This window comes from Paenibacillus sp. FSL W8-0439, from assembly GCF_038008995.1.
GTDB lineage: Bacteria > Bacillota > Bacilli > Paenibacillales > Paenibacillaceae > Paenibacillus > Paenibacillus polymyxa.
The window spans coordinates 3,141,541-3,199,211 of sequence record NZ_JBBPAK010000001.1; the positions used below are offsets into that span (position 1 = coordinate 3,141,541).

The 57,671-nt window shown below is 44.3% G+C and carries 51 protein-coding genes and 1 riboswitch (2 of these 52 only partly in view); of the genes, 7 read left to right on the top strand and 44 right to left on the bottom strand.

Annotated elements, in window-relative coordinates:
• Window positions 1–1,221: the 5' portion of a glycogen synthase GlgA gene (gene glgA, locus MKX36_RS13345; protein WP_340864861.1), read on the bottom strand. 231 nt of this gene lie to the left of the window's left edge; only the first 1,221 of its 1,452 coding nucleotides appear in the window; its start codon is at window positions 1,219–1,221; the stop codon falls past the left edge of the window.
• A 21-nt stretch (window positions 1,222–1,242) separates the two neighbouring features.
• On the bottom strand, window positions 1,243–3,168 hold the full coding sequence (glgB, locus tag MKX36_RS13350; protein WP_330720980.1) for a 1,4-alpha-glucan branching protein GlgB: 1,926 nt from the start codon (window positions 3,166–3,168) through the stop codon (window positions 1,243–1,245).
• A gap of 237 nt (window positions 3,169–3,405) precedes the next feature.
• Here glgB and MKX36_RS13355 point away from each other — a divergent pair, with 237 nt between their 5' ends.
• Complete coding sequence (locus tag MKX36_RS13355; protein WP_017427730.1) at window positions 3,406–4,632, top strand: glucose-1-phosphate adenylyltransferase; 1,227 nt, start codon at window positions 3,406–3,408, stop codon at window positions 4,630–4,632.
• Window positions 4,633–4,710: 78 nt separating this feature from the next.
• Here MKX36_RS13355 and MKX36_RS13360 read toward each other — a convergent pair whose 3' ends face one another.
• The 5 genes from MKX36_RS13360 to MKX36_RS13380 form a co-directional block, all read right to left on the bottom strand.
• Window positions 4,711–6,141: a sensor histidine kinase gene (locus MKX36_RS13360; protein ID WP_016820716.1), complete on the bottom strand. Its 1,431-nt coding sequence runs from the start codon at window positions 6,139–6,141 to the stop codon at window positions 4,711–4,713.
• Complete coding sequence (locus tag MKX36_RS13365) at window positions 6,138–6,836, bottom strand: response regulator transcription factor (RefSeq protein WP_016820715.1); 699 nt, start codon at window positions 6,834–6,836, stop codon at window positions 6,138–6,140. The genes MKX36_RS13360 and MKX36_RS13365 overlap by 4 nt, the downstream gene beginning before the upstream one ends.
• Before the next feature lies 1 nt (window position 6,837).
• Window positions 6,838–8,172 (bottom strand): hypothetical protein, encoded by a 1,335-nt coding sequence (locus MKX36_RS13370; RefSeq protein ID WP_019687406.1) that lies wholly within the window; start codon window positions 8,170–8,172, stop codon window positions 6,838–6,840.
• Complete coding sequence (locus tag MKX36_RS13375) at window positions 8,169–8,894, bottom strand: phosphonate ABC transporter ATP-binding protein (RefSeq protein ID WP_340864862.1); 726 nt, start codon at window positions 8,892–8,894, stop codon at window positions 8,169–8,171. Before MKX36_RS13375 ends, MKX36_RS13370 begins: the two co-directional genes overlap by 4 nt.
• An 81-nt stretch (window positions 8,895–8,975) precedes the next feature.
• Window positions 8,976–10,133: an MFS transporter gene (locus MKX36_RS13380; protein ID WP_031461574.1), complete on the bottom strand. Its 1,158-nt coding sequence runs from the start codon at window positions 10,131–10,133 to the stop codon at window positions 8,976–8,978.
• A gap of 453 nt (window positions 10,134–10,586) precedes the next feature.
• Here MKX36_RS13380 and MKX36_RS13385 point away from each other — a divergent pair, with 453 nt between their 5' ends.
• Both MKX36_RS13385 and MKX36_RS13390 read left to right on the top strand, forming a co-directional pair.
• Window positions 10,587–11,504, top strand: coding sequence for a hypothetical protein (locus tag MKX36_RS13385; RefSeq protein ID WP_045244504.1), 918 nt, complete (start codon window positions 10,587–10,589; stop codon window positions 11,502–11,504).
• Window positions 11,505–11,570: 66 nt separating this feature from the next.
• Window positions 11,571–12,335 carry an HAD family hydrolase gene (locus tag MKX36_RS13390; RefSeq protein WP_016820710.1) on the top strand — a complete coding sequence of 255 codons (765 nt, stop codon included), beginning with the start codon at window positions 11,571–11,573 and terminating at the stop codon, window positions 12,333–12,335.
• A gap of 69 nt (window positions 12,336–12,404) precedes the next feature.
• Here the strand turns inward: MKX36_RS13390 and MKX36_RS13395 are convergent, their stop codons facing one another.
• The 8 genes from MKX36_RS13395 to pdhA all read right to left on the bottom strand — a co-directional run bounded on the left by MKX36_RS13395 (window position 12,405) and on the right by pdhA (window position 23,863).
• On the bottom strand, window positions 12,405–14,759 hold the full coding sequence (locus MKX36_RS13395) for a type IA DNA topoisomerase (RefSeq protein WP_340864863.1): 2,355 nt from the start codon (window positions 14,757–14,759) through the stop codon (window positions 12,405–12,407).
• A 608-nt stretch (window positions 14,760–15,367) separates the two neighbouring features.
• Window positions 15,368–16,855, bottom strand: coding sequence for a glutamate synthase subunit beta (locus MKX36_RS13400; RefSeq protein WP_340864864.1), 1,488 nt, complete (start codon window positions 16,853–16,855; stop codon window positions 15,368–15,370).
• A gap of 237 nt (window positions 16,856–17,092) precedes the next feature.
• Window positions 17,093–17,581: a dihydrofolate reductase gene (locus MKX36_RS13405; protein WP_340864865.1), complete on the bottom strand. Its 489-nt coding sequence runs from the start codon at window positions 17,579–17,581 to the stop codon at window positions 17,093–17,095.
• 17 nt (window positions 17,582–17,598) lie between these two features.
• Complete coding sequence (gene thyA / locus MKX36_RS13410; protein ID WP_340864866.1) at window positions 17,599–18,393, bottom strand: thymidylate synthase; 795 nt, start codon at window positions 18,391–18,393, stop codon at window positions 17,599–17,601.
• 248 nt (window positions 18,394–18,641) lie between these two features.
• Window positions 18,642–20,063 (bottom strand): dihydrolipoyl dehydrogenase, encoded by a 1,422-nt coding sequence (lpdA, locus tag MKX36_RS13415; protein WP_340864867.1) that lies wholly within the window; start codon window positions 20,061–20,063, stop codon window positions 18,642–18,644.
• A gap of 3 nt (window positions 20,064–20,066) precedes the next feature.
• Window positions 20,067–21,680 carry a 2-oxo acid dehydrogenase subunit E2 gene (locus tag MKX36_RS13420; RefSeq protein WP_340864868.1) on the bottom strand — a complete coding sequence of 538 codons (1,614 nt, stop codon included), beginning with the start codon at window positions 21,678–21,680 and terminating at the stop codon, window positions 20,067–20,069.
• Between the two features lie 34 nt (window positions 21,681–21,714).
• The gene (locus MKX36_RS13425; RefSeq protein ID WP_013371456.1) at window positions 21,715–22,695 is read right to left on the bottom strand and encodes an alpha-ketoacid dehydrogenase subunit beta; all 981 of its coding nucleotides are present in this window, start codon (window positions 22,693–22,695) and stop codon (window positions 21,715–21,717) included.
• 100 nt (window positions 22,696–22,795) lie between these two features.
• Complete coding sequence (gene pdhA / locus MKX36_RS13430; protein WP_013371457.1) at window positions 22,796–23,863, bottom strand: pyruvate dehydrogenase (acetyl-transferring) E1 component subunit alpha; 1,068 nt, start codon at window positions 23,861–23,863, stop codon at window positions 22,796–22,798.
• Window positions 23,864–24,118: 255 nt separating this feature from the next.
• On the opposite strand from pdhA, the gene MKX36_RS13435 reads away from it, so the two are divergent.
• Entirely contained in the window at window positions 24,119–24,853 is a 735-nt protein-coding gene (locus MKX36_RS13435) for an alpha/beta hydrolase (RefSeq protein ID WP_016821912.1), read from the top strand.
• A gap of 141 nt (window positions 24,854–24,994) precedes the next feature.
• Here MKX36_RS13435 and MKX36_RS13440 read toward each other — a convergent pair whose 3' ends face one another.
• Complete coding sequence (locus tag MKX36_RS13440; RefSeq protein ID WP_340864869.1) at window positions 24,995–25,459, bottom strand: low molecular weight protein-tyrosine-phosphatase; 465 nt, start codon at window positions 25,457–25,459, stop codon at window positions 24,995–24,997.
• A gap of 146 nt (window positions 25,460–25,605) precedes the next feature.
• Between MKX36_RS13440 and MKX36_RS13445 the strand changes: the two genes are divergently transcribed.
• Together MKX36_RS13445 and MKX36_RS13450 are read left to right on the top strand one after the other, a co-directional pair.
• Window positions 25,606–26,247, top strand: coding sequence for a thiamine diphosphokinase (locus MKX36_RS13445; protein ID WP_340864870.1), 642 nt, complete (start codon window positions 25,606–25,608; stop codon window positions 26,245–26,247).
• Between the two features lie 280 nt (window positions 26,248–26,527).
• A complete protein-coding gene (locus tag MKX36_RS13450; RefSeq protein WP_340864871.1) occupies window positions 26,528–27,025 on the top strand; it encodes a C40 family peptidase in 498 nt (165 codons plus the stop codon).
• 65 nt (window positions 27,026–27,090) lie between these two features.
• Here the strand turns inward: MKX36_RS13450 and MKX36_RS13455 are convergent, their stop codons facing one another.
• From MKX36_RS13455 to metH, 27 genes are all read right to left on the bottom strand, one after another.
• Window positions 27,091–27,783, bottom strand: coding sequence for a response regulator transcription factor (locus MKX36_RS13455; protein ID WP_107733519.1), 693 nt, complete (start codon window positions 27,781–27,783; stop codon window positions 27,091–27,093).
• Between the two features lie 148 nt (window positions 27,784–27,931).
• Complete coding sequence (locus MKX36_RS13460; protein WP_016821916.1) at window positions 27,932–28,990, bottom strand: ThiF family adenylyltransferase; 1,059 nt, start codon at window positions 28,988–28,990, stop codon at window positions 27,932–27,934.
• A complete protein-coding gene (locus MKX36_RS13465) occupies window positions 28,987–29,754 on the bottom strand; it encodes a thiazole synthase (RefSeq protein ID WP_340864872.1) in 768 nt (255 codons plus the stop codon). The genes MKX36_RS13460 and MKX36_RS13465 overlap by 4 nt, the downstream gene beginning before the upstream one ends.
• A gap of 2 nt (window positions 29,755–29,756) precedes the next feature.
• Complete coding sequence (gene thiS, locus MKX36_RS13470; protein ID WP_340864873.1) at window positions 29,757–29,960, bottom strand: sulfur carrier protein ThiS; 204 nt, start codon at window positions 29,958–29,960, stop codon at window positions 29,757–29,759.
• Entirely contained in the window at window positions 29,957–31,105 is a 1,149-nt protein-coding gene (gene thiO, locus MKX36_RS13475; RefSeq protein ID WP_340864874.1) for a glycine oxidase ThiO, read from the bottom strand. The genes thiS and thiO overlap by 4 nt, the downstream gene beginning before the upstream one ends.
• Before the next feature lie 57 nt (window positions 31,106–31,162).
• The gene (locus tag MKX36_RS13480; protein WP_340864875.1) at window positions 31,163–31,756 is read right to left on the bottom strand and encodes a thiamine phosphate synthase; all 594 of its coding nucleotides are present in this window, start codon (window positions 31,754–31,756) and stop codon (window positions 31,163–31,165) included.
• 315 nt (window positions 31,757–32,071) lie between these two features.
• Window positions 32,072–32,180: riboswitch (TPP riboswitch) on the bottom strand.
• A gap of 85 nt (window positions 32,181–32,265) precedes the next feature.
• A complete protein-coding gene (locus MKX36_RS13485) occupies window positions 32,266–33,819 on the bottom strand; it encodes an ABC-F family ATP-binding cassette domain-containing protein (RefSeq protein ID WP_045244496.1) in 1,554 nt (517 codons plus the stop codon).
• A gap of 687 nt (window positions 33,820–34,506) precedes the next feature.
• Window positions 34,507–35,046, bottom strand: coding sequence for a cupin domain-containing protein (locus tag MKX36_RS13490; RefSeq protein ID WP_340864876.1), 540 nt, complete (start codon window positions 35,044–35,046; stop codon window positions 34,507–34,509).
• A gap of 454 nt (window positions 35,047–35,500) precedes the next feature.
• Window positions 35,501–36,490, bottom strand: coding sequence for a hypothetical protein (locus tag MKX36_RS13495; protein WP_340864877.1), 990 nt, complete (start codon window positions 36,488–36,490; stop codon window positions 35,501–35,503).
• Window positions 36,477–37,031 (bottom strand): hypothetical protein, encoded by a 555-nt coding sequence (locus tag MKX36_RS13500; RefSeq protein ID WP_045244605.1) that lies wholly within the window; start codon window positions 37,029–37,031, stop codon window positions 36,477–36,479. Before MKX36_RS13500 ends, MKX36_RS13495 begins: the two co-directional genes overlap by 14 nt.
• 1 nt (window position 37,032) lies before the next feature.
• On the bottom strand, window positions 37,033–37,428 hold the full coding sequence (locus MKX36_RS13505) for a hypothetical protein (RefSeq protein ID WP_340864878.1): 396 nt from the start codon (window positions 37,426–37,428) through the stop codon (window positions 37,033–37,035).
• Window positions 37,429–37,468: 40 nt separating this feature from the next.
• A complete protein-coding gene (locus MKX36_RS13510) occupies window positions 37,469–37,948 on the bottom strand; it encodes an ABC transporter permease (RefSeq protein ID WP_340864879.1) in 480 nt (159 codons plus the stop codon).
• Between the two features lie 49 nt (window positions 37,949–37,997).
• Window positions 37,998–40,082, bottom strand: coding sequence for a hypothetical protein (locus MKX36_RS13515; RefSeq protein ID WP_340864880.1), 2,085 nt, complete (start codon window positions 40,080–40,082; stop codon window positions 37,998–38,000).
• On the bottom strand, window positions 40,072–41,907 hold the full coding sequence (locus MKX36_RS13520; RefSeq protein ID WP_025365031.1) for an ATPase, T2SS/T4P/T4SS family: 1,836 nt from the start codon (window positions 41,905–41,907) through the stop codon (window positions 40,072–40,074). The genes MKX36_RS13515 and MKX36_RS13520 overlap by 11 nt, the downstream gene beginning before the upstream one ends.
• Window positions 41,907–42,764 carry a hypothetical protein gene (locus tag MKX36_RS13525; RefSeq protein WP_340864881.1) on the bottom strand — a complete coding sequence of 286 codons (858 nt, stop codon included), beginning with the start codon at window positions 42,762–42,764 and terminating at the stop codon, window positions 41,907–41,909. Before MKX36_RS13525 ends, MKX36_RS13520 begins: the two co-directional genes overlap by 1 nt.
• Window positions 42,761–43,474: a hypothetical protein gene (locus MKX36_RS13530; RefSeq protein WP_290403094.1), complete on the bottom strand. Its 714-nt coding sequence runs from the start codon at window positions 43,472–43,474 to the stop codon at window positions 42,761–42,763. Before MKX36_RS13530 ends, MKX36_RS13525 begins: the two co-directional genes overlap by 4 nt.
• 22 nt (window positions 43,475–43,496) lie before the next feature.
• On the bottom strand, window positions 43,497–44,474 hold the full coding sequence (locus MKX36_RS13535) for an SAF domain-containing protein (protein WP_340864882.1): 978 nt from the start codon (window positions 44,472–44,474) through the stop codon (window positions 43,497–43,499).
• Window positions 44,475–44,514: 40 nt separating this feature from the next.
• Window positions 44,515–46,008, bottom strand: a complete 1,494-nt coding sequence (locus MKX36_RS13540; protein ID WP_113050715.1) for a serine/threonine protein kinase — start codon at window positions 46,006–46,008, stop codon at window positions 44,515–44,517.
• A gap of 178 nt (window positions 46,009–46,186) precedes the next feature.
• A complete protein-coding gene (locus tag MKX36_RS13545; RefSeq protein ID WP_290410006.1) occupies window positions 46,187–47,245 on the bottom strand; it encodes an SAM-dependent methyltransferase in 1,059 nt (352 codons plus the stop codon).
• A 22-nt stretch (window positions 47,246–47,267) separates the two neighbouring features.
• Window positions 47,268–48,041 carry an ABC transporter ATP-binding protein gene (locus MKX36_RS13550; RefSeq protein WP_017427705.1) on the bottom strand — a complete coding sequence of 258 codons (774 nt, stop codon included), beginning with the start codon at window positions 48,039–48,041 and terminating at the stop codon, window positions 47,268–47,270.
• Entirely contained in the window at window positions 48,038–48,352 is a 315-nt protein-coding gene (locus tag MKX36_RS13555; RefSeq protein WP_107733508.1) for a thioredoxin family protein, read from the bottom strand. The genes MKX36_RS13550 and MKX36_RS13555 overlap by 4 nt, the downstream gene beginning before the upstream one ends.
• Window positions 48,349–48,687: a cyclic-phosphate processing receiver domain-containing protein gene (locus MKX36_RS13560; protein WP_016821941.1), complete on the bottom strand. Its 339-nt coding sequence runs from the start codon at window positions 48,685–48,687 to the stop codon at window positions 48,349–48,351. The genes MKX36_RS13555 and MKX36_RS13560 overlap by 4 nt, the downstream gene beginning before the upstream one ends.
• 75 nt (window positions 48,688–48,762) lie before the next feature.
• Window positions 48,763–49,611 (bottom strand): deoxyribonuclease IV, encoded by an 849-nt coding sequence (locus tag MKX36_RS13565; protein WP_029515048.1) that lies wholly within the window; start codon window positions 49,609–49,611, stop codon window positions 48,763–48,765.
• Window positions 49,601–50,419: an Fpg/Nei family DNA glycosylase gene (locus tag MKX36_RS13570; RefSeq protein ID WP_026065468.1), complete on the bottom strand. Its 819-nt coding sequence runs from the start codon at window positions 50,417–50,419 to the stop codon at window positions 49,601–49,603. The genes MKX36_RS13565 and MKX36_RS13570 overlap by 11 nt, the downstream gene beginning before the upstream one ends.
• A gap of 64 nt (window positions 50,420–50,483) precedes the next feature.
• Window positions 50,484–51,224, bottom strand: coding sequence for an HAD-IIA family hydrolase (locus MKX36_RS13575; RefSeq protein ID WP_045244487.1), 741 nt, complete (start codon window positions 51,222–51,224; stop codon window positions 50,484–50,486).
• A gap of 571 nt (window positions 51,225–51,795) precedes the next feature.
• On the bottom strand, window positions 51,796–52,728 hold the full coding sequence (rnz, locus tag MKX36_RS13580) for a ribonuclease Z (RefSeq protein WP_016821944.1): 933 nt from the start codon (window positions 52,726–52,728) through the stop codon (window positions 51,796–51,798).
• A 79-nt stretch (window positions 52,729–52,807) separates the two neighbouring features.
• Window positions 52,808–56,248: a methionine synthase gene (gene metH, locus MKX36_RS13585; protein WP_340864883.1), complete on the bottom strand. Its 3,441-nt coding sequence runs from the start codon at window positions 56,246–56,248 to the stop codon at window positions 52,808–52,810.
• Between the two features lie 281 nt (window positions 56,249–56,529).
• On the opposite strand from metH, the gene MKX36_RS13590 reads away from it, so the two are divergent.
• On the top strand, window positions 56,530–57,072 hold the full coding sequence (locus tag MKX36_RS13590) for a 1,2-dihydroxy-3-keto-5-methylthiopentene dioxygenase (protein ID WP_019687427.1): 543 nt from the start codon (window positions 56,530–56,532) through the stop codon (window positions 57,070–57,072).
• Between the two features lie 97 nt (window positions 57,073–57,169).
• On the opposite strand, the gene MKX36_RS13595 is transcribed toward MKX36_RS13590, so the two are convergent.
• Window positions 57,170–57,671, bottom strand: partial view of an HAD family hydrolase gene (locus MKX36_RS13595; protein WP_180986866.1) — the 3' portion only. The gene runs 293 nt beyond the window's last position; the window shows 502 of its 795 coding nt (coding positions 294–795); the start codon falls outside the window, past its right edge; its stop codon occupies window positions 57,170–57,172.

A 57,671-nucleotide genomic window follows, 5' to 3' on the forward strand; every position in this document is an offset into this window, starting at 1 on the left:
AGTATCGTTCAGCCCTCCAGTTTCTCGCACTATAGGGACACTTCCATAACGAAGCGCCAGCAGTTGACTAATCCCACAAGGCTCAAACCTCGATGGCATAAGATACATGTCACTTGCCGCATATATTTTTCGTGACAGTGGCTCGCTAAAAGTAAGCTGCGCCGACATTTTCAGAGGATACCGTCCCGCTGCTTCCCGGAACCAGTGCTCAAAAGCCGGGTCCCCTGTTCCCAGCACGACAAACTGAATATCGTCATAATACAAGATTTCGTCAAGCACTCTCGTAACCAGATCTAGCCCCTTCATATCCACAAGTCTAGTTACCATTGCTATCATAGGTACGTCCGGACGCACCGGCAGACCTAGCTCCTTTTGCAAGGCAATTTTATTTTCCTTTTTCTTTGCCAGACTTGTGCGGTACTTTGTATAAATACGGTTGTCTGTGGCAGGATTGTAGCTTTGGGTATCAATTCCATTCACAATCCCCGTTAAGCGTCCCTGCTCTCCTAATTTACGAAGTAAACCCTCCAGTCCGTATCCGTAAAATTCAGTTTGAATCTCCTCTGCATAGGTTGGACTCACGGTCGTGACATGATCGGAGTAAGTAAGCCCACCTTTCATAAAATTCAGTCTGCCATAATATTCCACACCTTCGGAAGTAAAATAGCTTCCATCCAAGTTAAGCAGCTCCGTTAAGACCTCATATGGAAAATCACCCTGATACAACAGATTATGTATCGTAAACACCGTGCGAATATCGTTGTAAAAGGGCAAATGTCGATAATCGGCATTCAGAAGCAGCGGAACCATTGCCGTATGCCAGTCATGACAATGCACAATATCCGGCCGAAAATTCAGTTCAGGCAGCACTTCCAAAATCGCCCGGTTAAAGAAGGAGAAGCGTTCGCCATCATCCATGTAACCGTAAATACCGTCACGACCGAAGTAATATTCATTATCTATAAAATAAACCCTGATCCCGTCCAACGTCAGCTCCTCTACTCCACAATACTGATCACGCCAGCCTACAGCTACATGCTTGACCGTTACCGGACGCAGAGACTTCTTATAGGTATCGGGAATGCCCGCATATTTAGGTAAGATGATTCGGACGTCACATCCTGCCTGATGAAGTGCCTTTGGCAGTGCGCCAATAACATCAGCCAACCCGCCTGTTTTAATAAATGGATGTGCTTCTGCTGCCGCAAACAAAATGTTCATATGTGCTTCCTCCTTATGTGGTTAATCTACTTTTTTAGACCTACGTGGTGGTGTTTTCTTGAGTATAACGATGCCTAGGGGTGGAATCGTCACCTCCAAGCTGTGAAGCTGGCCGTGGTAAGGGATTTTGGAAGTACGTATCACCCCAGAGTTAAGCTGACCACTCCCCCCAAAGTCCTTATGATCGCTGTTCAGTAATTCCATATAGCTTCCTGCCTTTTGCAACCCAATTCGATAATTTTCTCTTGGCACAGGTTGGAAATTAATGAGGACAACCAGCGTGTCTCCTGCTTTTTTGCCTTTACGTAAATACGTAATCACACTCTGTCCGCGGTCTTCAGCTTCAATCCATTGATAGCCGTCCCACGAATGGTCCAATTCCCATAGTGCCTTCTCCTGAAGATATAAATGATTCAGTGCTTTCGAATATGCGTGCAGAGACCGATGACTGTCATAGTCCAGCAAAAACCAGTCAAGCTGATCCTCATCCTTCCACTCAATAAATTGACCAAATTCCCCTCCCATGAATAAAAGCTTTTTACCTGGTGAGGTCATTTGGTAGCCAAGAAGTGCCCGTAGTCCGGCAAATTTTTGTTCATAGGTGCCCGGCATTTTATCAAGCAGCGACTTTTTACCATGCACAACCTCATCATGTGACAATGGCAGTGTAAAATTTTCGCTGTACGCATAGGCTATGGGGAATGTCAGCAAATTATGGCGATCGGGTCGTTGATCAAACTCTGATGCCATATAATCAAGTGTATCGTTCATCCAACCCATATTCCATTTGTAATTAAAACCGAGTCCTCCATCGCTTACTGGGGAGGTCACCATCGGCCAAGCGCTGGACTCCTCTGCCATCATGAGTGCGTATGGATAATAGCGGAATACCGTCTCATTCAGCTGTTGAAGGAAGGCGATAGCCTCCTCATTTTCAATCCCTCCCTTGGAATTGAGACAATATTGTCCATCCTGCTTTTCAAAATCAAGCCGTAACATGCTCGTCACTGCATCTACACGCAGACCATCAATATGGTACACATCCATCCAGAACAATGCATTGGAGATCAGAAAAGAACGTACTTCTGGCTTGCTATAATCAAATGTCAGGGTTCCCCAGCCGGGCTTTTCCGCAATTAGCGGGTCTGCGTATTCGAACAGCGGCGATCCGTCAAACCGTCTCAATCCATGAGCATCCTTGGCAAAATGAGCTGGAACCCAATCCATAATCACTCCAATTCCCGCCTGATGGCAACGATCCACCAAATACATAAAATCATGTGGTTCACCATAACGGCTTGTGAGTGCAAAATACCCGGTGAGTTGGTAGCCCCAGGAAAGGTCATACGGATGCTCACTCAGCGGCATCAGCTCAATATGTGTATACCCCATATCTGTTACATAAGGCACAAGAAGCTCAGCCATCTCCCTGTATGTATAAAACGTACCATCTGCTTTTTGCTTCCAAGTGCCTAGATGAAGCTCATATATATGTAGAGGTTTACCATATGGTGCTCTACGTTTACGGCGCCAAGCTGCATCATTCCAAACATAACCATCCAATGAAGCTACCACTGACGCCGTAGCCGGTCTTACTTCAGCACGTACGGCGTAAGGATCTGCTTTCAGAAATCGTTCACCATTTGGACCTGTAATGTCGTATTTGTAAAATGTTCCTTGGGATATCCCCGGAAAAAAACGACTCCAAAAACCGGATTTGGGAACCCTATATAAGGAATCCTGTTCCCCATTCCAGTTGTTGCGATCTGTAGCAAGCCCGACATGGAGAGCATGAGGAGCCCAGACTGTAAAACGAACGCCCTGTTCTCCGTTCTCCACAGTAAGGTGGGAACCCAAAGATCGGTAGCTGTGATAAAGCGTTCCTTCATGAAACAAATAAATATCTTCCGATGATATCGTCTGTTGCGGAAGAGTTTGGTCTGTCATCACGTCACCACCCTTTTATGTTTTGTGAGTAAAAATGTATGAGTCGGTAATGCATTCGCTTTTGGGTCAAAGCTGACCTGAGTTATTACCCCATTCTAGCCACAATGAACAGAAAAATGACTAGGAAAAAAATAAACCTTAGTTTTTGGGGAATCTTATATACCTGATGGTTTCAAGAGTACCCCATACCGTTTATGTATGTACTACAACAGACAACTAAACCGGGAGGGAAACGAAATGTTTAATAAAGAATGCATTGCCATGCTGCTGGCAGGCGGAGAGGGACGCCGTCTTGCTCCCCTTACTTCAACGATTGCAAAACCCGCCGTACCTTTTGGCGGTCATTACCGGATCATCGATTTTCCTCTCAGTAATTGCGTAAATTCAAACATTGATACTGTAGGTGTACTGACGCAATATGAGGCGGAATCCTTGCACGAACATATTGGGGATGGGACTCCATGGGGCCTTACAAAAACGGATGACAAAGGAATTACCCTGCTTCCATCTTATAATACAGGTAACGCTGAATACTTAGGAACGGCAGATGCTATTCATAAGAATATCGAATATATTGACAGCCAAAATCCAGAGCATGTGCTTATTTTATCCGGTGATCATATTTACTATATGAATTATCGCGAGATGCTGAACTACCATAAGGAAAAAGGAGCTGCGGCAACCATTTCTGTCATGGAGGTTCCTTGGGATGAAGCACACCGTTTTGGTGTTATGAGCGCCGATGAAGATCTGCGTGTCACTGAATTTGCAGAGAAGCCGGAGAAACCCGAAAGTAATTTGGCCTCTATGGGGATTTATCTTTTCAAATGGGATTACTTAAGAAATTACCTGTTGGAAGACGCACAGGATCCTCAATCCAGTCATGATTTTGGCAAAGATATCATACCTAAAATGCTGGCGGACCAAGAATCTCTATACGTTTATGAATTCCAGGGCTACTGGAAAGACGTAGGTACAGTTAAAAGCCTATGGGACTCCCACATGGACCTGCTCCATGAAAATTGCGCAATTGACCTTCAGCGTCAAGACTGGCCGATGTACACACGTGAACGCCGCACAAGGCTGAGCGCGCAAAAGGTGCCTGGTCGTAAAATGCAGTCATTGGACAGCCTCCTGCATGATTCCTGCCAAGTAGAAGGCCAAATTGAGCGCTCTGTAGTGTTTAGTGGCGTCGAGGTGGGAAAAGGCTCATCCATCAAGGAAAGTATCGTTATGCCCGACACACGTATTGGGCGCAACGTGCATATTGAGCATGCCATTATCGGTGAAGGTGCTGTGATTCGTGATGGTGCTGTGATTAAAGGTAATCCGAGCGAAATTATGGTTATCGGACCCAATGAAACAGTATTTGGTAAAATGGCAGTACGGCCGCAAACTACACGTATGCTAAAAGAAGCCTATGAGCGTAACACACGCTTGCGTGCAGAAGGCTTTACTTCATAACTCTCCCTAAAATTTCAAACAGCCAGCCCTCCAATATAGTGAGGACTGGCTGTTTTTTATTACCTCTTACAACTGGTTTTAAATTTGCCCTTCCGAGAGTTGTGGTGGTTCCACGGATGACTCTGCTTGCAGAGCAGGCAATGAAACCGTAATAGTGGTTCCAGCTCCCAATTCACTTCTGATGAGCATCTGACCGTGATGACGCTCAACAAACTGTTGCGAGATTGCCAATCCGAGACCCGTCCCCCCATTTTGGTGGTCTACCTGGAAAAAGCGATCCCTTACTCTGGCAAGGTTTTCTTCACTAATCCCAATCCCCGTATCCTGTACCGATATCTCGATATTACCCTTAATGCGTTGAAGAGACAAATAAATAATCGAGCTTTCATGCGAAAACTTGATAGCATTATCTACAATGTTCAAAAATACCTGCTTCAGACGGTTACCGTCTCCATGAACGAGATAAGCCGTTTCCTCGGAATCCAGTTGAAGCTTGATCTGCTTCATTTCTGCCTTTGCCCATACGTTCAGCATAATTTCCTGCAAAAGCTCTCGAAGATCAACTGTTCCCATCACGAGCTTCATGGCATTTTGCTCCAGTTTGGAAAAATCGAGAATTTCCTCCACTAAGCCAATCAGTCGATCCGTTTCCTTGGAAATAATCTGCATCCCAATTTTCGTCTCTTCCGGGTCATATCCGCCAGAATTTAACGTTTCACTCCAGCCCTTAATCGAAGTAAGCGGAGTACGCAACTCATGAGAAATGGAAGAAATAAAATCATCCTTGATTTGATTGGTTCGGACAATCTCCTGTGCCATGTAGTTCAACGTCGATGCCAATTCACCCAGTTCATAGCGATAATCGCCTTTGATACGTGCATCAAATCGCCCCTGTGCCATCTGAGCAGATACATCGCGAATATTGTTAATCGGTCTGACAATGGAATTGGCAAGCCCTGTGCTTACTATAAATACAATAATCAGTACAGCTGCCATGATTCCCACCGAAAATAATGTAATGATGAATAATTTATCATTTACTAATTCCAACGAAGTCGTATACCGGATAATATACACCTGATCTCCGACGATATTGTCCAGTTTCTGAGATACCGCCATCACCTGCTGTCCCGTGCCGGGTTGCTTTCCAATCCATTTGCCCGTATCTCCAGCTAAGGCTTGTGTCACATCACTGGTTTGCACACTTAGATCCGCAGCAAAATTTGTCGAGTTATCAATTACATTTCCCTGTTCATCAAGCAATTGTAATTCAGTGAAGGGCAGAGAAAATGTATTCAACAAATACGATTGCAAAGACTGTTCTGGCTCTTTGAATTTGGATGCAAATTCACTTACCGATTCGATACGGCTTTCGATGTGTTTGTAAATGGAGTCGTAATAATACGACCGGAGTGCAAACATAAAAATGACTTCTACTAACAGAAGCGCCAAGAACACTACGAAAAAATAGTGAAGCACAATCTGTCGGCGAATCCCCTTTTTGATCATTGAGACTGACCTTTCCATTTATATCCATGTCCCCACACGGTTTGTAAGAAAGCCGGCTCGGATGGATTGTTTTCAATTTTCTGCCGCAGACGTCGGATATTCACATCTACAATTTTCGGATCGCCCATATATTCCTTGCCCCATACGTGGTCAAGTAGCACATCTCGGCTAAGCGGCGTATTTTCTTTCTCCAGAAAAAACTGAATCAGCGAAAACTCTGTCGGTGTCAGTTCGATCAGCTGTCCGTTTTTCTTAAATTGCTTAGCTATCAAATCCAGCGTGAACGGACCGGACTGGAAAGACACCTTGGCTGCTGTTTCACGATGTACATTTACACGACGCAATAACGATTGGATACGTGCAATCAGCTCTGTCGGGCTGAAAGGCTTGCTCACATGATCATCAGCCCCTACAGACAAGGCATACACCTTATCCTGTTCCTGTACCTTGGCTGTCAGAAAGATAATGCCAATACGCTCATTCGTTTCCCGAATTCTCCGACAAACCTCAAAACCATCCATCCCAGGCACCATCACGTCAAGCAGCGCGATATCAATATCCCGCACCGTGTTCAAAATATTCAGAGCCTCATGCCCATCTGCCGCCTCCAGCACCTCAAAACCGTTACGTTTCAAGTTAATAACGATAAAGCTACGGATCGATTCCTCGTCTTCCATGATTAAAACTTTACTCACTCTATTCTACCTGCCTTTCCCCCATCTTGTTTTTAATGGTTTTACGTGGTTCCAGCTCGCTGGATCGCTTAATGCCAATTACCTGTGCGTTCGTTCGCCACAATTGGCTATAGCCTTCATTGTTTCGCTCCCATTGTGACAATGAGAAAAATTTAATTTCCGCTATTGTTTTGTCTGTATCATCCAGAATAAACCGCAAATAGCTGTCTTTCCTTGAAACCTTCGGATCAATAGTCACCTTGCCATGCAGCTCTTTCGGCAGTCTGAAGTAGACCTGTTCATTAGAATCACGATACTGTTGCTGCTTGAAAATCGTCCCTTTGGCCCCATCCCACTGATAGAACGATACAAAATAAGGAACTTCATCCAGCGGCCTGTTGCTCCAACCTTTAGGCTTCTCTAAATTCCCAAATTCGAGAATACCGTCACCATCCACATCACCACTGGCGATGGTAGCATCCTTAAAGGTAACATCCATAAGATTGAGCTTTCTGAGTTTGCCGTGATCCATCACGATAACATTGGAAACCGTAGTTGTCTCGGCAATCTTTGTATCAATAATGATCCCTTGCCTACCTTGGGCTACCTTACCAGCGACGACATTGTAGACGCCTAAAGCCTGACTGTCCAATTCCAACGACCCGATCTCCTTAAAGGTCCCTCCGCTGAACTGGAATGTTTTCACGGTAAAAAATTCATTACGACGGAGCAAGATAATCGTCAAGTCATTCAGATTGTCCCCGTTCAAATCCATCTTCTTATGGTTAAAATCGTCTACAACGAAGTCCGTATAGCCCGTTGCATATATTTTTTCCAACGTTCCTCCAGTATAAGAGTATACGATGAGGCCCTTCTGGTCCCCGTTCTCACTACTGTCTCCGCTCGAAAAACCTGCTACAATATCAAGCGTACCGTCATTGGTTAAATCCACAAGCTTAAATGATTCCAACACCGTGCCTTCCCCATCAAATGTAAGCTTCTTTACCCACGTGCCGCCCTGATCTTCAAACAAGGCACCATGTATCTTTACGCTCTCATCTGGTGTTTCATAAAAGAGCACCGCTTCATCTATACCATCATTATTCAAATCTCCCGTCCGAATTGGCGTAGGATCATCCGGATCGTTCGGCCTTAAAGGCTGTACCGCCCCTAATTGCGTATTTACTGCTCCATTCAGCTGTTGTTTCTCATCAGACATCGTTGGTGTCTGCATCAGCGAAATCGGATCGCTAATCACATTACAGCCGCTTAAAAATCCAGCAAGGAGCAGCAAGGAACAGCAGCACGCCACCATTTTCAACAGCATTTTTTTCACTTCTCTTGCCGTCCCCTTCACAATTTGTTCTTTTCTGCCTGTGTCAATCGTCTTCCCTGGATATCAAACACCAGCTCGCCCTCATTCAGCCCCCATATTCGGGAAGCAAAACGTTCAGCCATTTCCAGCGGCAGTACAGTAATGATTGTTACTCGTTCGTCAGAACACAGCTTGCGAAAGGTTTCCAGTACATGCGCTGCTGAGGCAGGATCAAGTCCATTTACAGGCTCATCAGCTAAAATAACCTTAGCTCCGTGAACGAGAGCACGCGCTGTGGCTACCCGCTGCCGTTCGCCGCCGCTGAGCTTGTCGCATTTATCATGCGCCTTATCCAGCAAACCCAGATCCTCCAGAACATCCATCGCTCCCATATAATCGTCGGAACGCACCATACCAGTAACCATTCTCCACCAGGGGGTCTGACCCGATCTGCCAATGAGCACATTTTTAAGAGCGGTCCGATTCATATTAAGATGCGGATTTTGCTCCAGATATGCCCATTCCTGCTTTAATTTCATCTTGCCTGTCCACCCGGATTTCAGTACATCATTGCCTCCTACAATTAAACTGCCTTCTTCCCAAGATTCATGTAAAGCAAGACAGCGAAGAAGTGTCGTTTTACCGCTTCCGCTTGGCCCCACTATAGCAATGAATTCACCCTGATGAATTTCAGCATCAATCCCTCGAAGCAACGGGGTACGTTCAGGCCCCACGTGCTTGGTCAGCTTCCGAATTTTAATCATCTATGATTCCCCTTTGTCCGCCATCAATACATGTTTATATTTTATAGTAATTGTGAAACAAATACCATGCAAACCGCAGTTTTAAACCGCCGGTACTCTTTTTCGGGAAAACAGACCCAACAATCCGAAAACAATGTAACTACCTCCAAGAACTAGAAACATGCTGCCTTGAGTTCCAATGTCTAGCAACCCTCCGCTAATATTAGGTCCGACCACACTTCCCAGATTAAAATGAAAGGATGCCAGCACATTTGCAGCCGCCAAAAATGATTTGGGCAACAGGTCAGCTGCATAGGCCAAACCGAGTGAGAAAAAGGAGCCTACCAATCCACCTGCGATGGTCAGCAATACCAAAGTGAACATAAAATGATTACCACTCCAGGGTAGCAACATAAAGGTCAATCCTCCCGCTATACCTACGCTCATTAGCACTTTTTTACGTCCCCAACGGTCACTTAATATACCCAAAGGCAGTTGCAACACTAAGCCTCCCAAACTAACGAAAGGCAGCAAAGCAGCAATTTCATCGGTATGGAAGCCAATACGCAGGCCATAGACTGGAAAATTACTGTTCAGGCTCGCTTCCATATAACCGTATAGAAATGCAGGCAACAGAGCATACCATGCCCAGCTATAGCTGCGTCGGAATCTTTGTGCGGGACGCGCCTCAGTTTCCTGCTTCTCCGGTCTGGAGTCAGGTAGCTTGATTAACACTAACAGCAACACAAGCAAGCACAAAAAAGCCAACGCAGCAAATGGAACCAGCATTCCATAATCGAGTAGCCATAATCCCAATGGGCCTAATGCAAAACCCAGACCGTAAGACATACCATAAAAGGAAATGTTGCGGCCTCGATTCTCTGGTGGAGTTACTAGCAATATCCACAACTGCGCAGAATAGTGCAACGCACTGTCTCCAATACCTACGAGCAGACGCAGTACGAACCAAATCCGAATATCAGGAATTAGCGGGAACAGCAGCAGCGTAATGAGCACAAGCACAAGACCACCGGCCATCAGCTTTTTGAACCCCAGCCATCCCAAAGTCCGTTCAGCCACCAGTGTCATTGCAAATGAACCAATATACAGTGCAGCCGCGTTCATTCCGTTTAGCGAAGACGAAACACCCATTTGTTCCAAAGAAATCGACAAAATAGGTAATAGCAAACCCTGACATAATCCAGCAACAATAATAACTGCAATTAAAATAAAATAATGAACACGTAACGACGACGACATCCTAGCTCCTCCTGCCCGAACAATTAAATTATTAACATCATAAAATGAATGCTTAGAAATGATTTGCATTTGATACCATAATCAATAATAATTCTTATCACGATGTATACCATGACCATCTGAAAAATCGGTATATTACATATTAAGATGTTTTTAGCGTTAATTTTAGTGTATTAAAGAGAAAAAGAAAAAAATCGCCATCTGAGATGACGATTTTACGGATAGAGCTAGTCTGGTATGTATCCGACTCCATTTGGTGAAGAGCCTCGTATGTTCAATCCGACCAAGTTCACGTCACAACGCACTATTTCATATTATAGTGGACAATGCCCGGCAGAACAAGCCATAATAAATAAGTGGGCAATTTCAAAATGCTCATGTTTTGCTTATGGACGGGCTTTATTTACGTTCACCGCTCTGGGCTAGAAGACAGAATAGGAGGCATTTGGTTCCATGAGTTATCAAATTAAAATAGACACTTCTCCAATTTATGAATTGCTCGGCAGCTTTATGGCCTATGTAACTAAAAAGTGGGTCCAAGATATGGACTTGGGCCATGAATGGATCGACAAGGTGGATGCACGACTACAACAAGAAGTTCGTACTGAGCTTGCTACAGCTCAGGATTGCCCTTTTAGCGATTATGACGCACTCTATGCCTGGGCGTTGCTTCGACCGGAGTCAGATGAAATATCCGACTATATTTCTTACTTGGATCACGGACCGGACAAGGATATGTTTGAGCTGCTTGTTCCGCATATTCCTTTTTTAACCTTTGAAGAATCTTTACGCATTCGTAAGGTATATGCACCACTCCTCAGATTGTGGGATCGTGATTATTTTCGGACCTTGGAAGGCGAACTGCGTGTGTTGGCAGAAGAAGACGCTGCGGAAAAGCGCATGCTGTTAAGTAAAATGGAACCGGAAGCACTTGTTGAATATGCAACAGCCGGGCTAGTCGTCCCACATATGGAAGATCTCGATACAGTGGTGCTGTTTCCGGTCGTCCATAATCGCCCAATTAATTCATATTGCTTTTATACCCGTACACTGCTGATCCAGTATCCGGTAGATATTCCCGAGGAGAGTGAGGAAGAACCGCCTACGCTTCTACTACGGCTTACTCGTGCTGTCAATGATCCGCAACGACTGCGCATTTTGCGTTATGTAGCTCAAGGTCCTAAGTCTCTTGAAGACATGCGTCATGATTTGAGACGATTGGAAGATACACTTATGTCTGATATGATGATTTTGCGTGTGGCTGGCTTGCTCCGCATCCACATTGGACGCTATCACAAGGAAAAATTCAGCATCCGTCCCGACGGTGCGGCTGATTTGCAGGTATTTTTGGAATCCTATATTGGATTGTAATTTGAATCGCAACTTTAGTTATAAACCGAACACCGTTAAAGCTTTGGCTTGGAAGGAGTATGCACCATGTCGTATCCGAAGCAGCACATTTTATTTGATCTTGATGACACTTTGGTCCACTGCAACAAGTATTTCGATCTTATTCTCAACCACTTTTTCGATTTGCTTCAGGAATGGTTTGCAGCTCATAACCTAACGAGAAATTCGATCCGTGAAAAACAAATCGAAATTGATGTGGCTGGAGTTCATCAGGTGGGTTTTGCCAGCGAGCATTTTCCACAATCCCTAATAGATACGTACCAGTTTTTCTCGGAACAATTTGGACGCCGTACGGATTCTCGGGAAGAGCAGGAGCTTCGCTCGCTTGGCCGAAGTGTGTACGAGCAGGAAATCGAACCGTATCCAGGTATGGCCGAAACGTTAAATTCACTCCAAAAAGCAGGGCATTCCCTTCATCTTTACACTGGGGGTGAGCAGGTCATTCAAGAAAGAAAGATTGAACAAATGAAGCTGGCTACTTACTTTGATGACCGTATCTACATTCGCCAGCATAAAAATGTAGATGCACTGGAAGAAATCATCCAAATGAATCGCTTGGACCGAAACATTACCTGGATGATTGGGAATTCTTTACGCACCGACGTATCTCCAGCCCTTGCAGCAGGTATTCACGCTGTGTATCTTAAGCAGCCCAAAGAATGGATTTACAATATGGTTGAATTGCAAAAAAACGTGAACTCTGTGATGTATACTATACAAAAGCTAACAGAAGTGCCACGGGTGATCCACGAAAGCATACAATTGCATCAACAAAAAAGGACCCTCGGATAGGGTCCTTTTTTGTTCGTGTTTAAAAGGTCATTTAACCTTCACATTCTACTATGATAGACGGACCTAATCTCAGGCATCCTCACGAACGCTAAGTTGTCCTGTTCCTGGCACATCCAGAACAATCCGCGCTTTGACGGTCGATCCATCTTTACGTTTAAAAGACAACAATTGCGTCTGCCCCTTGGCGAGCAGGGACTTGAGCATCGTTTCGGTAATCTGCTTGCCCGCATATTCCTTCCAAATGACAAAACCACAGCCCTGCTTAAAGTGGCTACACCCATACCCTTTGCGGCCTTCAATAATGCTTCCACCGCAATTGGAGCACGGGCAGCTGCCTAACGCCTGCCTTTGGCTTGCTGAAGTATCTGACTGTCCATCAGATGAGCTCCGCACTGCTTGTGTAGTCGAACTGCGACTTATTGGCGCCGATGCTTGCTTTAGCGTAGCACTTCCTGCACTGCTACCGCCTCCTGATGCTGTGCGGTCTCTTCCTTTGGCGGTGGTGGCACGTCCACTCGTACCTACGCCGCGGGCGTTCGTCTTTCCTCCCGAGCGATTACTCCTTGCCTCCTCGCCAAAGGCATTTGCGGGAGCAGGTGGCTGCTGCCTTACCTTATCAATGATGGACAACGTAAATCTTTTAACGTTATCCATAAACTTCTCCTGAGCTGCCTCACCCTTGGAAATTTGATGAAGACGGCGTTCCCATTGACCTGTCATCTCCGGTGAAGCTAATAGATCTACCCCGGCATGACGGATCAGGTTAATAGCCATCTTTCCTTTATCCGTAATCAGAATCTTTTTGCCCTTCATTTCAATGTAGCCGACTTTCTTTAATCGTTCAATTGTGGCGGCCCGTGTCGCAGGTGTACCTAATCCAGCATCCTTCATAACCTCGCGTAATTCCTCATTCTCCATCTGCTTTCCCGCGCTTTCCATCGCTTTAAGCAATGTGCCCTCCGTGTAGCTTTTAGGAGGCTGAGTCGCCTTTTCTTTCATCTCAGCGCGAACACAATCTACCGGACGCCCTGCATCAATTTCAAACTTCTTGTCCGTCCACTCGTCCGTTTCCTCTTCATCCTCTTTTTTGGATGTTTTGCTCTTTTTACCTTTATCCTGATCAGCCTTGCTCAAAACCACTTTCCATCCCAAGGACAGAAGCTCCTTAATATTAGTTTTAAACAGATGCTTGTCCACCTGCGTCATTACGGTATGCATTTTATATTCAGCCGGCGGAAAAAAATGCGACAGAAACCTACGAATAACCAGGTCATATACATTTTGTTCCTCCTTGCTTAGCGTTCCCGGCCTTTTTAACGTCGGCAAAATAGCATGATGATCCTCAACACGAGACGGATTGCAGACCGATTTATTCTGTTTATGGACCAAATTAGGGTTTGCTTGTTGTACCAGATCAGCATAAGGGCCTGTCCCCAGCATCCGTAATGCCTTATGCATGCCGTCTATATTCTGCTCTGTCACATAATTAGAGTTGGTCCGCGGATAGGAAATGACCTTGTGACGCTCATAAAGCGCTTGTGCCACATCCAGCGTTTTTTTAGCCGAATAACCGTACTTGGCATTCGCCTCGCGTTGAAGCAGCGTCAAATCGTATAATTTAAAAGGATACTCCTTTGTCTGCTTTGTATCATATTTGGTAATTTTACCCTCTTTTTCGCGTACCGCCGCAGCGATCCCCTCAGCTTCTTCCGGATTCGTCAGCCGATCACCCTGCCATGCCCCTTTGTACTTAATCTGATCTTGTTTGAACTCAGCCCATACGTCATAGAAGGTTTGAGACTGAAATGCTTCTATTTCCTTTTCTCGATCATGAATTAGTGCCAACACGGGAGTCTGCACCCGTCCTACCGACAGCAAGGTGTTATGTCGTGTTGTGAACGCTCTGGAGGCGTTCATGCCAATCAGCCAGTCTGCTTCACTTCGTGCCCGCGCAGCTTGAGTCAGGAATTCAAACTCCGAGGCATCTCGCAATCGTTCAAAGCCAGTCGCAATACTTTCCGCCGTCAAGTCCGAGATCCACAATCGCTTAACCGGCTGTCGTAGCTTTAACTGCTGCTGAATTAACGCAAAAATATATTGCCCCTCCCGTCCAGCATCACAAGCATTCACGATGGCATTGCAGCGTTTGGCCAGCTCACCAATCATTTTTAGCTGATCTTTTGTTTTCGGATTAGGTACAATTTTGAATTGTTCAGGGATAATCGGAAGATCTTGAATATTCCATCGTTTGTACTTAGCATCGTAAGCATCCGGCTCAGCCAGACCCAACAAATGACCGATCGCCCAGGTTACAATGTATTTCTCCCCTTCCAAATAGGTACGGTTATTTTTAGCACGCGGCTCCATAACAGCGGCAATTGTCCGCCCCATATCTGGTTTCTCAGCAATAATCAACGTCTTCATTCATTCCATTCCTTCCTGACGGCCTTCTGTTTCTCCTCCATGATTCATAGATATACATGGAACGCAAATGAAAACACAGGTTCCCGGCCTCATGCAAAAGGAGCCTTCTCCCGGCGAAAGCTCCTTTGTAAATTCATTTAGTCTAGCGCTTCAACAATGTACGTCTATTATACCATAGATATCATGATTCTCTCAGGTCATGATTTTATGTAACCTTGGAAAAGATCATGTCATCTTCCTTTGGAAGCAATATAAATATGAAGAACCCAAAATAAAACTGTACTATTAGCAAACTCGCGTCATATTAATGTTAACTTATATTACATAATTTGAATTTTAATCTAATTATTTTGTAAAATAAATGTATTTTCTTTAAAAAAGGCTACACACACCATCCTTATTTATGTTATGATTATTTTAGATAACAACTACATGATTAAAAAGTTAATTTTAAGTTAATTTATATAACATTGAGTTTACAACGTTTTGTATACCTCACTAGAAAATTGGTTTCAACAACGACTAGTGATAAAGCTTTAAACACAAATAAAGCCCCATCCTAAGATGGAGCCTTTACTTGATTCGTAACGTAACATAAAAATTTATAATTATACCAAAACAGTAGCACCCATGAGGTATTTATCAACTTCACGTGCTGCTTCTCGGCCTTCATTAATAGCCCACACGACAAGACTCTGCCCACGGCGCATGTCACCTGCAGCAAACACCTTATCCACATTCGTCACATATTTCCCATAACGTGCCTTAACATTGGAACGGCGGTCTGTTTCCAAACCTATTTCCTTCACAATCGTTTGCTCAGGCCCATCAAATCCAATTGCAATCAGCGCAATTTGTGCCGGAAATACGCGTTCCGTACCTGGAATCGGTTGATAGATTTTACGTCCTGTTTCATCGACAATACGTTGAATTTGAATGGTGTGCAGTTCTTTCAGATTGCCATTCTCATCACCCACAAATTTGGTTGTCATGATGGAGAACTCACGCGGGTCTTCTCCGAACAACGCTTTCGCTTCTTCCTGTGCATAATCGAGAGAGTACACATTCGGAAACTGCGGCCAAGGATTCGCAATCGGATCACGTTCCACCGGAGCTTTGGTGTGTGTTCCAAATTGAGTGACACTCCGGCAACCATGCCGCAAAGAAGTAGCTACACAGTCCGAACCTGTATCACCGCCACCGATAACAATAACGTCCTTACCTTTGGAGGACAAATAGTTGCCATCTTCGAGGTTGGAATCCAGATAACTCTTGATGGTGCCATTCAAATAATCCATAGCATAATGAACACCATTCAAATCGCTGCCTTCAATATTGAATTCTCTCGGCTTTGTAGATCCACCGCATAGCACAACTGCATCATAGTCAGCAATCAGCTGCTCAGTAGGGATATCCTTGCCGATTTCCGTATTCGTGATGAATTGGATACCTTCAGCCTCCAGCAAATCTACACGGCGCTGTACAACCTTCTTATCCAGCTTCATGGATGGGATTCCATACATCAGTAACCCACCTACACGATCTGCACGCTCATACACTGTCACGCTGTGACCTGCTTTGTTAAGCTGTGCTGCCGCAGCCAATCCCGCAGGACCCGAGCCAACAATAGCCACTCGTTTGCCTGTACGTTTTTCCGGCGGGTTAGGAACGACCCAACCTTCCTCAAAGCCTTTTTCGATAATCGCTTCCTCAATTGTCTTAATGGTAACAGACTCCCCAATAAGGCCAACTGTACATGAACCTTCACATGGCGCAGGACAGACACGACCCGTAAATTCTGGAAAGTTATTCGTTTTGTGCAGCCGATCTAGCGCTTCCTTCCACAAACCACGATATACGAGATTGTTCCATTCCGGAATAAGATTATGAACTGGGCAGCCTAAAGTTGCTCCCATGAGATCCATCCCCGTATGACAATAAGGAGTTCCGCAGTCCATACAACGCGCCCCTTGGGTACGCAGCTCTTCTTCAGACATATGCTTATGGAATTCTTCCCAATCCTTTATACGCTCTGCCGGGTCCCGGTCTGTAGGAAGCTGTCGTGTGTATTCCATAAATCCAGTTGGTGTAGACATGTTACGTTCCCCCATCTCTTCGCTTATGAACCCCGATCATCCATTCAGAATTCTAATCAAATTCGAACTTGTCTGTTTGTGTTATGAAAGGGTCTGTTCTCATTGAATTTGATTTATTGTATCACAATACAGCGTAAAAGTAATGAAAACTTATGCAACTTTCTGCATCTACAGCCAAAAGGATTTTTTATATGGTTTATTAATTTTTCAAATGAGCTAGGTTGAATTCATCTATTGTTATGCTGTTCTCTCGTAAACAACAAAACGGTAGTCATACAAGTTTTTGTCATCCTTGATACCCGGCGTCTCACTGACTATAGTCCAGCCGCTCCAATCCAGCTCAGGAAACGTCGTATCGCCTTCAAAAGTCTCCTCAATTCGAGTCACAATCAGCCGATCCGCATGTGGCCAAAACAGTGAGTAAATCTCCGCTCCGCCAATGACCATTAGCTCTTCTTGCTGTGCAAGTTGGAGCCCCTTCTCCAGTGTATGGATCACTTCTGCACCTTCCGCCTGATAGTGCTCATCACGAGTCAAAACGACGTTGCGGCGGTTTGGTAGGCTTCTCCCGCCAAAGGATTCCCACGTTTTGCGTCCCATGAGTACTGTTTTATTAATCGTCTGCTCTTTAAAGAAGGCCATGTCTCTGGGAAGGCGCCAAGGAAGTCTGTTATCCCGACCAATCACACCATTTTGTGCCATAGCCCATATCATCGAAATGCTCATCTTTCCACCTCCTCTAATCAGATGGCGACAGGCGCCTTGATTCCTGGGTGATGCTCGTAATTCTCAAAAACAAAATCCTCGTAAGTGTAATCAAAAATGGATTCAGGCTTGCGCAGGATTTTCAACTGTGGCAAGGGATAAGGATCACGCTCCAACTGCGTATGCACTTGTTGTATATGGTTTGAATAAATATGCACATCGCCGCCTGACCAAATAAACTCTCCAGGCTCCAAACCGCACTGCTGTGCAACCATATGCGTCAGCAATGCATAACTAGCGATGTTGAACGGCAGTCCAAGGAATGTATCCACTGAACGCATCGTCAGCATACAGGATAGCTTTCCCCCAGCTACGTAGAACTGGAATACAAAATGACATGGCGGCAATTTCATCGATTCAATTTCAGCCACGTTCCAAGCACTGACAATATGTCGACGTGAATCCGGATTGTTTCTGATAGCTTCAATGACATTCGCAATTTGATCAATATGTTGTCCGTCCGTTGTTTCCCATGCGCGCCATTGCGATCCATATACAGGTCCCAGATTCCCCTGTTCATCTGCCCATTCATCCCAAATGCTAACTCCGTTCTCCTTGAGATAAGCAATATTGGTATCACCTCGCAAAAACCATAACAGCTCATGTATAACCGATTTCAAATGTACTCTTTTAGTGGTCACTAACGGGAAGCCCTTGGCCAGATCAAAACGAAGTTGCCTTCCGAAAACAGATAATGTTCCCGTCCCTGTCCGATCCTCTTTTTTTACCCCGTTCTCTAAAATATCCTCCAGCAATTCCAAGTAGTTGCGCACGTTGTTTCTCTCCTTTGAGCATGAATAAAAAACAGCATCGTCCATTTTTAATTTTGAAAACTCTCGATCTACACCATTAATCTATATTTAGTTTATCATGTAGGGTACTTTTTTGACCATGTACTGTGTGAATTTTCATGATAGTACAATAATCTTAAAGTTTGAAAAAAAGAGACAAAGAGCGCACATATAGCGCTCCTTGCCTCTTTTTTCATGTATGAATCCAAAAACAAGATAATGAAATGGAATTAGCGACGTGGCGCCAATGCGTGGATCGGATGACCCATTACGACTTCTGCTGCTTCCATCACAAGTTCGCCCAGTGTAGGGTGAGCATGGATAGTCAGGGAGATATCTTCAAGTGTAGCACCCATTTCAATCGCCAGACCCAGCTCAGCAATCAGGTTGGAAGCTTCCAGACCTACGATTTGCGTACCCAGTACCAGACCTGTATCTGCGTCAGCTACGATTTTCACAAAGCCTTCAGCAGCGTTCAGGGAAACAGCACGACCGTTTGCTCCGTAAGAGAACTTACCAACTTTGACATTGTAGCCTTTTTCTTTAGCTTGTGTCTCTGTATAGCCTACGCTAGAGCATTCTGGATCTGTGAACACAACAGCCGGAATACATTTGTAGTCTACAACGGATGGTTTGCCGGCAATTACTTCAGCAGCTACTTTACCTTCGTAAGAAGCTTTGTGAGCCAGAGCAAGACCAGGAACAATATCACCGATTGCGAAGATATGAGGAATGCTTGTGCGTCCTTGGTGGTCAACTTTCACCATTCCGCGGTCATCCAGTTCTACACCGATCAAATCCAGACCCAGTTCACCGTCTGTATTTGGACGACGTCCAACAGTTACAAGCAGGTACTCAGCAGTTACTTCTTTGCTTTCACCGTTAACAGAGAATTTCACTGTTACATCTTTATCAGTTTGTTCCGCACTTTCCGCTTTAGCGCCAGTGAAGATTTCGATACCTGTTTTCTTCATGCTTTTCGAAACGATGGAAGTCATATCTTTATCGAAGCCAGGAAGAACAGTATCCATACCTTCAATGATCGTTACTTTGGAACCGAATTTGGAATACATTTGTCCAAGCTCTGCACCAATGTATCCACCACCGATAACGATCAGGCTTTTCGGAATTTCAGGCAGGTTCAATGCTTCAGTAGAAGACAGAATGCGTCCGCCAAACGGGAATGGCTTCAATTCGATAGGACGGGAGCCTGTTGCGATAATCGCATTTTTAAAACGGTAACGTGGTGATTCATGTTCGTTGAATACACGCGCTTCGTTTTCGTTGATGAACATGCACTCACCGTTGAAAACTTCGACTTTGTTGCCTTTGAGCAAGCCGCTTACGCCGCCAGTCATTTTCTTAACAACACCGTTTTTGAATTCTTGCGTTTTAGCAAAATCTACTTTTACATTTTCAGCCGTAATACCGAAAGTTTCGCCATGTTTAGCTGCTTCGTATTGATGAGCTGCAGAGATCAAAGCTTTGGATGGAATACATCCACGGTTCAGACAGACACCGCCCAGCTCAGATTTGTCAACGATCAATACGCTTTGTCCCAATTGTGCGGCACGGATGGCAGCTACATAGCCGCCAGGACCCGCACCGATAACCAATGTGTCAATATCCAGAGAAGCGTCTCCTACTACCATTGATTACACCTCCATTACAAGCAGCTCAGGGTTAGCGAGCAGCTGTTTGATATAGTTCATGAAGTTTTGAGCAGTTGCACCGTCAATAATACGGTGGTCAAAGCTCAGGGAAAGAGCCATTACTGGAGCGGCAACAATTTCACCGTTTTTCACGACTGCTTTTTCACTGATGCGGCCAGTACCCAAAATTGCAACTTCAGGGAAGTTGATGATTGGAGTAAAGAACATACCGCCTGCGGAACCAATGTTCGTGATGGAAATCGTGCTTCCTCTCATCTCATTGGCAGCCAATTTACCATCACGACCGCGTACAGCCAGATCACGAATGGAATCAGCAATCATCCAGATACTCTTACGATCAGCATCTTTGATAACAGGAACGATCAAGCCGTTGTCTGTGTCAGTAGCGATACCGATGTTGTAGTATTTTTTGTAGACAATTTCGTTAGCTTCTTCGTCGATCGAGGCATTCAGAGCCGGGAATTGACGGGAAGCAGCAACCAAAGCTTTTACGATGAACGGCAGGTAAGTTACTTTTGTGCCTTTCTTCTCTGCAATTGGTTTGATACGAGTACGGAAAGCAACCAGCTCGGTTACATCCACTTCATCCATAATTGTAACGTGTGGAGCTGTGTAAGCTGACTTAACCATAGCATTGGAAATTGCTTTACGGATACCTTTAAATGGTACGCGTTCTTCCTCAGCACGCGGATCTGCAGCTGGTGCGGATGGTGCTGCAGCTTTCGCTTCTTTTTTAGCTGGCTCTTGCGCTTTTGCAGCTTCTTTCGCTGCTGGTGCAGCCGCTTGGCCTCCGCCATTTTTGAAAGCTTCTACATCTTCTTTAGTGATTTTACCGTTTTTGCCGGAGCCACTCACTTGAGCGATGTTAACACCTTGCTCACGTGCAAATTTGCGGACGCTAGGTGTAGCCAGCACGTCTTTGTTCGAAGCAGCAGGTGTTGCACCTGGTTGAGTGTTCGCTCCACCTTTTGCAGCATCCTCTTCTTGTTTAACAGCAGCTGGTGCTTCTTCTTGCTCAGGAAGTTCACCCTCAGCAGCGATGACAGCCACAATTTGACCTACGTTAAAGATGTCTCCGTCTTTGGCAAACACTTCTTGAACCGTACCATTAACCGGACATGGAACTTCAACTACAGCCTTGTCGTTTTGTACTTCCATGATAATATCATCATCAGTTACTTTGTCGCCGGGTTTGATGTGCATCTTGATGATTTCACCTTCGTGAAGACCTTCACCCAGCTCTGGGAATTTATATTCAAATCTAGCTGCACCTGCAGCTCCGCCTTGTGCAGCAGCAACTGGCTCAGGGCTAGCAGCTGGTGCTTCCGGTGCATCTTCTTGTTCAGGAAGTTCACCTTCTGCGTCGATGACAGCTACAACTTGACCTACGTTAAAGATGTCTCCGTCTTTGGCAAATACTTCTTGAACCGTACCATTAACCGGACATGGAACTTCAACTACAGCCTTGTCGTTTTGTACTTCCATGATGATATCATCATCAGTTACTTTGTCGCCGGGCTTGATGTGCATCTTGATGATTTCGCCTTCGTGAAGACCTTCACCCAGCTCCGGGAATTTATATTCAAATTTTGCCACGTTTAAAACCTCCCAAATTTACGGTGTGCTTTAATTAAAATTCCAATACTTTATTAACCGCATCAATGATACGTGTTGGCGTTGGCAACCAAGTATCTTCAATTTGAGCAAATGGATAAACGGTATCCGGACCTGCTACACGCAGAACTGGTGCTTCCAGATGCAGGATTGCTTTTTCGTTAATTTGTGCAATAACTTCAGCAGCAACACCGGCACTCTTTTGCGCTTCTTGAACAACGATGGCACGATTTGTTTTTTGAACGGAAGCAACAATGGTATCAATGTCAATCGGGCTGATTGTACGCAAATCAATGATTTCCACTTTAATACCTTTTGTTTTTTCCAGCTCTTCAGCAGCCTTAACTGAAGTGTGTACCATCATACCGTAAGTAATGATCGTTACATCAGAACCTTCACGAACTACATTAGCCTTGCCCAGTTCAACTGTGTAATCATTCTCAGGAACTTCAGCACGGAATGCATGGTACAGGTTCAAATGCTCCATGAAAAATACTGGATCGTTATCGCGAATAGACGCGATCATAAGACCTTTTGCATCGTAAGGGTTGGAAGGAACAACAACCTTAATACCTGGTGTTTGAGTCAAAAGACCTTCCAAGGAATCAGTATGCAGCTCGGCTGCCTTAACACCGCCACCAAAAGGTGTACGGAATACGATTGGAGAATTGTAACGTCCACCGGAACGGTAACGCATACGGGATGCTTGAATCGCCATTTGATCGAGCGCTTCAAAGATAAAGCCTACGAACTGGATTTCAGCTACAGGGCGGAACCCTTGGATACCCAGACCGACAGCAAGACCCCCGATTGCGGATTCCGCCAGCGGAGTATCGAATACACGTTCTTCGCCAAATTCTTTTTGCAAACCTTCTGTAGCGCGGAATACGCCACCTACATGACCTACGTCTTCACCGAAAAGCAGGACGTTAGGGTCGCGTTTCAACTCTACGCGCAGTGCGTCACGAATCGCTTCTTTCATGTTCATTTGTGCCATTTGCTTCATTTCCTCCTTAAACATTGACAGATCAATTTCAGTTCAGGTCAATCGAAAAGCAGACCGGATCGGGTTGCCGCCCGGTCTCTTTCAAGTTCAATTATTTAAAATCAGCTTTTTGTTCTTCCAAATGCTTAGGCGTAGTTTCGAACATGCTATCGATCAGGCCAGGAATTGTCATTTTTTCTGTTTTCTCGGCTTTTTTGATCTCTTCGTTCACTTTTGCCTTAGCTTCTTCTTTTACGCGAGCTGTATCTTCTTCAGTCCAAAGACCTTTTTTCTCAAGATATTTCGCAAAGCGGGCAATTGGATCTTTTGCATTCCATTCGCCTTCTTCTTCTTTAGAACGATATTTCGTCGCATCATCAGAAAGGGAATGCGGACGGAAACGGTAAGTAACGGCTTCAATCAATGTTGCACCTTCGCCATTACGTCCACGCTCTGCAGCTTCTTGAACGGCTTTAATAACTGCAAGCACGTCCATACCGTCAATTTTAACACCTTTAATACCAGCAGCTACTGCTTTATGAGCGATCGAAAGAGCAGCTGTTTGTTTTGAGAATGGCGTTGTGATCGCGTAACCATTATTTTGCACAAAGAAAATAACTGGCAACTTGTACACACCAGCATAGTTCAGACCTTCGTAGAAATCACCTTCGGAAGAACCGCCGTCGCCTGTATATGTAATGACGACTTGTTTTTGTTTTTTCAGTTTGTAGCCCATTGCAATACCCATAGCGTGCAGAATTTGCGCACCAATGATAATTTGCGGCATCAATACGTTAACGCCGTCCGGAATTTGACCACCGTGTTGATGACCACGGGAATACAAGAAAGCTTGATATAATGGCAGGCCATGCCAAACGAGTTGCGGAATATCTCGGTAGCCTGGTGCAATAAAGTCTTCTTTTTGGAGTGCAAATTCACTACCAACCATTGTTGCTTCTTGTCCGGATACCGGAGCGTAGAAGCCGAGACGTCCTTGACGGCCCAAGTTAACAGCACGGTCATCCCAAGTACGTGTAAATACCATACGATACATAATTTCTTTCAATTGATCATCTGTAAGTTTAGGCAATTTATCTTTATTGATAATTTCACCATCCGGAGAAAGCACGGACAGAGCCTCAACTTCCTCTGTGTAAACTTCATAAGGAACCTTGCTCATTTTCTTCACCTCAACAAAAAAATTTGAATATCAAGTTCCGCTGTTATAGGATTATTATACACCTGTTATATCGCTCGCGTCAAAGATTTAGTTATTTTTTTTGAGTTTGCCACATTTTTGTGTATGTAACAGGGTGTGTTTTTTACTATAACAGCTTAGTACATGATTGAAATTTTAAACATCTATTGCAATCAGGGTAATCTTAACTTATTGTGATCCTTAATGCAAAATAATACCCAAGAAAGGTGACGAAAAATGACGGATTCTCGGTATTTAAAACGAACTATCCTTAAAGACGAAGTAGACAGCCGCTTACTTGGCGAAACCCGAATTCTTCGAATTTATTTGCCGCCCGGCTATAATGAAATATTGAGCTACCCTGTCGTCTACTGTCAGGATGGAGAGGAATTCTTTAACTTTGGACGCATTGCAACACACGCCAACCGTCTCATACTGGATGAAGGCGTGGAACCCTTCATTATTGTAGGTGTAGAAGTGAACACCAAAATCAGAACTCAGGAGTACGCTCCCTTCGGCAATCGTTTTGAGGCATACACTGCCTGTTTTGCAGAAGAGATTATTCCCTATGTGGAACAAAAGTATCCTATAAGAAAAGATGCAGCTTCCCGCATTCTTGCTGGAGATTCACTGGGAGGCAGTGTGTCTTTGCATTTGGCGCTATTGTATCCTGAGCTGTTTAATCGTATTATCAGCCTCTCAGGTGCCTACTATGAAGCTTCGCAAGAAATTATTGCCCGTGAGAAAGAACTGTCGCATCTAAATGTTTGGATGACAGTTGGCCTTCAGGAAGATGCTTTTGAGAGTGATACTGGCATTTACAACTTTGTAGAGCTGAACCGTCAATGCGCAGATTTACTGCGCGAGCGGAACGCAGAAGTTTCTTACCGTGAAAAGGATGGCAAACATTTATGGGGCTTTTGGCAAAACGAGTTGCCTGACGCGCTAATGTATTTTTTGGATCGTGCCTGAGTAAAAAACATCCCAGCATGATGAGGAATTGAGCATTGACCTAGGAGGTCATAATGCTCCTTCCTCTTTTTTATGATTTGGTTGCGCTTTCAAAAATGTATAACGAAAAACGGCAACGATTGCCGTCATCTGTCGTTCACATTATAGCTTTTCTTCTATGATCTTGTCCAGCAAGGCTTCGCATCCCGCGTCCAATAATCGATAGGTCTCTTCAAAATTTCCGGTAAAATATGGGTCGGGTACTTCTCTTAACTTTTCTTGGGGAAGCAAATCCATGAATTTTAGAATATCAGCATCAGCTCCACCTTCAAGTTTACGCATATTTCGTTCATTAGAGTCATCCATGCACACAATATAATCAAACGCGTCAAAATCACGATCCGTTATTTGCCGTGCCTGTATGCCTTGTTCGCTGATTCCATGCAGTTTAAGCTGCTTTAGCGTTCCCTCATGCGGAGGATTTCCAATGTGCCAATCGCCTGTTCCAGCCGAGTCCACCCGGATTTCTGCGTCTAATCCCCGTTCCTTTGCCTTATGTCTCAGTATTGCCTCCCCCATGGGAGAGCGGCAAATATTGCCCAAACACACAAACAAAACGTTAGTCATTTCGTTCCCCTTCCTATTCACGTCACACTTCTTTTTTCTGTTCCATTGTAGCCAGGTCCTCCAAAATTGTGCAAGCCATATTTATCGCGGTATACTTAAAATGATCGTATATATGGGACCGTATACAGAAAGAAAGGATGTTGGATATGACGAAAAAACGAGCCATTGTATTTTCAGGCGGTCGTCTTAATGAAGAAGATTTACAACAAATACAACCCGATGATTTTATTATAGGTGCAGATAAAGGTGCCCTTTTCCTGATAGAACACGGTATTACGCCTCATGTCTCTGTAGGAGATTTTGATTCGATTACTTCGGAGGAACAAGAAAGGGTAAAATCAGCAAGCCAACGTATGCTTGCGTGTGATCCAGTACTTAAGGACCTAACAGATACAGAACTCGCTTTAGAAATCGCTATGGACGAACAAGCAGATCATGTACTCATGCTCGGTGTGACTGGTACTCGGATGGACCACACATTAGCCAATGTTCAAATATTAATACGGGCTATGCAGCATCATATTAGTTGCGCTATCATGGACGCACATAATTATATCGAGCTGACCGGATCAACGCTCGAGATCCATCCTATGGGCTATACATATGCATCGCTGATTCCAATGACCGCCGAAGTAACAGGTATACAACTGGAAGGATTTATGTATCCACTTCATAATGCAACCCTTAAAATGGGACAATCACGTGGTGTTAGCAATAAGCTAACGGCTGCAAAAGGTATAATTTCTATTAAAAGCGGTCTACTACTCGTTATTCAAAGCAAGGATTAATTATGACATTGTTGTAACTATTTCAAAAGTTGTTCACCCACTCAAAACCCTTGATTAACAAGGGTTTTTCCGTTTTCACAGGTTCTAGAATCATTTTATTTTTTACAAATTGTAATTTTTAATCGTTTTTTAATAATTACGACGTAAGCCTTGTCCCTCAAGCATTTGAGAGTAGTTTTCCAACTATTAGGTGGCTTCAAAACTGTTATACTCAACGCTGTCAGTTAGTTAGCAACTCAGCAAATTATTGCACAAATCAATTTTTGGAGGTATTTACAACATGAATATGCATAAAATCATAAAAAAGGTAATTATCGCAGGAGTCGCTGCCACGATCGGCTTTGGTACTTTTGCCATTGAGGGAACAAATACAGCACAAGCTGCTACTGCTACTACCGTAGGTCAAAAAGTAATTAACTACGGCAAAAAATATATGGGTACTCCTTATAAGTTTGGAGCTTCCACAAGCACCACACGCAATTTTGACTGTTCTTCTTTCATGAAGCACATATTCAAGAAATACGGAGTCGATTTGCCGCGTACTTCTGTTCAACAATCTAAAGTCGGACATGCCGTATCCAAGGCCAATTTGAAAAAAGGGGACTTAGTGTTCTTTTCAAGCGGTAGCCGTGCCACAGGACGTAACATTACTCACGTAGCAGTATATATGGGCGGAGGTAAAATTTTACACACTTACGGCGGACCTGGGGTGACCATCTCTGATTTAAACTCTGGCAACTGGAAAAGAACATACATTAAAGCACGTCGCGTGCTGTAATGTAACACTCATTTGAAATAGGTAAGCCGGGACGAAAAGTTCCGGCTTTTTTTATATAACTTATGCTATTTTGCTTCGGTTGGCGTTCTGAGTGAATAGCCAATACCTCGTTCCGTTCGAATCATTTTAAACTTTTGTCCTCTATCTACTTTAACCCTTAAATGCCTGATGTACACATCTACTACGTTCGTATCAGCGATATAATCATGTTTCCAAACATCTTTTAAAATTTGCTGCCTGCTGCAAACTTGGTTAAGATGTATTGCCAGATGTAGCAAAAGATCGAATTCTTTCGGAGTTAATTCCAGTTTTCGCTCCCCTCTGCTCACCATTCTGCTTGCAGTGTCTATATGTATATCCCCCGCTTCGATTGCCCTTTTCACATCACGTTCAACACTAAAAATTCGTAATAAATTAGCCACTCTAGCCTGAAGAACTCTAGGATAAAAGGGCACTACCATTACATCATGAGCTCCTTGTTCAAAGCAGGAAACCATATGTGCCTCTTCATCTGATGAAATCATTGCAAGTATCGGGACATGAGGATGGTTCTGCTGCAAAATGCGAATCAAGCCTTGAGTGCCCGCCTGTTCATCTTTAATGTTTAGGAGTAGCAAACTCACAGGATGCTGAGCTATATAAGAGCGTACATCCGACGTATTACGAACATGAACCACCTGATAACCTGCCTGCTCCAATGGACGAACGAATACAGCGGGCGCTTCATTTTCATCCACAAGTACAATTAACGGGCTCATCTTTTTCACCCACCTGGTTTGGACATCGCATTACATATTGGATACGAACAAGTTTGTTATAAGCCATTAAACATATTTGTATTAGTGTAACAAAAAAGCAGAAAATCATTCTCTGAAGAATGGCTTTCTGCTTTAAGGTTTATGGTTTTTAGCCCAAATAACGATGATATAGACTTCTTGCTTTGGCCACGTCCTTTGTCCCATGGATCAGCGCTCTGCCATCTGCAAAAACCACCAAGCGATGCTCTCCCACACTAAAGGAAACCAGATACGAATTCCACTCTACGTTTCCCTCGCCTAATGCTGCAAATCTATCTGCTATCTCTGCGAGATTCAGATATATCCGGTTGGCAGGTCTTATTTGAACGGTATCCCTACCGCACAAAACATCGGTTTTCTGCCGATGAGAGGTCGATAAATAGGGATACGTCGGTTGGCTACCGCAAGAAGGACAATTCGACTTTTTGAGACGATCCACTGCTATTGCTACATATTCATTTTTCCACAAATCAAACGAAAGCAATTTTCCTCTCAAGTCCTCGGGATATCCACCAAGAAGTTTGAAAGCTTCTGTAGTCTGATTAGCGGTGACCATTTGTACTGCCTGCGGAATAATGCCGGCTGTATCACATGTTTCTCCTCCAAACGGTACAGTTCCCATCAGACAGTGTAGACAAGGTGTTTGACCCGGTAAAAAAGTGTAAGTTACACCGTAGCTACCCACACATCCTCCATAAATCCAAGGAATATGATGCTTGAGAGCCATGTCGTTCATAAGAAGCCGAGTATCGAAGTTATCGGTTGCATCCATCATGAGATCCACCCCCTGGATCAACTCTTCCAGCTCTTCTACCCCAACATCCAAAACATGTGCATGAATGACTGTTTGCGAATTAATATCCTTTAATCTTCGCTGGGCCGCTATTGCTTTGGGACACCTTTGCGCTGCATCACTTTCCTGAAAAAGCTGCTGGCGCTGCAAATTGCTCCATTCCACATAATCCCGGTCTACGAGACTTACCGTACCTACGCCTCCACGAACTAGCGTTTCTGCAATGCCTGTACCCAGCGCTCCAACACCTATGATTAGTACGTGAGAAGAAGCAAGCCGGCGTTGGCCTGCAGGCCCAAAGGGTGCAAACCTTTCCTGTCTGGAATAACGATCAATTTGTGGTGTTCCAGCACCGGATTTTTCAGATATCCTCATCCTTGAACCATGCCTTCTGTTGGGCTGCTCGCTGAAGCATATCGTTTTACAGGTATCATCCCTGCCTCAAAACCATATCTGCCTGCACGCACAGCCAGCTTCATGGCCTCAGCCATTTTCACAGGGTTCTTCGCTCCCGCCACAGCTGTATTTAGCAGAACACCATCTGCTCCCAACTGCATCGCCATTGCTGCGTCACCAGGTGAGCGAATACCTGCATCGACGATAACCGGAACTTCTGCTTGCTCAATAATTAACTCTAATGAAAACGGATTGAGCAAACCATGTCCTGTACCAATCGGTGAGGCACCAGGCATAATGGCATGTACTCCAAGCTCTTGCAGCCTCTTTGCTAGTATCACATCATCCGATATGTAAGGCAGTACGACAAAGCCTTCCTCTAGCAGTTTTTCACTAGCCTTCAATGTTTCAAAAGGGTCAGGCAACAGCGTTTTGCTATCCCCAATGACTTCTACCTTAATCATATCGCACAAACCAGAGGCTTTTGCCAACTTGGCAATACGGATTGCCTCTTCTGCTGTTGTTGCTCCTGCTGTGTTGGGAAGAAGTGTATACCGGCTCAAATCTAGCGTTTCAAGAAAATGTTGCTTATCCCGTTCCTCCAAATTCAGTCTGCGCACAGCGAACGTTAATATTTCCGTCTCAGCAGCCTCTACAGCCTGGGATTGGATATCCAGATCCGAAAATTTCCCTGTTCCCAGCAACAGCCTTGAAGTAAAAGATGCTTTTCCAATGGTTAACATGATCAACCGCCTCCTACAAAATGTACGATTTCTAGGCAATCTCCATCCTTAAGTACCGTCTCATGATGATCTTCACGGGTCAATATATGCCGATTCAGCTCTACCACTACGGTTTTCACCTTTAAATCAAGTTCATGCAGCAATTGATCCACATGAGTGATTCGATTAGAAATGGTCATGCTCTGTCCGTTAATGGTTAGCTTCATAAGCTTTCCTCCTTGAGGAGTTCAGAAGAAAATTTGCTTATTCCAAGTCCAGCTGCACCTGCCCCTTTAAGCATAGCTGCCATGGCTCGCCCAGTCGCATCACTAAGCAAGACACCGTTACGATAATGCCCGACTGCAGCATAGACGCCCTCTACTCCAGGAACAGGGCCAATGAAAGGACGCTCCGCAGCTGCCTGTGGACGTAAGCCCGCCCAAGCACGTATAAAAGAAGCTTCTTGTACACGCGGCAACCAGGCAGATGCACGTACTAACAGTCCTTTTAAGCCTCCTACGGTCACCTCTTTGTCATATTGATGTGGAAGACTCGTAGCCCCAATCCAAAGCTCGTTATTCTGTTTAGGCACGAGGTAAACATCATCGGCATAAATGGTATAATCCAACGGATGGTCCTTCAAGGAGACTGCTACCACTTCACCCTTGACTGGATAAAGAGGATAATCAAATCCAATTTGTTCTAGCAATTTCAAGCTGTCCAAGCCTGCGGCAATCACGACCTGATCGCAGGAAAAAAATCCACTATCCGTTCGCACACCGCAAACTCGGCCGTCCTGTATGATCAGTTCCTCAGCATGAGTTCCAGACCATATTGTTGCTCCCAGCACCGCAGCTGCCCCTGCATAAGCACGGCAAAGCTGAACAGGGGCCACTTGTGTCTCCTTTGATCGGTATATAGCCCCAATTACTTGATCTGCCAAGCCCGGAATCCGTCGAGCCAATTCCCTGGCATCCCACCAAATAGGGCTATCATCCTCTCGGATATTCGCAGCATTCCAGCGCCTTTGGCCCTCTGCTTCTGAACGAAAAGGGGTCACAAAACCTTCTGTACGAAAATCAACTGAAATACCCGATAAACGCTCCAAATCACAGACAAGGTCAGGGAATGCATCTCGACTTGCGCGAGCAAATCGTGCCAGCTCAAGGTCTGAGAACTCTTCACTTTCCGCTGCCAGCATTCCCGCCGCTGCTCCTGATGCTCCCTCACCGGGGATACATCGTTCCAGCATAATTGTACTTCGTCCCTCCTTAGCCACATGATAAGCAATGGCACTGCCGATCACACCCCCGCCTATGACCAAGCATTCTGCGTGTCCTATTGCTTTTTTCTCTGTATGTGTCTTTGACATATGTTCCGTGTCTCCTCTCCGGTGAGCATTCTGCTTTCCCTTCGTCTCGTTTTCTTGCTACAGGTCGTGAACTACAAGATCTACCATTCGCCTATATTCCATCGCTGCTGCAACGGGTGACTCTGCTTCCCATATACCAGACATCACCGCAATTCCGCTTGCTCCGGCATGATAGAGCTCTGGAACATGATGAGGTTGTATGCCTCCCAGCGCTATCACCGGAATGGCCGACAATCTGCAAATGCGTTCAAGCTGTGCTACACCCCGCGGTACAAGACCGGCCTTACAATAGGTCTCATATACATGACCAAATAGTACATAGTCTGCTCCCCCCTGCTCAGCGGTCTGCACCTCCTCCAAGGAATGTACAGACACTCCACAGCGTGTACCCACTGGAAGCAGACTTTTCGCATCCATCACAGATAACCCATTAGCTGGTAGCTGGACAGCTCTTGCCAAGATAAGTAAAGCTACGTCCATACGGTCATTTACTACAATTTGCTGCAAAGGAACTTCCTGCTCGATCATGCTACGAGTCAAAGAAAGCAAAGCAGAGGCACCCTTCTGTTTCGAACGTGCGTGTACATAATGAATATAAGGACAAATAGCGGCAGCCACTTGGGGTACATCCACACAGGAGATGCTTTCCATCGTAATTACGTGTAATTCGATCTCATTTTCACCTCACTTGGACTAAAAAATATAAAATAATCGTATAAGCTGAACTATATTGTTGCAGCTCCCTATTGGGTAATATCATACGGAGCCAGTCACATGTACCAGCAATAATGAAAGGAGATCATATGTAATCCGTCTACGGAAGCTCGAACAAATGAGGATGAACGAAACGCAAAAAGCCACTTCCCAAAGGAAGTGGCTTGACAAACGTTCAAAATCGAACGGACTATTATATCCGTAAACGTATATCGTTCCCTGCGCAAACAAAAGTAAAGAGCTACTACCTTGTTTGTACAGTACTCACTTCCCTACGCTGGCATAACCCAGATCAGGTACAAAGGGTCCGAAATCCATTTTTTTCGTCTCAGCCGCATGGGCGGCTCCCCTAGTGTGACTATTTTATTGTATCAGCTAAAGATAGCTTAGCATATTTTCCTAATTCTGCAAACCCCACCTTGTGTGAAATCTGTCAGAACTGGATTTTAGTTAACTTTACTAGACCACTCTTCTACATTCCACGTTTTGGTTACCCAATCCTCGTAAAAGTCCGGTTCGTGGGATACAAGCAATACGGTCCCTTTGTATTCCTTCAAAGCGCGTTTGAGTTCATCCTTTGCTTTGACATCCAAGTGGTTGGTAGGCTCATCAAACAGTACCCAGTTGCTCTCACGCATTAACAGTTTACAAAGGCGAACTTTAGCCTGTTCTCCACCACTAAGCGCAGACAAAGGCCGGGTGATATGCTCATTCTTCAAACCACAGCGCGCCAAATGCGCTCGTACTTCATGCTGATTCAAATGCGGAAATTCATTCCATACATCGTCAATCGGTGTAATTTTCTCCGCCTTTACTTCCTGTTCAAAATAAGCAGGCTGCAAGAAATCCCCTTGATAGGTTTTTCCGCTGATTGGAGGTATTTTTCCAAGAATGGTTTTGAGCAACGTAGACTTACCAACACCATTGCAGCCAACAATTGCGATCTTTTCGCCACGTTCGATCGTCATGGACATTTTAGGCAAAAGGGCATGAGTGTAGCCAATTTCAAAATCAATACCCTCAAAAACCGTTTTCCCGCTCGCACGGGCTTCTTTGAACTGAAAGGTTGGCTTTACAGCTTCTTCAGGCTTATCAATACGTTCGATCCGATCAAGCTGCTTTTCACGGCTTTTTGCACGGCCTGATGTAGATGCGCGCGCTTTATTGCGCTGAATAAAATCTTCCTGTTTCTTAATATATTCCTGCTGCTTCTCATATGCATCAATATGCTGTGCTTTGTTCAGATCCGCCATTTCAAGAAACTTTTCATAGTTAGCTGAATAGCGGGTCATCTTAGCAAATTCAAGATGGTAGATTACATTAACGACTTGGTTCATAAATTCAGTATCATGTGAGATGAGGATAAAAGCATAGGGATAATCCTTCAAATATCGCGTAAGCCATTCAATATGCTCCACATCCAAATAGTTGGTAGGCTCATCCAGCAGCAATACATTTGGCTTTTCCAACAGCAACTTAGCAAGAAGCACCTTTGTCCGTTGCCCACCACTAAGTGCTGCTACATCCCGATCCAGTCCGATGGCAGAGAGACCTAATCCATTCGCCATTTCTTCAACCTTCACATCAATGAGGTAAAAATCCCCCATATCCAATTGCTCTTGAATTTCTCCCATCTGTTCCAGCAAAACTTCCAACTCTTCGGGAGAAGCCTCTCCCATTTTGTCTGTAATTTGCATCATTTCCTTTTCTAGTTCCAACAAAGGAAGAAAAGCGTCTTTTAATACATCACGTACTGTTTTGCCCGGCGTCAGCTTGGTGTGCTGATCCAGATAGCCATAACGTACACGTGGAGTCCATTCCACTTTGCCTTCATCTTTAAGCAATTTTCCAGTCAGAATGTTCATGAGTGTCGATTTACCAACACCATTAGCTCCTACCAATCCCACACGTTCCCCCGCAAGTAATCGAAAGGAAACATTTTTAAATAATGCACGGTCCCCAAAGTTGTGGGATACATTTTCTACAGTCAATAAACTCATAAGCTGTTTTTGGCTCCTTATTGTCATCGGCACTGCCGAGTGTTCTTATTTCATCAATCTTTCGTTTCTTTCAAAGCTTTATTGTAGCACATTCGGCACCCTTATCGGAACATTGAAAACAGCGAATTTTAAGGTTTTCAGATGGATAGGCCTAAAAAAAGAAAGCCAGCTAATGTTAGTCAAGGGTTCCACCAACATTTTAATGAAAATATACGCTAAGGACATGGCTTATTTTTCTTGCCCTCCTTACCCTTATTAAACCGGATTTGAAAGTAGTAGAAATTGATATTGGCCAACTTGATATTGGTCAACTTGCTTCCCAAAAGTCGGTAAATAGCAACGTATTGACAATCAATATGTCTTGAAGGTTTTTCGCTTGCTAAATCATATCGAATTAGCGCTTAAGCTCCTCTTCGGTAGGTACATAAGGAGTTTCTTTGCTTCTTTTGGCAATTTAAGCTTCAAGCTTAGTTCTAAAATGTTGGAACAGCGTTGAAGTTAGTATGCAGAAGCTTACAATTCCAAATAATGAATACCTTAATAATTGATAAGTTCTAATAACAATTAAAAAACAGAACTCTATGTAGACAGTCCTCATGAGTATCGAAGGAATAATAAAATGGAGAAAATGTAATTATCCCGGCCTGGGTTCCGGACCGGGAAGAAATAAAATATAATTGGATTTATTTATCTTTCAGCAGACATGGCAATTTCTTTTGATTCATGAACTGTTCCAAATGGATGCTCAGGCGGTGCATAGATAACGTATATCTTAAGGGGCATATTTCCTGTATTAATTACATTGTGCCATTTTCCAGCAGGTATCATAATTGCATAGCCATCATAGGCCATCACTTGAAAATCTAATTGGTCTTTCCTATCCCCCATTTGAACAAGTCCCTGACCTTCTTCAATACGTATGAATTGATCAGTTGTTGGATGAGCTTCTAAACCGATATCATCGCCAACATTAATGCTCATTAGAGTCACTTGTAAATTTTTTCCTGTCCATATAGCGGTACGATAATTTTTGTTTTGTTTTGCAGCCAGGTCCATATTCACTACAAATGGACTTTGTCCATAATCTCTTAATATTATCTTTTCATAGAGATTACTGTCGTTATTATACCAATTGTAGTATTGAGGATCATAACTCCGATAATTGTAATTACAGCTGTTATACATAGGAATATGCCATGGAAAGTGATGGCATGATTTATGGTACATACTCATTCTCCTTTATTTGATTCAGTGTTTACTTATCATATGCGGCTGCCTATATAAAGGACTAAAAAACCTTTAACAATAGGCAAAAGCCTAATTGAGGCCAAGACAAAAATATTCACAAGCGTTTTCGTCCTTCACTTCAAAAGACGTTATTACTTAAAGTTACATTTAATAACACATACTTCCAAGTGGTATCATCTTCTTTGGAACTCCCCCGGTAAGTCGAGTATTAAATTCCATTTATTTGACTCACTCTTTAAAAAAGCAGTGACCAAAAAGGCAAAAGACTAGGCTGGCACTGCTTCTATTGGCTATCGGCTTGGCTTGGAGATTCGTCTATTTCTCTGCCCATTTCAAAACAAAGTTCTTCCCAGCTAACGTCATATTAACCTCCTATTAAAACAGGCCAACCTTTTGGTTGACCTAATAATACGAAACCCACCCCGGAGGGTGATTATTTTAAGCTGTTATGATATTGGTACTCAAAATAACCAGCAGCTGCCGCAGATTTTTCATCCGTAAAACGCTCAGTCGCTTGAAAAGGGGTTGGATATGAATCTCTATAAAAATATTTCATTCCAGTACCCGGTTCTATGCCACCAATAATAGATTGCTTTCGGACGACTCTTCCACCACCAAACCCATAGTTATTGTAATACCTGTCTCCAACTGGAATACCTTGGATAAACGCGATCATACCCACATCATCTATTGTGTTATACCACTCCTCTTGTGAAATGAGTGGTAGGGTGAACGTATAGGAAATGCCATTCCGTGCTGCTTTTTCGTTATGGACATTAATCAGTCGAGCCAGATCTTCCTGAATGGTGCGAACAATGGTGGAACGGCGTATTTGCTCAAAGGTTAATGAATTGTTCAGTAACGAAATGGGGGTCTGACCCTCAAGCTCTTTTTGAAACCCCTCCACCCATCTGTGATTCTGCGCATCATAGGCATGTAGATAATTATCCAGGGTGAATCCCACACTATTGCCTGCGGAATCAACATAGGCATAAGGCTTTTTTTCGCTCCACTTGGGGCCTATAACCGCTTGTCCATACGCATCTTTATAGGATGATGAAGCGAACGTATAATAACCATCATAATCCAGTATCACAATAGCTGGTATGTAATTCAATAACGCACGTTGTGCTGCTGTATCCCCATCAGTGCCCATATTAAGGAAGAAAGTGTGCAAGAACGTGGCCAGCGCTTCTTCTTTATCTACACGAAAAAACTTATCTGATCCATATCCGGCCTCGCGTTCCTGACGTTCATTCTGTGAGAGCACAACACCTGCATCCTGAACTGCGGTACGGAGAGCAGACGTATATTTCATTTCTAGCTGCTGTACTTCACGCTGATTCTGCACTCGTAAATCACTAACCACACCAAAGGGCAAAAAGAGTAGGATAAATATAACTGCAAAATCAATAATCTTCATTCAAAACCATGCCCCCGTAAGAAGCTGAAACTGCCGGCTTATCGTTATCTATTCCACCCAGAAGCCATGATTTGTATAAATCCGCAGGAGTCCGATTCGTATTATATAATCGTACTGTAAAATAATCACCGGCCATCAAGGTATACCGACGTATCTGTTCCGACTTGGGCTGCGAATGATCAGGAAACAGTACAGGTAAGATTTGCGGGTTATAGTAACTATCGTATACAACTTCATAATTACCCAGAAAACTGTCTGGCTTCGCCGCATCTGCATAATTCGGTACATATTTTTTGTGCATATGCTCCAAATCAACTTCGTACGTATTGCCTGTCAGCTCCAGATCACGTATAAAATCGTTATACATCGTCGGTGTAATGTAACCTTTGGTTCTTACCATATCAACAAAATGTACAGTCGAATGATATGTATTTAACCCGGATATATCATCCTGCCGTTCAGCAGCTTGAGCTGCGGGTACGATGTACAAAAGTAATACAGCTAGCAGTGCCCCCAACAGCTTAGATATTGTTTGAACCACTTCAGTCCTCCCCCAATTTCTCAAAACGTACAGATGTTATGTCTCCATTTCCATTACGCTGTGGGTAGATGGCATATATAGAGGAAGCATCCAAGGTAGATACATCAGGCTCAAACGGTTCAGAATATACATCGTACTCTGAACCGTCAACTTGAACCGAAATCCCCTCCTGCACGTTCAAGCGAATGGTCTGAATGACTTGAGTCCCTTTAATCCGTTGCGGCGTCTCCACCCCTATAGTACGGGAGATCCGTCCCTCAGATTGCTCCTCCTGCTGCGACCTTAATTCCAGTGCACTATCCAGTTGACTGGACAAGTTTGCTGCTGCTGCACATGCGGTTACAAATAGAATAGCTGACACACCAAGCCGCAGCATACTTGAAGCGGGATCAGACATGCTCACATCTCCCTTATGAATATTATTCTTGTTGTACTACTTAAGACTGGGTAAACAACAACCCGCGTACCACGTTAGATTTGTCTTTAACGATTTCAGCCTTGAATTTACCACTTGGATTTACATATTCATTCTCCTTTTCATTCAGTGTATTCGCGATCTTTCCCGTCTTATCGTTGCCGCCATTCACAGCGCCATACTGCTCACTATCTGGACTAATGTTCAGAGCATTTCCGTACCACTGTCCTGACATATTTTTTCCAGTTTTAATCTGAATACCAAACTGGTCCTTTCCCTGAAACTTCCGCAGCGCATTGGTTACCTGTGAGCCGCTAATCGTTGTGCCGTCGTATACCGTAAAAGAGGCTTGAGACAATTCGGTCTGGATATCGGCGAAATTGTTTTGTGCCGTTTTAGTGGCTTCCTGAGCTGAGATAAACAGTATAACTACAATCGTAATTAGTGCGATGGTCAAAAAAATCCCAGCGGCTACCTTTAATGCCGTTGATGCATTATTCATCTTTTTCTCTCCTCAACTTGTAATATTGGTTAAGCATTATTGAACTTACTTACTGAATTTTTTGTATTTGCTCATAATAGCTATCCATTTGAACAAAGCTCATTCCAATCAGTGGAATTACCAAATATAAAAAGATAAGACCATACATTGGGGCAAAACCAATCATCCTCCCCCAGATCGCCTTGCTGTCTATTATTTTTTCATACTCCTGTTTTCTTTGTTCAAAATAGTAGGACATATGGGATTCCAAATCATCAAATGCCTCTCTAATGGTAATTTTACCCAAAGATAAATGAAGCTTGTCCACCAGACGTTGAAATTCCGGCAAAGGTGCTTCTTCTTTCAACAAATCGAGAGCCGCCTCTGGCCCATGTTCATAATGAAGCAGACATTTTTGCAGAGGTCTTTTGAAGATTACTGAAAATCTATTCAGCCACTCCAATATTTCCTCGACAGACATTCTTTCCATAACCCGTAAAATGGAAATAACCGTTTGAAACTGATAGACCTCATGCTTCATGTCCAAATGACGCATTTTCCGTTGCAAATATAATAAAAGTATGGGCATTTGGTAGGCTACATACCCTGCAATCATACTAATCAGTACTTCCCACCACTTTATATATTCTTCATTCCAATCTTTCAGTTTTTGGAGAATTCGATGAGTATTCCTTGATAGCTGCTCGGGAGTAGCTGTGCCATTAGCATAATGTTCTAAAGAAGCGTACGTTCGCTCGTATGTGCTGTCCGCTTTCATGTTCAACATTTGCATGATTTTACGGTCAATCTCACTCTGCTTCAAAGCTTCCTTTTCCTCTGTCGGACTTAAACGTCCAAACATTCGCCCCGATTGTACTGGCGCGTGAAGGATATGCGTTTTTTCAGCTCCATGTAAAACAAATATAGTACTAATACTAAGCACTAATCCTAAGATAAAAAGAGCAATTCTGCGTATGTAGAGCCACTCGAGCTTTACCTCCGCACCACTTTCCTTTAAGAGTCGGGTTATCTGGAAATAAGATGACATATGCTGCCGAGGAATTAGAGATTCCACCATATTACGAATGATGGGCATACGATATAACCTCTGCTCCCACACCCTCCGCCCTTTACCCGCACGATATCCTGTCTCGTCGGACTGTTGCAGTTTCTGTAACAGAAAGTAGGATAGGATGATAACAATGTAAACGGTCAATTTTGTGATATAACCCAATTTCCCCTGATAAAACTCATCCATGGATGGAAAGCTGGATCTCGCCCATCTCTCGATTGGGGTAGTAAAGAAAACAGGGGCCAGAGCGATCACGTTTAAACTTTTTAGCAGGTAGTCCAGTTTATTTCTCCTCAGCAACTCCAACTGGATTTCGCGTGCAAGACTGCTTAGCCCCTTTAAATAAATGGAACCACCATCCTCAACCCGATCACCAAACTCCATGACCATATACGAGATACCAGCAAAGGCTTTTAAAAACCGATTTGGAGCTGATTCATAATATCTTTCGAGGGCCTCGTGGGGATCCGCATCTGTCAGCGCCTCATGGATGAGCCGTGCATGTCTTCCAGCCTCTGCCTCTGCTAAATCGGCTGCTTCGGATATGGCTTCTTCCACCATACCGTGCTGATGATAGTGATGACGTACATTGGCGAACAATTCGATCATTTGCCCAAGTAGCCTTTTTTCCATTTGGCTAGTGGTCACGTCTATAATAAGGCTGTTGATTACCACTCCGCATAAAACGGCCAATACAGCAAACTCTATTCCTGGTTTCATCATCAACAGCACAACGCCGCTGCAAGCAAAAGCCCCCCAAATGAACAGTATCATCTTCATGGTCTGCAGACGAAGCTTATACTCATCGTATGCATGCTGACCAGCTAGTCGCTTACGTACACTTGTGATGTATCCAGCTGTGATAGGGACCCTCATACACAGCGTATACAATTTATGCATTAAAGTTTGAAGTTCCCGTTGAAGTACCGCTTTTCCCTTTCGTGCTTCCTGTACAGAATGAATTCTACCTCTGCGAACTGCATAGCTCTTATGCTTATGCAACCCATACAAAACTGTATATAGAACTGCAAATCCCCCACCTGATATAAGCAAAACCCACAATAAAATTTCTTTAAGACTCATAGTCTTCCTCCCAATAACGGGTCAAAAAACTGCGGAAATCTGCCGCATCGTTTGCATTCATCTGCTCACACATTTCTTCTACACTTTTAGCTGTTAAGGGCTCCATTGGTATATAGCTTCCATTTCGATATTCCATAACATGGCGATAGCTATAACTCGATGAAGCATTGGGACCTATATTCGTATGCTCTGGATTACGCGGTACACATTCTGTGATCCGTTCGATATAACGCCGCCCTTGCGCATCACGCTTGAGATGAACATCAAAGTTAATGACATGCACTACCTGTTCTTCAGCAATACCTTCATGCTGAAATACTCCTGTTTTGAGCAGTGAATTACGAAGTGAAAATACAAGATCACGAAATGTTTTAGCATGGTGAGTAAAAATAGTAAACAAACTAGCAACCTGCGACATTTGAATCATCCAAGCAGCTACTTCATCACTCGCTACTTCGCCTAGAATATTAACGGTTCCATCTGTTTTTTTCTGCAAGTCAAGACCTTGTTGCCCTGAAATGTGATCTGTTTCTCGAAAAGTAAGAATATTACGGCGACTGTAAATGCTGCGTAGATGCAGTTCAAAGGCCATTTCCTGAACGCGAAGCGTATACGAAGCGTAAATATGCTTGACCATCGCCATTAACAATGTTGTCTTACCTGAACCCTGCGCACCTGTAATTGCAGTAATCCGACTGCCTTTCATTAGATATGATAGTAGCTGGATTGGAACATCAGCGTTTTGTCCCCTAATTAACTGTTCGAGCGAAGCGCTTTGAATATCAAATTTACGAACAAAGAAAGCCCATGATTCAGAGAAAGGCGGGCGCACTACTACTACCCGTGATCCATCCTTCATTTCATTGACCTTATAACCATTCGCTTCAGAAAGCTGTCCTGGGTAATTGTATTTGTAAATATTTTGACATACCCTTTTAAGCTCACGTTCCGATCCAAAGGAGAGGAATGAAAGGTGGATAGTTTTACCTTTGTAGAAAATCCATACACTCTCATATCCATTCGTTATGGGCGCAGAGGTTTGTTCAAATGCATACCTATCTGAAGGCCACTGTGGTGATGAAGAAATACTCCCTTCCGGCACACCACTTACGCCCCCACTTACACCATCGATCCTCTGGTCACGAATATCATCAATGACAGAAAAACCTTTGTAATGTTGATAAATCCGCTGCACAATAATATCCACTTTCTCCATAAAGGAAAGGGGACGGTATTCACAGTCATAGATATAGCGGATATCCTCTGTCGTTACGAAATAGCTTCCATCCTCTTCACCTTGCTGTGAATACCTCATTTCGGCTAAGTCATAAGTATCAAGCAAACGTGATAGTGCATCCGCGCCAAATTTCTGCTGATATTGGTAAAAAATAATTTCGAATTGATCTTGTGTGCTAAACAACTCAGGTCTGGAGAATGGCATAACAGTATCGGCGATTTTCTCGTTCAGTCCGTAACCGTTAATCAGAAGCTCACTCATCAGATTTTTAACAAAACGTTTATCTCCACTGCTGCCATTGGCACAGTCCTTTAACGCCCTTCGTAGTTCCGCCCTTTGATGGATACGCCGCCTATATTCCTCTTCATGTAATCCGGCATCCGCCATCTGGCTATGACTTAGTTCATGAAGCGCATTTTTGATATACTCTATCAATGTTTCGAATGTGGCATCTTCGCTCTTTGGTTCTACCCGAAGAGCTGAATGTTGCGAGTGAAGATTTCCTCGATATTTAAAAATAATCAGTACGATGCACAATAGCACAATGCAGGTAATAATTAATCCGTTGATCATATGAGCGGACAGCATTAAGCGCCCCTCTCCAAAGCCTTGAGCCGAAGATCGGACTCTGCCGCCTCCAGAATAGCTTTGCTAATCTGCCGTATGCTCTGCGCCCATCCTACAGACATAAAAGGCTTACGTTGCTGCTCTTTTCCACTTCGCACCTCGCGTTGCACATGGCCAATCACATCCCTGCGGTTCCATGCATCCATAAAGTCGGTGCTGTAAGGGACTGTAAGCAAAGTGCCCTTGTAGCCATATCTCCTGCGGATATTCGCTTCATTCGCTTGTGAATGTACATCATATTTTCCAAGGACAACTAATATGGGTAATGACGAATATGTGGATAATGGAGACACAGATTCAAAATAAGCGTCCAACTCACGCATATTCTGAGTGAGTGAAAGAACGGCCAGTTTGGCTTGTGCACATGCTTCATGCTGTACAGCCCCCCAGCCTACTCCACTCCCTGCATCAATCAGCGTTAAATCATAATATTGATTTGCTGTATCAATTACCACTTTTACAAGATCAGGGGAAAGTAGCGGCGGTGCAGCTCCAAAACCAGAGGTTCCCTCAAGTACATCCAGAGTGTGTTCTAGTACAGGTGTCGTATAGTTACGAATATTTTCTCTAGACAGCGTCCCTCTCAGAACTAAACGTGAAACAGCATCCCAGCCCCCTTCCTGAATCTGTAGACTTGGATCGTCCATGCCATACTCCTGTATAGGAAATCCTGATTCAATACCGGTATGCCTACGGCCCAAATGAGTCAACAAAAGTCTTCCTCTATATAAATTACCTATGGTAATTGCTATTGCTGCCGCTAATGAGCTACTTCCACTCGCTCCCTTAGTGGGGCTCCAAAACAAAATGATGCTCATGCTCTCCTCCTTTCCGCACGCTTTAGCGCACGACGACTTTCTTTTATCTCCCAACTCATCCATTCTCCAATACAACGGCACAATTCTCTCTTATATATTCTGGATAGAGGTTTTAACAGAAGCTGTTTTTTATGCTCATTTTCCAGCTTTAGAGCAAGCTGTCCTTCATCCCATGGCAGTACATACGGCTCTGGTTGCCATAAGGCAGGAAAGCGATTCATGTATTCCCACAAATACGCCTCCTCCACACCGCAATCCACTGCCTGTATAAATAGCTTGTGAAATACAAGATCTTTGGGAAATCCAGGTTGGCCAAACAAATGCTCAAGCCAATTCTGTCCGCTGTGCATTAGCATGTGGCTATAATCACTGACCCAAACTCGGAGTTCCGAAGTTTTCCAAACAGAAATTGGACAAAAATCAGGTAGCTCTACATCCAAAATAACAATGTCATAAGTCTGTTCTGCCTTTTGATCAGCCAGCATACCGATATGCAGATCTTCCCATGCTGTAAATCCAATCGCCACATCGAATCCACAAAACTGTGTAATGGGTAGTAGTTTATCGAGCATTCCTATGCTATACCGATATTGTCCCCGCAGTGTAGCGTCCACAAGCAGTACCTGTTGGCCTGAAGCTGCCAATACGCTGCTGATGTATAATAAAGTATCGCTTTTGTCACAAAGACCGGCAAATATCCATGTTTTCATACTCCCGTTCCTTTTCTCTCATTTATTTGGCATACGGATCAGAGCTACCACCCTGCGTTAGAATCTTCGTTTGTTCTTCGTGGTCCTGTTCCTCACTCCCTGTATCATCAATTCCACTTACTGCATCTTCAATAGTTGTGCCTGCATGCTGAGCTGCAACCTCCTCACTTAGACCTTTTTCCACAGGTGTTGAAATCACATTGTTTGATGAATTAATTGCATTTTCTAGAGAATTTCGTAGCTGCTTGGACAGTTTTTGTTCAGCAACACGGACTAAATTCGGATCACTATTCATTAACGCTAACACCTGTGCATTAGGCGGATAGGTCGGTATGGCCTTGGGCTGAAATTGGGGATCTACATATGTCAGAGCATAGATGGATGCTTTATGCAGATAGGCATCTACAATAGCACTCGAAAGGGATAGTATTTCCTGCTCATTCATAGTAACCCATACAGTTGGGCCTTCTAGCCGAGAAATCTTCTTTTTGGATAATAGAATGTAATCCTGACCTGTTGGAAATTGAATGCGAATATCTACCTCGTCCCCTGGCTTCAGGCTGCTGGGCAGTACCACCACTTTTAACTCACGGTTGCGTAGATCCTTAGGTGTGGGTTCATCAGCAGTAATCATAGCTGATGTAAGCACAGCTCCTTTTTTTAGTTCTATCTTAGCTGTAGTGCGAGAAACTTCACTTTTATTTGTCAACAAATTAGACGGGGCTTGAGAACCAGGAACCTTAATTCCCTTCAAATCATTAGATGTAATCTGCTCGCCCGGTGAAATGTCACGAACAACCGCCCAGCCTGTTTTCGCAGTCCGTTGCTCTTGTTCATACAGTTTCCATTTCTGCTCTGCCTCCACCTTTGCCTGCTTCCTGATCTCACTCATTTGATGGATATTCACCATAAGGTAGCCCACAAAGATCATGCCTACAATACCCGCGCCAACACAACCTGCGTATAGTTTTTGTTTGCTGCTTTTTCTTAGCTTGGACACACAGCTTCTCCCCTACCTCTTTAGATATATACCTGCCTATTTAGTGCTGCTGTTTAAGGAATCTGAAACGTCTTTTCCGAGTGTCTGTAATGACTCCACGAAAAAGCTCGTCCAATACCTGATCCATTTGATCATCCCGTTCGAAAGGATCTGAATGGAACGGCAGCGCAAATACTTTATCGTGATCTAGCTCCTTTCGTAACCTGCGGACAGCTCCCGAGGGTGCCAATGGCAAGCAGTAATTCCATTTGTGTTGCGGATGACGCTGAAGAGATCGGGCTAGACCCGTTATATCCTGAACTCTCCATTCGGCCCCTGAGCCAACAACTAGCGGATAATCGGCTCTCAAAAATTCTTCCAGTCGTTCATTGTCCTGCCCATTCCCCAAGTCCAGTACGATAAATCTGTAGGATCCTCCCAGCAAGGAAATGACATCTGCACGAGATGTTTGCCGCCAATAATGAACTCCATCGACTTCAAAACGCCGACTTGAACTTGCTTGTCCAACAGGTATGCCTTCCACGACTTCTTGCAGTCGGGCAAATGCCTTAGCTGTACTATGCAGCTCAACCAAGGCTACGGAGTGGGTCTTTCGAGCCAAGTAGTGGCTCACTGCAATTGCTGTGTGCGTAGCACCGGAGCCGGAAGACACACCCAACACTGCCACTACCCTTGTTCCAGCATAATCCGATGAAGCATTACTAACAGATTTCCCTGGTTGAGCAGACTGAAAATTAGCACTGCGCCTCAGTTCTCCAATGACCTCCTCAGCAGACTGAAATCGTTCCTCAGGATGATGCCGCAGCAGCTTTCGAATTATCGGAATCAAATGTCGAGGCAATTCCCCGCGAATATAAGCTTCAACTCCTGCTGTCCACTCGCTATATTTACCACCTGTACATAGATACAATAGTAACGCCCCTAGACTGTACAGGTCCGAGCGAGCATCCGTCTGTCCTGTTCCATATTGCTCTGGGGCAGCAAAGCCCACTGTGCCCAGCTTTATCGTATCCTGATCCAGCTCGGACTTATAGCTCCTCGCTATCCCAAAATCGATTAGCTTAAATTCCATTTCCGGTGTCAGCATAATATTCGCCGGCTTGAGGTCCCGATAAATGACTGGCAATTGGCGGGTATGCAAATAATCAAGTACATCCAGTACCTGCAGAGCGAATGGAATGATTTGCTCCTGTGGAATACAGCCTTGGTATCCCCTCATGTATGCTTCCAGTGTAATTCCTTCGATGTAGTCCATAACCAGATATACCGCACCAGATGGAGGATATTCAAAAAAATCAACAATCCTCGGTAAACGTGGATGGCTTAGCGAAATCAACATTTCGGCTTCCGTCCGTACAATCTTCATTATTTTTGGATCGGCAATCGACTCCTTCACTGCCCAATGCTTGCCCGGCAGCTTTAAATCTTCGGCCATGAACACGCGGCTCATGCCTCCCGAACCTAACGTACGAATAATTCGGTAACGTTCACCGACAATTGACCCGAACTCTAATTGTGATGGTTGATTCATCATTCTCTTACCTCCCTTCTACAAGCAGACAACGCAAAAAAGGGAAAGCCACCGCAAAATGAAGTCTTCATAATGACATGAAAACAATTTTCGCGGGATGCTTTCCCTTGATTTAATACAAATATTTTTTAAAGGAACAATTTGGATTTATTATATAGCACACTGCATCTATTGTAAAGAATTATTTTCCATACTTGATCATATACAGGGTAATTTCATCTCGGTTATGGAAAAGCTGTTTGGCTCGCTGAATCTGCATGCCGGACTCCTCAAAGGAAGCAATCACATCATGAATAAGCGCCAAGGGCTTTTTATGCATTAGCTTGACTGTTACGATAGCCGTACCACCACTCCGCAAACTATACAGTAAATCAGTAACGAGCCTTGCCATCTGTTTTGGACTCCAACTCATATCACAAACCAGCAGATCGAACGAATTCTCTTTAAATTTGACTTCACTTGCATTTTTACGCAAAAATGTCAGATTGGCGTACTTCATCAGCGATGGCTCCATCTTGGCCGGATCAACCGCTGTAACTTTCAGTCCACGCTCCAGCAAGAAGGAAGTCCATCCACCCGGTGCTGCCCCAATATCCAGTCCCTGATGGAAAGCGCTAAAATCAATGCCGAACGTTGCTTCTGCTTCCAGTAGCTTGAATTTGGCACGCGAGATCTGTCCGTCTTCCTTCTGAAAACGAACTGCACCTCCGCTCCAATCTGATAGGTTGTCCTGAGGATGTGATACGCCTGCGTACCACGTATCTGTATCTGCAAAAACGGACACAATAACATCGGCGCCATGTACTACCAATTCCATAGGTAGATCACTTAATTGTTCACTCAAAGCCAGCTTGAGCGTACCTGCGCTTTCAGCCCAACTGCTATTAGATCCTTTGCGTACTTGCAAAGAAACACGTTGATCCATCAATTCCCTGCGGTTACGGATAAATGCAACCAGACGCTCTTGCACTTGAACCAGATCCGTACCTTCCTCCTGAAAATGAACAGGAAACAAGTGACGCAGAAACATCGGTGGCTGACCTATAATCGTCTTCACTGCCTCAATTTCTTGCGCAGGTAATGTTGCTAGAAAAATTTCACCAGGTAGAAGCATCGTGCTTTTCACAGAGCCAAATAATCTTCTAAGCTCCTCCTGAGCATAGGGTGCAAAACCATGGTTGGCCGTACAAACAAATCTCGATGTCGACAAAGTGGACTCACTCTGTTCATCTGTATTCACGTATAGTTCCTCCAAAATAACGTTACCCTCCAGCGCACACCCGAATCCAAGGACGTTCTCCATCCCATTCTAGCTCAACTGGAACTTCATAAGTGTGCATAATCAATTCTTTCGTTAAAACTTCTTTTTTCAATCCAGCAGCTGCGACCTTGCCATCCCGAATCAACGCAACATGCGTAAAGAGAGGGACAATCTCCTCAATGTGATGAGTTACATAGACCACTGATAAGTCTCGCTTGCGAAGCCGATCAATCTCGACCAACATCTTTTCCCGTTCAAATAAATCCAATCCGGCACAAGGCTCGTCCATTATCAGTAGGCGAGGTTCAGCCATCAGCGAGCGGGCCAGCATTACCTTTTTACGTTCTCCTTGAGATAAGGTACCTAACGGGTGATGAATCAGATCGCCTAAATTCATACCCTCCAAAAGAGATACGGCTTTTTCTTTTGCCTCCGTCGGAATCTCCTGATAAAAACGCAAAAAAGCATACGCACCTGTAGCTACTACTTCCCAAACGGGATCTTTTAGCGCCAGCTTTTCCAGTAATGTCTGGCTAATGTATCCGATCTGCTTGCGAACTTCCCGCACATCACATTGACCATACGTTTGCCCAAGCACCTCAATCGTACCACGACTTGGAAACATATACCCTGTCATCATTTCCAACAATGTTGTTTTGCCGGAACCATTTCGACCCAGAATAGCCCAATGTTCACCTTCTCGTATTTCTAGGCTTACATCGTCCAAGATACGTCTTTCTTCCCGCTGTAATGTAATGTTCTTCATGGATATCATTCCATCACGCTCCTTATCCTGCTCAGCAAGTGTTCTACAGATTCCATTTTGTAGATGATTTCAGGATTTTTGTTTTCACCATTATATATAAGAAGCGCGGGGACACTGGAAATCCGATACTCCTGAACCAGTTCAGGAATATAGTTAATGTTGCTCTGCACCACTGCTTCTTCGGGGAGCAAATGCTCTGCTACCTCTAACATTCTACGGGCAGCCGCGCATGTTCCGCACATGGGAGTGTATACAAACAAAGCCAGCTTGCATCCCTCCCATATGGCACGGCGTGCTTCTTTTTGTCCGATCTCTTTCATCGCTTAGACTCGTTTATGATCTCTTGCATACGCACCTCAGGAATCGGCCCGTTATGCACAGTGACTCCCTCCGGCTTATTCGCATAAAGCAGTTCATACATGGCTCGCCGCCCCTGCGGACTGGAGGAATGCAAGTAAATTTCACGCGGATATAACTGTTTACTTGCAATAGCAGCAGCTACATCCTTTCCCGTCGGTTGACCCGGACCCAAATCATAATCTAACGATAATATCGAAATTGGGTATTCATGAAGCAGAAGCAGACACTCATCCGCGTCCCTTGCCAGCTTAAAACCTGGAGGACAAGGTCGATAATCGTCCATAAACAAATACACCAACTTCTCCTCCTTCTTCCCAAAAAAGTAAGCTTACATAAGCCTCTAAGATAACTATTATTTATTTAAAATAATTTACTCCCAGCTTTGAATCATTCGAATGTCCTCCTGATGTGTCCCATCAGGTCCCGCCTCACTCTCCAAAACGACGGGAATACCTCTTACAGCTTCTTGTTCTGTTATCCAGCGCATGCCTTCAATACCAATGTAACCTTGCCCTACGCGCGCATGTCTGTCTTTTTTAGAGCCGTACGGGTGTTTGGAATCATTCAAATGAACTCCGTACAGCGCTGACCAATAACCGAGACGGTCCCCTTTTTCAAACAAAGCCTCGTCCACTCCACCGTTCCACAATCCTGCTGCATACGCATGACAAGTATCCAGGCAAAATCCGATGCTGCCAGGATCTCGACACAATTGGCGAATTTGGACCATTTCCTCGAGCGTGGTTCCCATGGGACCGTGATCCCCAGCCTGATTCTCAATTAATATTTTAGCATTTCCCTGCCAGCCTTCCAGCACATCATTCAGACAGTTAATAATATTATGATAGCCCTCCAGCGGGTCAGACGAATGCATATGCCCAAAATGAACAACTATCCCCTTCGATCCACAGGCTTCAGCAATATCCAAATCGTTGCGTAATGAAGCAACCATCAACTCATAAAGTTCCTGACCACGTTCGCGACCATGAGCTGGATTAACGGGATATGGCGAATGAGCAATAGATTGAAGCTGGTGCTCTGAGCAGTAATCTTTACAAGCAGCAGCATCTATGGAGTTCCATTCCTTCAGCTTGAGACTACGAGGATTTTTCGGAAAATATTGAAATGAACGTCCTCCCTGCTCTCGTGCACGTATAGCAGCTTTGGAAAAGCCACCCCGCGTACTCACGTGAGAGCCGATAAGCAATTTAGGCATCATGCTGCTGCACCGGGCAATAAAATGCTTTTTTCCCCGCCAGCTCGACTCTTACAATTTTCCCACCGCTTGGAGATTCTTCTCCTTCACGGTCATATACTCGACACTGATGATCAAAGCCACCTGTGAGCGTGTCTCCCTCCATTAGAGGCATTTCCATATAACCGCCCTCCGCAGTAGCTTCACGAAGTACGGATTGAGTAGCATGATATAGCTTCTCCACTTTTTCTGGGGATTGCACAATATTTTGCACCTTGGAACCCGGTGTAAATCCGGCGATATATGCAATTTCGTCCGAATAGCAATTGCCAATCCCCGAAAAAACCTGCTGGTTTACCAGTGTTGTTTTCAAAATTCCCCGTCGCCCTTTTAGACGTGCTGTAAAATTTTCCAATGTCATACGACGGTCTAACGGATCAGGTCCCAGGTCTGACAAAGCTTCATCTGTTTCTTTAGCCGTCAGCAAGTGCAGATAACCTAAGCGCAGTCCGATAAAATAAAGCTTCGCTCCGCTAAAATCCAATTCGATCTGAACCGTACGGTCTGGACGTTGCTCCTCCGTTCCCAGATACAACAATCCTCCCAACATGAGATGAAGCACAAGCCGTTTACCCGTATTTAAATGAAAAATCAAATGCTTGCCCCGACGCTCTAAATATACAACGGTCGCACCTAGCAATTGCTTCTTAAAGGTTTCCACTTCAGTATTAATGGACTTTTCACGGCTAACCGCCACTCCAGTAATTGGAATGTCCAAAATTTGTTTTGATAATAAGATTCTGTAGTTTTCCATTTCAGGAAGTTCCGGCATATCAACATCTTTCCTTTCGTAGCTCATAGCTTTGAATTCTCATATATTTCTAAGTCATATCCTTTTATGATTTCAGCTCTTTTTGCATCCATTCCTGCAGTTCGTCCAAACTTTCAAACATCAGGTCAGGTTTTACTCCAACGGCACGAATATGTTCATCCATATTAGCGCGAGTCGTCACACCCGTCAGAATCAGAGCTGTTTTACAACCTGCTGCTGCACCTGCCGCAATATCTGTAAGCATATTATCGCCCACAACCAGAGCTTCATCCGCTCTAATGCTCAAGCGATTTAGTGCATAATTCATTAGCACGCTTGAAGGCTTGCCGATGACGACCGGTTTGACCTGTGAAGCAGCTTCAATGGCAGCTCCAATGGTACCTGCACCTGGTGTAAGCCCGTCATGCGAAGGCAATTGTAGATCCGGATTTGTCAAAATAAATGTAGCTCCCTCACGAATCCAACGCATGGCAGCTGCCAGCGTTTCATATGTAAATTGACGATCTATCCCCTGTACCACATAATCAGGATGATTCTGAACAAGCTGCAAGCCAGCCCCTGTGAGTGCCTCGCGTAATCCCGTTTCACCAATACAATATACATGAGCTCCAGGGCTTTGCTGTGCAACATATTGTGCAGCTGCTAACGCTGAAGTATATACTTCATGACTAGCTGCTTCAATTCCCATACCAATCAAATGCTCGGCCACCGATTCGGGTGTGCGTGAAGCATTGTTGGTGACATATGCATAAGGTATATGCTCTGAACGCAATCGCGAAATGAACAGATCCGCACCCTTGATCATCCGATTTCCATGATAAAGTGTTCCATCCAGATCAATAAGTAACGATTTTATCGCAATCCCCTCCCCCGCTTCATTTCATACATCATAATATTGAAAATAATAATTCACCCCATGAATGGTATTCTCCTTTTTATTTAACCACCTGAATGACTTAGGGCATTAAATAATCGGTCATTTCCATTCCTCTCATCTATCTTAAGTCAAAAATGCTTATGAAGTCCATGTATTGCTGGTAAACCATCCAAAATAGCGTCATCCCTCGCTAAAAGCCGTCGCTTCCACATAGCATAAGATCATTTCTTCGTCGAATCTCATCGAAGATGCTACGTCTTCAAAGGAAATTCCCTGTATTTCCTGGGCGTACTCAAGCAACTAAATCCTTTAAATTCGATATATAGAAGCTCCAATATGACATGCCTCCATATGTGGTAGAACAATTTCGTTCATCCCATACTAATGCCCGTCTCACCTCTTGTCGCATCCTGCGCTTTCCCGGAAAATAATTTCTAGGGAAAAAGAAAAGCACCGGAGCAAGCCCCGGCACCTATGCACATATCTTCTCTCCAATCATTTATTGGCCGATATCAGGTACCGGTAACAACACATGCTGCTCCGCAAGCAATGAATTGGGGAATAGGCTTCGCGCTTCCTCCAGCAAAGGCTGAAGCTGCTCTTGATCTTTATACCTAGAACTAAAATGCGTCATAATTAACTGCCCTGCGCCTGCGGCTTTGGCAGCTTCCGCTGCCTGAAGCGCCGTACTATGATGATACTCGTACGCCGTATCCGCCAGATCATGCAGAAATGTGGCTTCATGAACGACGACAGTTGCATCTCGTGCCAGCACTACTGTATTCGGACAAGGTCTCGTGTCACCTAAAATAGTGACGATCCGCCCTTTTTTAGGTGAACCCAATACATCCTGAGGATGCAGAATAACTCCACCCTCTACTTCCACACTTTCTCCACGCTTTAATTTACCGTACACTGGGCCAGGCTTGATCCCGTATCGCTCCAACAGTTCTTGGTTAAGCTTACCGGGCTTATCCATCTCTACAATTCGGTAGCCATAACTGTCGATACGATGATCCAACAAAGCTGACTCCACCCGAAATTGACCGTCATCGAACAGAACCCCGCCCGTATGCTCCACAATATGTAGTGGGTAGTTGATACGAGATTGGCTGATCCCTAAAGATAGCTCAATATATTGCTGAAGACCAGGCGGTCCATATACCGTCAGAGGTGCCGTACCTCCCTGATATGCCCTGCTCGACAAAAGACCCGGCAGACCAAAAAGATGATCCCCATGCAAATGAGTGATAAATATTTTTTCAAGTCTGCTCAGCTTGAGCGGCGAACGCAACACTTCCTGTTGAGTGCCTTCACCGCAGTCAAACAACCACATGCTTCTTCGTTCCTCCAGTAAACGAAGAGCAATGGACGTTACATTTCGCTGAATTGTAGGTACCCCTGCATTTGTACCGAGAAAATATAATTCCATGACATTTACCTTCTTCCTGCTGACCAGCAAAAAACCTCCGAAGCTCGGAGGGTTTTTGCTATCCCATCTGATAAAGGTGTTAAACCTTTTCGACGTTAAAATACTGCGCCTGAGGGTGGCTGAACACCATGGCTGATACTGAAGCCTCCGGTTCCATCATAAACCCTTCCGTTAGCTCAACGCCAATGTCCTCAGGTTTTAACAATTGGAACAACGGTTCCTGATCCTCCAGATCCGGACATGCCGGATAGCCAAAGGATACCCGTATACCTTGATATCTGGCGCCGTGCCGCTGTTTCATCGTCATATCGGCAGGGTCCGGGAAACCCCAGCTATCCCTGATAATATGGTGAAGCCGTTCTGCTAACCCTTCTGCCACTTCGAGCGCTACCGCTTGAAGTGCATGTGAGCGCAGATAATCTCCGTTGTCTTTCCATTGGGTAGATAGCTTTTGAATGCCATGACCAGCGGTAACAACCATAAAACCTACATAGTCCATAACCCCTGATTCCACTGATTTCAAAAAATCAGCCAGACATAGATAAGGCTCTACCTGCTGACGTGGAAACGTAAATGTGTGCAGTACCTTGCTTACATCCGATGGATCATAGATTAGAATTTGGTTTCCTTGGGACTGAGCTGGGAAGAACCGATACATAGCACTCGCCTGAATAATTCCGTCTGTAACAGCTTCAAACATGATGCTGTCTACGGTTTCCTTCAACTGAATCGCTTTCGGATCCCCCGAAGCTAGAAGTTGCTCAACATTGCCTTTTAAGCCAAGATGATGCCCCATTAGCATCTGCATATTCACATAAGGCAGAATATAATTCAGTGGGTAGTTACGCAGTACATGGCGATCCGTATCCGGCGGGATATAGACGGGCAAATCCTGAGCAATGTTAGAGCGTACAGCCCGAGTTAGCTTAGGGAGCGGCTTGGCCTCCACGACCGTTGCCGCTTCCGCCTCCTGCTCAGCCTTCATGTCCTCGGCCATTTTTTTACGGGACTCAGGGTCCATAAGCTTATTGGCAATATCCAGTCCATCCATAGCATCTTTCGCATACGCTACCAGCCCATCATACTCAGGACGAATACGATTTTTAGTAAACTTACGCGTTAAGGCAGCTCCACCAACCATTATTGGAATATCAATGTTCGCATTTTTCAAATCCTGCGCGGTTAGCACCATTTGTTGTGCCGATTTAACAAGCAAACCGGACAGGCCGATCATGTCAGCCTTTTCTTCACGATAAGCCTCAATGATGCGTTCTGGTGGTACTTTTATACCCAGATTTACAATATGGTAACCATTGTTGGATAGAATAATCTCCACCAAATTCTTACCTATATCATGCACATCACCTTTAACCGTAGCCAACAAAATCTTACCTTTTACTGAGGACTCATTCTTCTCCATGAACGGCTCTAAATAAGCCACGGATGCTTTCATTACTTCAGCGCTTTGTAGAACCTCCGCAACAATCAGTTCGTTGTTGTTAAACAAACGTCCTACTTCTTCCATCCCTTTCATTAGCGGTCCGTTAATAATCTCCAGAGAAGAATATTTAGCGAGCGCTTGCTCCAGATCCGGGATTAGTCCCTCCTTACTTCCCTCCACTACATAGGAAGCCAGCCGTTCTTCGAGCGAAAGGTTTGATATCTTCTCTTTTTTCTCCACTTTCTTGTTACGGAAAGCTGCTACAAATGCAGATAACGTATCGTCATTTGTTTTATAGATCAGGTCTTCCGCCAATTTCCGTTCATGCTCGGGGATCGATGCATAGCGTTCAAGCTTCTCCGTATTTACAATTGCATAATCCAGTCCCGCTTTGGTGCATTCGTACAAATAGACAGAATTGAGCACTTCACGACCCGCTTCCGGTAAACCAAAGGATACGTTACTGATGCCCAATATGGTATGAACCCCGGGAAGCGCTTCTTTAATGATACGTATGCCCTCAATCGTTTCCTTAGCCGAACCGATATATTGCTCATCCCCTGTTCCTACTGGGAATACGAGCGTATCAAAAATTATATCCTCCGCTGCCAAACCGTAACGGTTCACCAACAGATCATAAGAACGCTTAGCTACCTCGAGCTTATCCTCACGCCCAATTGCCTGTCCACGTTCATCAATCGTTCCGACAACAACAGCAGCGCCGTATTTATGAATAATAGGAGCCATTTTCTCAAATTTCTCTTCACCATCCTCCAAATTAATGGAGTTAATAATTGCCTTACCTTGCGAATATTGAAGTGCTTTATCGATAACTTTAATATCCGTGGTATCAATCACCAATGGTACTTTCACCTTGTTTACAACCAGTTTCAAGAACGCTTCCATATCTATCATTTCATCACGGTCCGGATCTTGCACACAAATATCAATGACATGTGCTCCGCTTTTTACCTGCGCGCGGGCAATTTCAGACGCCTCTTCATATTTGCCTTCCACGATCAAACGCTTGAATTTCCGGGAACCCAGAACATTCGTTCGCTCACCAACCATATACGGACGATTATCCTGTTCAATATACACAGGCTCAATGCCTGATACGGCAGGAGGATGATGACCTACGAGCTGACGAGGCTCAAACTGCGCCATACTTTCACTCATTACTCTTATATGCTCTGGAGTAGTACCGCAACAGCCTCCCGCAATATTCAACCAGCCTTTTTCAGCGAAAGCAGCCATTTTACGAGCTAATGAATCCGGCGATTCATGGTATTGACCATTTTCATCGGGCAAGCCCGCATTTGGATAACAGCTAATTGCTGCAGAGGACATTTCAGACAAAGAACGAATATGATCACGCATAAACTCTGGACCTGTAGCACAATTCAGTCCAATCGAGATTGGATGTAAATGTTCGAGTGATATGCAGAAGGATTCGATGTTTTGTCCGGCCAACGTTGTTCCCATCGGCTCAATCGTGCCAGAAATCATTAATGGAAGCTCAATCCCTGTCTGCTCAAAAGCCTGACGAATTCCAATGCTACCTGCCTTAACGTTAAGCGTATCCTGTGAGGTCTCCAACAGAAGAACATCTACCCCACCTTCAATAAGCGCCAAAGCCTGCTCCTGATAGCTTTCAATCAGCTCTACAAATGTAACACCGCCTGTGACAGACAAGGTTTTTGTAGTTGGACCCATAGCTCCTACAACAAAACGAGGCTTGTCCGCAGTGCTGTACTTATCCACCGCGTTACGCGCCAGTTTGGCCGCCACCAGATTAATTTCACGGGCACGTTCTGGTATATCGTAATCCGCCAAAACGACGGATGTCGCTCCAAATGTATTCGTTTCAATCAGGTCTGCTCCGGCCTCCAAGTATGCTTCATGAATCCCTTGAATGACATCCGGTCTTGTTAAGACCAACATCTCGTTGCAGCCTTCTAACTCTTCCCCACCAAAATCAGCGGCAGAAAGGTCTTCCTGCTGAATCATAGTGCCCATAGCCCCATCAAGAAGGAGTATTCTTCGTTGTAACGCATCCTGCAAGCTAACTTTATCCAAAATTTCTTCACCCCCGCAAAACGTTAAATCCTAGTTTAGCAGAAACCGTATCATTTAGATAGATTGAAGTAAAAACATACGTTTTATGCAGGCTATTCTTCTCTACAAACGACTTAGCTGATCTATTTTTGTAGTATGCATCGTTATAGACGAACGTCTTTAAACTGTATCGTATTACTATAGTCGTTCCCATGTAAATGCTTCAGCCTGTATTGTACAACTGGTTAAGACATGGTATTCTTTATATAACATTAATCCAAGTGGAAAAGAGGGATTTTTGCATGGCAGAAATTTTTATACGCAATACGAATGAGCGAATTAGCGGTGAAGAGCGAGTACGTGAATTTTTGGAGAGCTACCAGGTATTGTATGAACACTGGGATGCTTCCAAGCTGCCAGGGGAGCTGCAAGAAAACTTTACTTTGACAGATGATCAAAAAGCCGCTGTTCTTAAAACATTTGAACCTGAAATCAAAGATTTAGCCGCACGTCGCGGATATAAAATCTGGGACGTCATCACTTTATCTGAAGCAACGCCGAATTTGGAGGAGCTGCTGGCCAAGTTCGAGCAAATTCACACCCATACCGAGGATGAAATCCGCGCCATTGTTGCTGGTAAAGGGATTTTTATCATTAAAGGCTCTGAAGAGATCGGCTATTTTAATGTAGAGCTTTCACCAGGCGACGTTATTTCTGTTCCTGAAAATACACCGCACTTCTTCACTTTAATGGAAAATCAAAAGATCGTCGCAGTCCGCTTGTTCATCGAAGAAAATGGATGGATTGCTGAACCGTTCGAAGATCCAACATTCACTACAGCATAATTACGATGTATTGTGTCAATAAGAAAACTCCCTCTGCTCTGTAGCATATCGAGCGAAGGGAGTTTTCTTTATACTTGTTTAGAAGACTGTAGATTATTTACTTTAAAGATTGAATAATTCCATGCAACTCAGACAAATGCTTGATTTGGAACTTCGGCTTGATCTCTGTAGTATTGGTTTTATCGTTCCGATTCAACCACACCGAATGTACACCAGCTGACAAAGCCCCTTGAATATCAGTCGTCAGCTTATCTCCTACCATTAAAGCTTGTCCAGGTTCAATTCCTAGAAGTCCCAAAGCATGCTGGAATATAGAAGGATCAGGCTTGCCCCGACCAAAAGAACCTGAAATGACAACATGATCAAAAAAAGGAGCCAATTGAGGAACTCCATCCAGCTTCTCCTGTTGTAGATCAGGGGAACCATTTGTCAGCAATAGCAGCTTGTATTGTCCCTTCAATTGATCCAGAATTTCAAACGTTTCTTCATATACATGTGGACGTGCACGTCTTTCTGAAGCAAATTGAGCAGCTAACTTTTCCGCCAACTCCTCATTATCTATCCCCAGTTGCTGAAGCCCTCTGCGCCATGATTCCTTA

What these genes read in the sequence shown, in the direction of transcription:
- MKX36_RS13510 (WP_340864879.1), bottom strand. Translation starts at nt 37,948, where the DNA reads ATGAATAATGCATCAACGGCATTAAAGGTAGCCGCTGGGATTTTTTTG.
- MKX36_RS13445 (WP_340864870.1), top strand. Translation starts at nt 25,606, where the DNA reads ATGACGAAAAAACGAGCCATTGTATTTTCAGGCGGTCGTCTTAATGAA.
- MKX36_RS13435 (WP_016821912.1), top strand. Translation starts at nt 24,119, where the DNA reads ATGACGGATTCTCGGTATTTAAAACGAACTATCCTTAAAGACGAAGTA.
- MKX36_RS13455 (WP_107733519.1), bottom strand. Translation starts at nt 27,783, where the DNA reads ATGAGCCCGTTAATTGTACTTGTGGATGAAAATGAAGCGCCCGCTGTA.
- MKX36_RS13380 (WP_031461574.1), bottom strand. Translation starts at nt 10,133, where the DNA reads ATGTCGTCGTCGTTACGTGTTCATTATTTTATTTTAATTGCAGTTATT.
- MKX36_RS13505 (WP_340864878.1), bottom strand. Translation starts at nt 37,428, where the DNA reads ATGTCTGATCCCGCTTCAAGTATGCTGCGGCTTGGTGTGTCAGCTATT.
- MKX36_RS13375 (WP_340864862.1), bottom strand. Translation starts at nt 8,894, where the DNA reads ATGATTAAAATTCGGAAGCTGACCAAGCACGTGGGGCCTGAACGTACC.
- MKX36_RS13550 (WP_017427705.1), bottom strand. Translation starts at nt 48,041, where the DNA reads ATGATATCCATGAAGAACATTACATTACAGCGGGAAGAAAGACGTATC.
- thiO (WP_340864874.1), bottom strand. Translation starts at nt 31,105, where the DNA reads ATGTCAAAGACACATACAGAGAAAAAAGCAATAGGACACGCAGAATGC.
- MKX36_RS13565 (WP_029515048.1), bottom strand. Translation starts at nt 49,611, where the DNA reads ATGATGCCTAAATTGCTTATCGGCTCTCACGTGAGTACGCGGGGTGGC.
- glgB (WP_330720980.1), bottom strand. Translation starts at nt 3,168, where the DNA reads ATGACAGACCAAACTCTTCCGCAACAGACGATATCATCGGAAGATATT.
- MKX36_RS13355 (WP_017427730.1), top strand. Translation starts at nt 3,406, where the DNA reads ATGTTTAATAAAGAATGCATTGCCATGCTGCTGGCAGGCGGAGAGGGA.
- MKX36_RS13405 (WP_340864865.1), bottom strand. Translation starts at nt 17,581, where the DNA reads ATGAGCATTTCGATGATATGGGCTATGGCACAAAATGGTGTGATTGGT.
- MKX36_RS13450 (WP_340864871.1), top strand. Translation starts at nt 26,528, where the DNA reads ATGAATATGCATAAAATCATAAAAAAGGTAATTATCGCAGGAGTCGCT.
- lpdA (WP_340864867.1), bottom strand. Translation starts at nt 20,063, where the DNA reads ATGGTAGTAGGAGACGCTTCTCTGGATATTGACACATTGGTTATCGGT.
- MKX36_RS13395 (WP_340864863.1), bottom strand. Translation starts at nt 14,759, where the DNA reads ATGAAGACGTTGATTATTGCTGAGAAACCAGATATGGGGCGGACAATT.
- thiS (WP_340864873.1), bottom strand. Translation starts at nt 29,960, where the DNA reads ATGAAGCTAACCATTAACGGACAGAGCATGACCATTTCTAATCGAATC.
- MKX36_RS13530 (WP_290403094.1), bottom strand. Translation starts at nt 43,474, where the DNA reads ATGAAAACATGGATATTTGCCGGTCTTTGTGACAAAAGCGATACTTTA.
- MKX36_RS13495 (WP_340864877.1), bottom strand. Translation starts at nt 36,490, where the DNA reads ATGAAGATTATTGATTTTGCAGTTATATTTATCCTACTCTTTTTGCCC.
- MKX36_RS13480 (WP_340864875.1), bottom strand. Translation starts at nt 31,756, where the DNA reads ATGGAAAGCATCTCCTGTGTGGATGTACCCCAAGTGGCTGCCGCTATT.
- MKX36_RS13520 (WP_025365031.1), bottom strand. Translation starts at nt 41,907, where the DNA reads ATGCTGTCCGCTCATATGATCAACGGATTAATTATTACCTGCATTGTG.
- MKX36_RS13490 (WP_340864876.1), bottom strand. Translation starts at nt 35,046, where the DNA reads ATGTACCATAAATCATGCCATCACTTTCCATGGCATATTCCTATGTAT.
- MKX36_RS13515 (WP_340864880.1), bottom strand. Translation starts at nt 40,082, where the DNA reads ATGAGTCTTAAAGAAATTTTATTGTGGGTTTTGCTTATATCAGGTGGG.
- MKX36_RS13465 (WP_340864872.1), bottom strand. Translation starts at nt 29,754, where the DNA reads ATGTTAACCATTGGAAAAGCATCTTTTACTTCAAGGCTGTTGCTGGGA.
- MKX36_RS13575 (WP_045244487.1), bottom strand. Translation starts at nt 51,224, where the DNA reads ATGATCAAGGGTGCGGATCTGTTCATTTCGCGATTGCGTTCAGAGCAT.
- MKX36_RS13400 (WP_340864864.1), bottom strand. Translation starts at nt 16,855, where the DNA reads ATGTCTACACCAACTGGATTTATGGAATACACACGACAGCTTCCTACA.
- MKX36_RS13390 (WP_016820710.1), top strand. Translation starts at nt 11,571, where the DNA reads ATGTCGTATCCGAAGCAGCACATTTTATTTGATCTTGATGACACTTTG.
- MKX36_RS13425 (WP_013371456.1), bottom strand. Translation starts at nt 22,695, where the DNA reads ATGGCACAAATGAACATGAAAGAAGCGATTCGTGACGCACTGCGCGTA.
- MKX36_RS13590 (WP_019687427.1), top strand. Translation starts at nt 56,530, where the DNA reads ATGGCAGAAATTTTTATACGCAATACGAATGAGCGAATTAGCGGTGAA.
- MKX36_RS13360 (WP_016820716.1), bottom strand. Translation starts at nt 6,141, where the DNA reads ATGATCAAAAAGGGGATTCGCCGACAGATTGTGCTTCACTATTTTTTC.
- MKX36_RS13570 (WP_026065468.1), bottom strand. Translation starts at nt 50,419, where the DNA reads ATGCCGGAACTTCCTGAAATGGAAAACTACAGAATCTTATTATCAAAA.
- MKX36_RS13460 (WP_016821916.1), bottom strand. Translation starts at nt 28,990, where the DNA reads ATGAGGATATCTGAAAAATCCGGTGCTGGAACACCACAAATTGATCGT.
- rnz (WP_016821944.1), bottom strand. Translation starts at nt 52,728, where the DNA reads ATGGAATTATATTTTCTCGGTACAAATGCAGGGGTACCTACAATTCAG.
- pdhA (WP_013371457.1), bottom strand. Translation starts at nt 23,863, where the DNA reads ATGAGCAAGGTTCCTTATGAAGTTTACACAGAGGAAGTTGAGGCTCTG.
- MKX36_RS13485 (WP_045244496.1), bottom strand. Translation starts at nt 33,819, where the DNA reads ATGAGTTTATTGACTGTAGAAAATGTATCCCACAACTTTGGGGACCGT.
- MKX36_RS13525 (WP_340864881.1), bottom strand. Translation starts at nt 42,764, where the DNA reads ATGAGCATCATTTTGTTTTGGAGCCCCACTAAGGGAGCGAGTGGAAGT.
- MKX36_RS13540 (WP_113050715.1), bottom strand. Translation starts at nt 46,008, where the DNA reads ATGATGAATCAACCATCACAATTAGAGTTCGGGTCAATTGTCGGTGAA.
- MKX36_RS13385 (WP_045244504.1), top strand. Translation starts at nt 10,587, where the DNA reads ATGAGTTATCAAATTAAAATAGACACTTCTCCAATTTATGAATTGCTC.
- MKX36_RS13440 (WP_340864869.1), bottom strand. Translation starts at nt 25,459, where the DNA reads ATGACTAACGTTTTGTTTGTGTGTTTGGGCAATATTTGCCGCTCTCCC.
- MKX36_RS13555 (WP_107733508.1), bottom strand. Translation starts at nt 48,352, where the DNA reads ATGAAAGAGATCGGACAAAAAGAAGCACGCCGTGCCATATGGGAGGGA.